At 75.2% G+C, this 55,334-nt stretch carries 60 protein-coding genes and 1 riboswitch (2 of these 61 running past the window's edge); of the genes, 29 read left to right on the forward strand and 31 right to left on the reverse strand.

Translation table 11 applies throughout. The annotated features are described in order from the left end of the window. A protein-coding gene (locus ACI792_RS08725; RefSeq protein ID WP_456602245.1) for an acyl-CoA-like ligand-binding transcription factor crosses the window boundary here: on the reverse strand, window positions 1-315 show its 5' portion. The gene continues 282 nt to the left of window position 1, outside the view; only the first 315 of its 597 coding nucleotides appear in the window; the start codon lies at window positions 313-315; its stop codon lies beyond the left edge, outside the window. 107 nt (window positions 316-422) lie between these two features. Between ACI792_RS08725 and mftA the strand changes: the two genes are divergently transcribed. The 3 genes from mftA to mftC are packed head-to-tail and all read left to right on the forward strand — an operon-like array spanning window position 423 to window position 2,096. After that, window positions 423-557 (forward strand): mycofactocin precursor MftA, encoded by a 135-nt coding sequence (gene mftA, locus ACI792_RS08730; RefSeq protein ID WP_456602246.1) that lies wholly within the window; start codon window positions 423-425, stop codon window positions 555-557. A gap of 13 nt (window positions 558-570) precedes the next feature. After that, window positions 571-876 carry a mycofactocin biosynthesis chaperone MftB gene (gene mftB, locus ACI792_RS08735; RefSeq protein ID WP_456602247.1) on the forward strand — a complete coding sequence of 102 codons (306 nt, stop codon included), beginning with the start codon at window positions 571-573 and terminating at the stop codon, window positions 874-876. Then, window positions 873-2,096: a mycofactocin radical SAM maturase gene (gene mftC / locus ACI792_RS08740; protein WP_456602248.1), complete on the forward strand. Its 1,224-nt coding sequence runs from the start codon at window positions 873-875 to the stop codon at window positions 2,094-2,096. The genes mftB and mftC overlap by 4 nt, the downstream gene beginning before the upstream one ends. A gap of 47 nt (window positions 2,097-2,143) precedes the next feature. Here the strand turns inward: mftC and ACI792_RS08745 are convergent, their stop codons facing one another. Together ACI792_RS08745 and ACI792_RS08750 are read right to left on the reverse strand one after the other, a co-directional pair. Next, window positions 2,144-2,623, reverse strand: a complete 480-nt coding sequence (locus ACI792_RS08745; protein WP_456602249.1) for a pyridoxamine 5'-phosphate oxidase family protein — start codon at window positions 2,621-2,623, stop codon at window positions 2,144-2,146. 53 nt (window positions 2,624-2,676) lie between these two features. Next, entirely contained in the window at window positions 2,677-3,054 is a 378-nt protein-coding gene (locus ACI792_RS08750; RefSeq protein ID WP_456602250.1) for a YchJ family protein, read from the reverse strand. Between the two features lie 107 nt (window positions 3,055-3,161). Between ACI792_RS08750 and ACI792_RS08755 the strand changes: the two genes are divergently transcribed. Next, window positions 3,162-3,941, forward strand: coding sequence for a response regulator (locus ACI792_RS08755; RefSeq protein WP_456602251.1), 780 nt, complete (start codon window positions 3,162-3,164; stop codon window positions 3,939-3,941). A gap of 20 nt (window positions 3,942-3,961) precedes the next feature. Further along, window positions 3,962-4,654, forward strand: coding sequence for a mycofactocin biosynthesis peptidyl-dipeptidase MftE (gene mftE, locus ACI792_RS08760; RefSeq protein ID WP_456602252.1), 693 nt, complete (start codon window positions 3,962-3,964; stop codon window positions 4,652-4,654). Between the two features lie 113 nt (window positions 4,655-4,767). On the opposite strand, the gene ACI792_RS08765 is transcribed toward mftE, so the two are convergent. After that, window positions 4,768-5,772, reverse strand: a complete 1,005-nt coding sequence (locus ACI792_RS08765; RefSeq protein WP_456602253.1) for an iron-siderophore ABC transporter substrate-binding protein — start codon at window positions 5,770-5,772, stop codon at window positions 4,768-4,770. A 132-nt stretch (window positions 5,773-5,904) separates the two neighbouring features. On the opposite strand from ACI792_RS08765, the gene ACI792_RS08770 reads away from it, so the two are divergent. The 5 genes from ACI792_RS08770 (at window position 5,905) to ACI792_RS08790 (ending at window position 11,948) form a co-directional block, all read left to right on the forward strand. Then, window positions 5,905-6,459: a cysteine hydrolase family protein gene (locus ACI792_RS08770; RefSeq protein WP_456602254.1), complete on the forward strand. Its 555-nt coding sequence runs from the start codon at window positions 5,905-5,907 to the stop codon at window positions 6,457-6,459. Further along, on the forward strand, window positions 6,456-7,877 hold the full coding sequence (gene mftF, locus ACI792_RS08775) for a mycofactocin biosynthesis glycosyltransferase MftF (RefSeq protein ID WP_456602255.1): 1,422 nt from the start codon (window positions 6,456-6,458) through the stop codon (window positions 7,875-7,877). The genes ACI792_RS08770 and mftF overlap by 4 nt, the downstream gene beginning before the upstream one ends. A 104-nt stretch (window positions 7,878-7,981) precedes the next feature. Continuing rightward, window positions 7,982-9,244 carry a multidrug effflux MFS transporter gene (locus ACI792_RS08780; protein ID WP_456602256.1) on the forward strand — a complete coding sequence of 421 codons (1,263 nt, stop codon included), beginning with the start codon at window positions 7,982-7,984 and terminating at the stop codon, window positions 9,242-9,244. 79 nt (window positions 9,245-9,323) lie between these two features. Beyond that, window positions 9,324-10,640 (forward strand): GAF domain-containing protein, encoded by a 1,317-nt coding sequence (locus ACI792_RS08785; RefSeq protein WP_456602257.1) that lies wholly within the window; start codon window positions 9,324-9,326, stop codon window positions 10,638-10,640. Window positions 10,641-10,691: 51 nt separating this feature from the next. Beyond that, entirely contained in the window at window positions 10,692-11,948 is a 1,257-nt protein-coding gene (locus tag ACI792_RS08790) for an MFS transporter (RefSeq protein WP_456602258.1), read from the forward strand. A 6-nt stretch (window positions 11,949-11,954) separates the two neighbouring features. On the opposite strand, the gene ACI792_RS08795 is transcribed toward ACI792_RS08790, so the two are convergent. Beyond that, entirely contained in the window at window positions 11,955-12,533 is a 579-nt protein-coding gene (locus ACI792_RS08795; RefSeq protein ID WP_456602259.1) for a DinB family protein, read from the reverse strand. 187 nt (window positions 12,534-12,720) lie between these two features. On the opposite strand from ACI792_RS08795, the gene ACI792_RS08800 reads away from it, so the two are divergent. The 5 genes from ACI792_RS08800 to ACI792_RS08820 all read left to right on the forward strand — a co-directional run bounded on the left by ACI792_RS08800 (window position 12,721) and on the right by ACI792_RS08820 (window position 19,496). Next, window positions 12,721-13,257, forward strand: coding sequence for a (2Fe-2S)-binding protein (locus ACI792_RS08800; protein ID WP_456580329.1), 537 nt, complete (start codon window positions 12,721-12,723; stop codon window positions 13,255-13,257). Next, a complete protein-coding gene (locus ACI792_RS08805; RefSeq protein ID WP_456602260.1) occupies window positions 13,254-15,749 on the forward strand; it encodes a xanthine dehydrogenase family protein molybdopterin-binding subunit in 2,496 nt (831 codons plus the stop codon). The genes ACI792_RS08800 and ACI792_RS08805 overlap by 4 nt, the downstream gene beginning before the upstream one ends. Next, window positions 15,746-16,603 carry an FAD binding domain-containing protein gene (locus ACI792_RS08810; RefSeq protein WP_456602261.1) on the forward strand — a complete coding sequence of 286 codons (858 nt, stop codon included), beginning with the start codon at window positions 15,746-15,748 and terminating at the stop codon, window positions 16,601-16,603. The genes ACI792_RS08805 and ACI792_RS08810 overlap by 4 nt, the downstream gene beginning before the upstream one ends. 96 nt (window positions 16,604-16,699) lie before the next feature. Further along, window positions 16,700-17,767 (forward strand): SRPBCC domain-containing protein, encoded by a 1,068-nt coding sequence (locus ACI792_RS08815; RefSeq protein WP_456602262.1) that lies wholly within the window; start codon window positions 16,700-16,702, stop codon window positions 17,765-17,767. A 124-nt stretch (window positions 17,768-17,891) separates the two neighbouring features. Continuing rightward, on the forward strand, window positions 17,892-19,496 hold the full coding sequence (locus ACI792_RS08820) for a DUF222 domain-containing protein (RefSeq protein ID WP_456602263.1): 1,605 nt from the start codon (window positions 17,892-17,894) through the stop codon (window positions 19,494-19,496). On the opposite strand, the gene ACI792_RS08825 is transcribed toward ACI792_RS08820, so the two are convergent. The 3 genes from ACI792_RS08825 to ACI792_RS08835 are packed head-to-tail and all read right to left on the reverse strand — an operon-like array spanning window position 19,403 to window position 21,398. Continuing rightward, window positions 19,403-20,026, reverse strand: coding sequence for an alpha/beta hydrolase family protein (locus tag ACI792_RS08825; protein ID WP_456602264.1), 624 nt, complete (start codon window positions 20,024-20,026; stop codon window positions 19,403-19,405). The genes ACI792_RS08820 and ACI792_RS08825 overlap by 94 nt on opposite strands. Further along, entirely contained in the window at window positions 20,023-20,694 is a 672-nt protein-coding gene (locus ACI792_RS08830; protein ID WP_456602265.1) for an HAD-IA family hydrolase, read from the reverse strand. Before ACI792_RS08830 ends, ACI792_RS08825 begins: the two co-directional genes overlap by 4 nt. Window positions 20,695-20,702: 8 nt before the next feature. Next, a complete protein-coding gene (locus ACI792_RS08835) occupies window positions 20,703-21,398 on the reverse strand; it encodes a DedA family protein (protein WP_456602266.1) in 696 nt (231 codons plus the stop codon). A 71-nt stretch (window positions 21,399-21,469) separates the two neighbouring features. On the opposite strand from ACI792_RS08835, the gene ACI792_RS08840 reads away from it, so the two are divergent. The 3 genes from ACI792_RS08840 (at window position 21,470) to ACI792_RS08850 (ending at window position 23,735) form a co-directional block, all read left to right on the forward strand. Next, window positions 21,470-22,768 carry an amidohydrolase family protein gene (locus ACI792_RS08840; protein WP_456602267.1) on the forward strand — a complete coding sequence of 433 codons (1,299 nt, stop codon included), beginning with the start codon at window positions 21,470-21,472 and terminating at the stop codon, window positions 22,766-22,768. A 122-nt stretch (window positions 22,769-22,890) separates the two neighbouring features. Further along, entirely contained in the window at window positions 22,891-23,256 is a 366-nt protein-coding gene (locus tag ACI792_RS08845; protein WP_456602268.1) for an ArsR/SmtB family transcription factor, read from the forward strand. Next, window positions 23,253-23,735 carry an SRPBCC family protein gene (locus ACI792_RS08850; RefSeq protein ID WP_456602269.1) on the forward strand — a complete coding sequence of 161 codons (483 nt, stop codon included), beginning with the start codon at window positions 23,253-23,255 and terminating at the stop codon, window positions 23,733-23,735. The genes ACI792_RS08845 and ACI792_RS08850 overlap by 4 nt, the downstream gene beginning before the upstream one ends. Here the strand turns inward: ACI792_RS08850 and ACI792_RS08855 are convergent. Together ACI792_RS08855 and ACI792_RS08860 are read right to left on the reverse strand one after the other, a co-directional pair. Beyond that, window positions 23,702-24,004 (reverse strand): hypothetical protein, encoded by a 303-nt coding sequence (locus tag ACI792_RS08855; RefSeq protein WP_456602400.1) that lies wholly within the window; start codon window positions 24,002-24,004, stop codon window positions 23,702-23,704. The genes ACI792_RS08850 and ACI792_RS08855 overlap by 34 nt on opposite strands. Before the next feature lie 10 nt (window positions 24,005-24,014). Further along, window positions 24,015-24,818 carry an MBL fold metallo-hydrolase gene (locus tag ACI792_RS08860; protein WP_456580340.1) on the reverse strand — a complete coding sequence of 268 codons (804 nt, stop codon included), beginning with the start codon at window positions 24,816-24,818 and terminating at the stop codon, window positions 24,015-24,017. Window positions 24,819-24,879: 61 nt separating this feature from the next. On the opposite strand from ACI792_RS08860, the gene ACI792_RS08865 reads away from it, so the two are divergent. The 6 genes from ACI792_RS08865 to gdhA all read left to right on the forward strand — a co-directional run bounded on the left by ACI792_RS08865 (window position 24,880) and on the right by gdhA (window position 31,558). Next, on the forward strand, window positions 24,880-26,394 hold the full coding sequence (locus ACI792_RS08865; RefSeq protein ID WP_456602270.1) for a TldD/PmbA family protein: 1,515 nt from the start codon (window positions 24,880-24,882) through the stop codon (window positions 26,392-26,394). After that, on the forward strand, window positions 26,391-27,776 hold the full coding sequence (locus ACI792_RS08870; protein WP_456602271.1) for a metallopeptidase TldD-related protein: 1,386 nt from the start codon (window positions 26,391-26,393) through the stop codon (window positions 27,774-27,776). Before ACI792_RS08865 ends, ACI792_RS08870 begins: the two co-directional genes overlap by 4 nt. Window positions 27,777-28,008: 232 nt before the next feature. Next, complete coding sequence (locus tag ACI792_RS08875; RefSeq protein WP_456580343.1) at window positions 28,009-28,311, forward strand: hypothetical protein; 303 nt, start codon at window positions 28,009-28,011, stop codon at window positions 28,309-28,311. Window positions 28,312-28,407: 96 nt separating this feature from the next. Then, window positions 28,408-28,899: a hypothetical protein gene (locus ACI792_RS08880; protein WP_456602272.1), complete on the forward strand. Its 492-nt coding sequence runs from the start codon at window positions 28,408-28,410 to the stop codon at window positions 28,897-28,899. Between the two features lie 172 nt (window positions 28,900-29,071). Then, the gene (locus ACI792_RS08885; protein WP_456602273.1) at window positions 29,072-30,100 is read left to right on the forward strand and encodes a C40 family peptidase; all 1,029 of its coding nucleotides are present in this window, start codon (window positions 29,072-29,074) and stop codon (window positions 30,098-30,100) included. A 108-nt stretch (window positions 30,101-30,208) separates the two neighbouring features. Next, the gene (gene gdhA, locus ACI792_RS08890; RefSeq protein WP_456602274.1) at window positions 30,209-31,558 is read left to right on the forward strand and encodes an NADP-specific glutamate dehydrogenase; all 1,350 of its coding nucleotides are present in this window, start codon (window positions 30,209-30,211) and stop codon (window positions 31,556-31,558) included. 68 nt (window positions 31,559-31,626) lie between these two features. On the opposite strand, the gene ACI792_RS08895 is transcribed toward gdhA, so the two are convergent. After that, complete coding sequence (locus ACI792_RS08895; RefSeq protein WP_456602275.1) at window positions 31,627-32,664, reverse strand: 5-methyltetrahydropteroyltriglutamate--homocysteine methyltransferase; 1,038 nt, start codon at window positions 32,662-32,664, stop codon at window positions 31,627-31,629. Between the two features lie 63 nt (window positions 32,665-32,727). Here ACI792_RS08895 and ACI792_RS08900 point away from each other — a divergent pair, with 63 nt between their 5' ends. Beyond that, entirely contained in the window at window positions 32,728-33,306 is a 579-nt protein-coding gene (locus ACI792_RS08900; protein ID WP_456602276.1) for a gamma carbonic anhydrase family protein, read from the forward strand. On the opposite strand, the gene ACI792_RS08905 is transcribed toward ACI792_RS08900, so the two are convergent. The 8 genes from ACI792_RS08905 to ACI792_RS08940 all read right to left on the reverse strand — a co-directional run bounded on the left by ACI792_RS08905 (window position 33,303) and on the right by ACI792_RS08940 (window position 41,183). Further along, on the reverse strand, window positions 33,303-34,505 hold the full coding sequence (locus ACI792_RS08905) for a cysteine desulfurase-like protein (RefSeq protein ID WP_456602277.1): 1,203 nt from the start codon (window positions 34,503-34,505) through the stop codon (window positions 33,303-33,305). The genes ACI792_RS08900 and ACI792_RS08905 overlap by 4 nt on opposite strands. 25 nt (window positions 34,506-34,530) lie before the next feature. Further along, the gene (locus ACI792_RS08910; RefSeq protein ID WP_456602278.1) at window positions 34,531-35,601 is read right to left on the reverse strand and encodes a threonine aldolase family protein; all 1,071 of its coding nucleotides are present in this window, start codon (window positions 35,599-35,601) and stop codon (window positions 34,531-34,533) included. 4 nt (window positions 35,602-35,605) lie between these two features. Then, window positions 35,606-36,205, reverse strand: a complete 600-nt coding sequence (locus ACI792_RS08915; protein WP_456602279.1) for a YdeI/OmpD-associated family protein — start codon at window positions 36,203-36,205, stop codon at window positions 35,606-35,608. A 39-nt stretch (window positions 36,206-36,244) separates the two neighbouring features. Next, window positions 36,245-37,321, reverse strand: coding sequence for a homoserine O-acetyltransferase MetX (gene metX, locus ACI792_RS08920; protein WP_456602280.1), 1,077 nt, complete (start codon window positions 37,319-37,321; stop codon window positions 36,245-36,247). 1 nt (window position 37,322) lies between these two features. Next, complete coding sequence (locus ACI792_RS08925; protein WP_456602281.1) at window positions 37,323-38,615, reverse strand: bifunctional o-acetylhomoserine/o-acetylserine sulfhydrylase; 1,293 nt, start codon at window positions 38,613-38,615, stop codon at window positions 37,323-37,325. Between the two features lie 43 nt (window positions 38,616-38,658). Continuing rightward, window positions 38,659-38,774, reverse strand: a riboswitch (SAM riboswitch). A gap of 88 nt (window positions 38,775-38,862) precedes the next feature. After that, a complete protein-coding gene (locus tag ACI792_RS08930; RefSeq protein WP_456602282.1) occupies window positions 38,863-39,348 on the reverse strand; it encodes a hypothetical protein in 486 nt (161 codons plus the stop codon). Continuing rightward, window positions 39,345-40,241: a mechanosensitive ion channel family protein gene (locus ACI792_RS08935; protein WP_456602283.1), complete on the reverse strand. Its 897-nt coding sequence runs from the start codon at window positions 40,239-40,241 to the stop codon at window positions 39,345-39,347. Before ACI792_RS08935 ends, ACI792_RS08930 begins: the two co-directional genes overlap by 4 nt. Window positions 40,242-40,397: 156 nt before the next feature. Then, window positions 40,398-41,183: a thioesterase family protein gene (locus ACI792_RS08940; RefSeq protein WP_456602284.1), complete on the reverse strand. Its 786-nt coding sequence runs from the start codon at window positions 41,181-41,183 to the stop codon at window positions 40,398-40,400. Window positions 41,184-41,384: 201 nt separating this feature from the next. On the opposite strand from ACI792_RS08940, the gene ACI792_RS08945 reads away from it, so the two are divergent. Continuing rightward, window positions 41,385-41,831 (forward strand): STAS domain-containing protein, encoded by a 447-nt coding sequence (locus ACI792_RS08945; protein WP_456602285.1) that lies wholly within the window; start codon window positions 41,385-41,387, stop codon window positions 41,829-41,831. A gap of 43 nt (window positions 41,832-41,874) precedes the next feature. After that, window positions 41,875-42,846: an EamA family transporter gene (locus ACI792_RS08950; RefSeq protein WP_456602286.1), complete on the forward strand. Its 972-nt coding sequence runs from the start codon at window positions 41,875-41,877 to the stop codon at window positions 42,844-42,846. Between the two features lie 33 nt (window positions 42,847-42,879). Here ACI792_RS08950 and ACI792_RS08955 read toward each other — a convergent pair whose 3' ends face one another. The 7 genes from ACI792_RS08955 to ACI792_RS08985 form a co-directional block, all read right to left on the reverse strand. Continuing rightward, window positions 42,880-43,902 (reverse strand): ABC transporter substrate-binding protein, encoded by a 1,023-nt coding sequence (locus ACI792_RS08955; RefSeq protein ID WP_456602287.1) that lies wholly within the window; start codon window positions 43,900-43,902, stop codon window positions 42,880-42,882. 91 nt (window positions 43,903-43,993) lie between these two features. Then, on the reverse strand, window positions 43,994-44,839 hold the full coding sequence (locus tag ACI792_RS08960) for an ABC transporter ATP-binding protein (RefSeq protein WP_456602288.1): 846 nt from the start codon (window positions 44,837-44,839) through the stop codon (window positions 43,994-43,996). Continuing rightward, window positions 44,836-45,936, reverse strand: coding sequence for a FecCD family ABC transporter permease (locus ACI792_RS08965; protein WP_456602289.1), 1,101 nt, complete (start codon window positions 45,934-45,936; stop codon window positions 44,836-44,838). Before ACI792_RS08965 ends, ACI792_RS08960 begins: the two co-directional genes overlap by 4 nt. Beyond that, the gene (locus ACI792_RS08970) at window positions 45,933-46,988 is read right to left on the reverse strand and encodes a FecCD family ABC transporter permease (protein WP_456602290.1); all 1,056 of its coding nucleotides are present in this window, start codon (window positions 46,986-46,988) and stop codon (window positions 45,933-45,935) included. Before ACI792_RS08970 ends, ACI792_RS08965 begins: the two co-directional genes overlap by 4 nt. A gap of 100 nt (window positions 46,989-47,088) precedes the next feature. Then, window positions 47,089-47,799 (reverse strand): mycothiol-dependent nitroreductase Rv2466c family protein, encoded by a 711-nt coding sequence (locus tag ACI792_RS08975; protein ID WP_456602291.1) that lies wholly within the window; start codon window positions 47,797-47,799, stop codon window positions 47,089-47,091. Window positions 47,800-47,906: 107 nt separating this feature from the next. Beyond that, window positions 47,907-48,401 carry a glutathione peroxidase gene (locus ACI792_RS08980; protein WP_456580364.1) on the reverse strand — a complete coding sequence of 165 codons (495 nt, stop codon included), beginning with the start codon at window positions 48,399-48,401 and terminating at the stop codon, window positions 47,907-47,909. Between the two features lie 28 nt (window positions 48,402-48,429). Beyond that, window positions 48,430-48,834: a DUF2237 family protein gene (locus ACI792_RS08985; protein ID WP_456580365.1), complete on the reverse strand. Its 405-nt coding sequence runs from the start codon at window positions 48,832-48,834 to the stop codon at window positions 48,430-48,432. Between the two features lie 55 nt (window positions 48,835-48,889). On the opposite strand from ACI792_RS08985, the gene ACI792_RS08990 reads away from it, so the two are divergent. Then, window positions 48,890-50,860 carry an acetoacetate--CoA ligase gene (locus ACI792_RS08990; protein WP_456602292.1) on the forward strand — a complete coding sequence of 657 codons (1,971 nt, stop codon included), beginning with the start codon at window positions 48,890-48,892 and terminating at the stop codon, window positions 50,858-50,860. On the opposite strand, the gene ACI792_RS08995 is transcribed toward ACI792_RS08990, so the two are convergent. The 3 genes from ACI792_RS08995 to ACI792_RS09005 are packed head-to-tail and all read right to left on the reverse strand — an operon-like array spanning window position 50,850 to window position 52,644. Continuing rightward, complete coding sequence (locus ACI792_RS08995; RefSeq protein ID WP_456602293.1) at window positions 50,850-51,512, reverse strand: NUDIX domain-containing protein; 663 nt, start codon at window positions 51,510-51,512, stop codon at window positions 50,850-50,852. The two genes, ACI792_RS08990 and ACI792_RS08995, sit on opposite strands and share 11 nt — an antisense overlap. Further along, window positions 51,509-51,871 carry a DUF4406 domain-containing protein gene (locus ACI792_RS09000; RefSeq protein WP_456602294.1) on the reverse strand — a complete coding sequence of 121 codons (363 nt, stop codon included), beginning with the start codon at window positions 51,869-51,871 and terminating at the stop codon, window positions 51,509-51,511. The genes ACI792_RS08995 and ACI792_RS09000 overlap by 4 nt, the downstream gene beginning before the upstream one ends. Beyond that, window positions 51,868-52,644 carry a DeoR/GlpR family DNA-binding transcription regulator gene (locus tag ACI792_RS09005; protein ID WP_456602295.1) on the reverse strand — a complete coding sequence of 259 codons (777 nt, stop codon included), beginning with the start codon at window positions 52,642-52,644 and terminating at the stop codon, window positions 51,868-51,870. Before ACI792_RS09005 ends, ACI792_RS09000 begins: the two co-directional genes overlap by 4 nt. 160 nt (window positions 52,645-52,804) lie before the next feature. Here ACI792_RS09005 and ACI792_RS09010 point away from each other — a divergent pair, with 160 nt between their 5' ends. Next, window positions 52,805-54,073, forward strand: a complete 1,269-nt coding sequence (locus tag ACI792_RS09010) for an acyl-CoA dehydrogenase family protein (protein WP_456602296.1) — start codon at window positions 52,805-52,807, stop codon at window positions 54,071-54,073. Between the two features lie 85 nt (window positions 54,074-54,158). On the opposite strand, the gene ACI792_RS09015 is transcribed toward ACI792_RS09010, so the two are convergent. Beyond that, window positions 54,159-55,283: an FUSC family protein gene (locus ACI792_RS09015; RefSeq protein ID WP_456602297.1), complete on the reverse strand. Its 1,125-nt coding sequence runs from the start codon at window positions 55,281-55,283 to the stop codon at window positions 54,159-54,161. 50 nt (window positions 55,284-55,333) lie between these two features. Then, window position 55,334: a 1-nt sliver of an MFS transporter gene (locus ACI792_RS09020; RefSeq protein ID WP_456602298.1), read on the reverse strand. 1,241 nt of this gene lie beyond the right edge of the window; only 1 of the gene's 1,242 nt is visible here; its start codon lies off the right edge, out of view; only part of the stop codon is in view: it crosses the right edge, with 1 base visible at window position 55,334.

Below are 55,334 nucleotides of genomic sequence, written 5' to 3' on the forward strand. Positions count from 1 at the left end.
CGGCAGCTCGGCGTCCGGGTAGTCGTTGACCTCGACGTAGGCGGCGCAGACCGACCTGAGCACCGGCTGGGCGGGGTCCGCGGCGGCCAGCAGCTGCTCCAGGCGGGCGACGTGGCCGGCGAAGTCGCCCCAGACGGCGTCGGCCTTGGCCGGGAAGTAGCGGAAGAAGGTGCGACGGCTGATGCCCGCCGAGTCGGCGACCTCGTCGCTGGTCACCTGCTCGAACCCGCGGGTCGCGAAGAGGTCGAGGGCGGCGCGCTCCACGCGGGCCCGCCCGTCGGGGGCGAGCGGGGCCGCCGTCCTCGTCTCCGTCACGCGGGCATTCTGCCGGTCCGCGATGCACCCGCGGCCCGGTGTTGCCCCTGGCACCCGGTGTCACTAACGTCCGGCAGGTCCATGTGACCGCGTTCACGGAGGCTGACATGCCCGAGACCACCCCGACCGACGTCCCCGCCGTGGAGTTCCGGGCCCCGGAGGCCCCCACCACCGAGGAGCCCCTCGTCGAGGAGTCGCTCGTCGAGGAGGTCTCCATCGACGGCATGTGCGGCGTCTACTGAACCGCTCGCCCCGATGACCGCTCCGGCCGGGCCGGACGTGACGGCCGTGTTCGACCCCGCGCTGCCCTGGCAGAAGGCCCGGTCGGTCGCGCTCCGGCCCGAGCCGTTCGGCGCGCTCGTCTACCACTTCGGCAACCGGAAGCTCTCCTTCCTGAAGTCGAAGACCCTCGTCGCCGTGGTGGAGGCCCTCGCCGACCACCCGACCGCCACCGCCGCGCTCACCGCCTGCGGCGTGGGCGACGCCCAGCGGCCCGCCTACGAGAAGGCCCTGGCCGACCTCGCCCGCTCCCAGATGATCACCCCCCGGGAGACCCCGTGACCGCCGTCCTGCCCGCCCGACCCGAGCGCCCCGCCGGTGGGCGGCTCATCGACCAGTTCGAGTACGGCCTGGACGCCCCGATCTGCCTGACCTGGGAGCTCACCTACGCCTGCAACCTGGCGTGCGTGCACTGCCTCTCCTCCTCGGGACGGCGGGACCCGCGCGAGCTCTCCACCGCCGAGGCCGAGGCGGTCATCGACGAGCTGCAGCGGATGCAGGTCTTCTACGTGAACGTCGGCGGCGGCGAGCCGACCGTCCGCCCGGACTTCTGGCACCTCCTCGACTACGCGATCGGCCACGACGTCGGGGTCAAGTTCTCCACCAACGGCGTGAAGCTGGACAAGGCCCGGGCCGCGCAGCTGGCGGCCACCGACTACGTCGACGTGCAGATCTCGCTGGACGGCGCCACCGCCGAGGTCAACGACCGGGTGCGCGGCACCGGCTCGTTCGCCACCGCGACGCGCGCCCTGGAGAACCTGGCCGAGGCCGGGATGAAGGACTTCAAGGTCTCGGTGGTCGTCACCCGGGAGAACGCCGGGCAGCTGGACGCGTTCAAGGCGCTCACCGACCGCTACGGCGCCCAGCTGCGGATCACCCGGCTGCGCCCATCCGGCCGCGGGGCCGACGTCTGGGACCAGCTGCACCCGACCCAGGCCCAGCAGCGCGAGCTGTACTCCTGGCTGCTGGCCAACGGCGAGCAGGTGCTCACCGGCGACTCGTTCTTCCACCTGTCCGCGTTCGGGGAGGCCCTGCCGGGGCTGAACCTGTGCGGCGCCGGGCGGGTGGTCTGCCTCATCGACCCGGTCGGCGACGTCTACGCCTGCCCGTTCGCCATCCACGAGAACTTCCTCGCCGGCAACGTGCGCTCGCCCGGCGGCTTCCGGAAGGTGTGGCAGGAGAGCGAGCTCTTCGCCGATCTGCGCAGCCCGCAGACCGGCGGTGCCTGCACCAAGTGCGCCCACTTCGACGCCTGCCGGGGCGGGTGCATGGCGGCGAAGTTCTTCACCGGCCTGCCGCTGGACGGCCCCGACCCCGAGTGCGTCCAGGGCTATGGCGAGTCGGCGCTGGCGGCGCGCGACGCCGCGACGGCGACGCCGAGGAGCCACCTGGACCACTCGCACACCGGCCCGGTCCGCGGTCAGCCCACGCTCCTCGGCATCCCCACCATCCCGAGCAGGATCTGCGACGAGTCGCCGCTGGCGGGGCTCGACCTGCGCTGAGCCGGTGGCGCCCGCCTACGGGCCCGCGCCGCCGGGCCAGCCCGTCCTCAGAGGTCGACCTTCTTGTTCTCACCGGCGTCGATCCGCTCGCCGGTCGCCTTGGCCTTCACGAAGCTGAAGGCGGTGGCCAGCCGGCCGCCGGGGCTGTCCCAGTACTCCGCCGAGTCGCCCTCGACCTTGATCAGGACGACCTCGGGGTCCTCGGGGCCGTCGGGGAACCACGCCTCGACGCCGCCGTTCCACAGCGCCTTCTTCTTCTCGAGGTCGTCCACGACCCGGGCGTGCCCGGTGAGCGACACCCAGGTGCCGCCCGAGCCGATGCCGACGTTCACCTGCGGCTGCGCGGTGATGTGGGCGACCGGGTGGGAGCTCCGCTCGGCGTAGAGCCACAGGTCGCCGTCGAACTCGACCTCCTGCAGCGTCATGGGCCGGCTGGTCAGCTTGCCGCCGGGGGCGATGGTGGTGAGGAAGCCGAAGCGCTCCCCCTTGATCAGCTCCGCGACCTTGCGGGTGTCCTCTGCGCTCATGCCCGGGCTCGTGCCCAGCGCGGCGGCCGGTGACACGCGCCGGAGGATGCGGCTCAGCCGCCGTCGACGTAGCGCCAGGCGCCGTCCTCCCGCTCGAACCGGCTGACCTCGTGCTGCTCGCCGTCCGCGCCGCCGTGGCGGAACCGGGCCACGAACTCGACGGTTCCCCGGGCGCACAGCAGTCCGCCGCCGCTCGTGGCGAGCACCTCCAGGTCGGTCCAGCGCACCGCGGGGTCCAGGTCGAGCTCCGGCGGACGGGTGCGGGGGTGCCACGTGCGCAGCAGGTGGCCGGCGTCGCCGACCGCGAAGGCGCTGTAGCGCGACCGCATGAGCTGCTCGGCGGTCGCCGCGGGGGCCGAGCCGTCGTGGCGCGGGCCGCAGCACTCCGCGTAGGGCAGACCGGTTCCGCAGGGGCAGCGACGTGGGGGCATGCCCGGATTCTTCCCGCCCGGCTCACGCCGGCGGCCCGGCTGCCGATGACAGTGCTGGACAGGGCACCGGCGGTGCCCGCGGCAGGCGGCGCCGGAGCGGTGCGCAGATGCAGGGGGACGGCGTGGCGAAGGTGCTCGTGGTCGAGGACGAGGACACCACGCGGGTGATGCTGGAGCGGCGGCTGACCTGGGCGGGACACCGCGTCCGCGCGGCCGCCTCCGCCGACGAGGCGGCGGACCTGCTGGACGGCTTCGCGCCCGACGTCGTCGTCACCGACATGTTCATGCCCGGCGGCAGCGGCCTGGGCCTGGTCACCGCGCTGCGCACCCACCCCACCTGCGGCGACGTCCCCGTGGTCTTCCTGAGCGGGCGAGCGCTGCCCGGCGACGTCGAGGCCGGCCGGTCGCTCGGCGCCACGTACCTGGCCAAGCCCTGCACGCTCGCCGATCTGGCCCGGGCCATCGACGCGGCCACGGGCACGACCACCGACGAGCTCGAGGACGCCGTCCGCCGCCGGCTGGGTGACGTCGCCGGCGTCGAGGAGGAGGCCGAGGGGGCGCTCACCGCCCGGCTCCTGCGCACCTTCCTGGCGACCGCCCCGGCCAACCTCGCCGCCGTGGAGCGCGCGGCCCGGACCGCGGACGCCGACGCGCTGGAGGCTGCCGCCCACCGCCTCGCCGGCGCCGCGGCCACCCTGGGCGCCGACGCGCTCGCGGGCGTCTGCCGCGTGCTGGAGGAGCGGGGCCGGGAGGGCGACGTCGCGGACGCGACCGCCACCGTCGGCGTCCTCGCCGACCAGCTCGCGCAGGTCTCCCGGGTGTTCACCGAGCTCGCCGAGGAGCTCGAGGAGGACGTCCTGGTCGAGGACGAGGTCGCGCCCGTCTGACCGGCGCCTAGGGTGCGGCGGTGACCTCCCTCGCCGCCGCGACCTGGCCGGAGCTGCCCGAGCGCCCGCTGCTGGTCGTCCCCCTCGGGGCGGTGGAGCAGCACGGCCCCCACCTGCCGCTGACCACGGACACCGCGATCGCCACGGCGGTCGCCGACCGCGCCGTCGACCGGCTCGACGGCGCGCTGCTGGCCCCCGCCCTGGCCTACGGGGCGAGCGGGGAGCACGAGGACTTCCCCGGCACGGTCTCGCTCGGCACCGAGGCGCTGACCGGCCTGCTCGTCGAGTACGGTCGCTCGGCCTGCCGGTGGGCCGGGCGCGTGCTCATCGTCAACGGGCACGGAGGGAACCTCGACGCGCTGCGGACGGCGGTGCCCCGCGTGCGGGCCGAGGGGCGCGACGTGGCGTGGTTCGCATGCGGCGTCCCCGGCGGTGACGCGCACGCGGGCCGCACCGAGACGTCGCTGATGTTGCACGTGGAACCTGGTGGGGTCCGGCGCGACCGGGCGGTGGCCGGGGAGACGGCGCCGATCGGGGAGCTGCTGCCGCGGCTGCGGGCCCAGGGGGTGCGCGCCGTCAGCCCGAACGGGGTGCTGGGCGACCCGGTGGGCGCGGGGGCGGACGAGGGTGCGCGGCTGCTGGAGGGGTTGGTCGGCCGGCTGGTCCCGGGCATCGCCGCCTGGCGGGTGGACGACGACGGGCGGCTGCTGTGACACCGTCGTCCTCCGGACGACACCGCGACCAACGGCCGTCCTGGCTCCGCTGAGCCGCCGAGTGCCCGCCGGCGGGAGGCCTCCGGCCCCGCACCGACGGGCACGTCGTCCGGCTAGTTCAACGCCTCGGCGAACTGCGGCACGGTGGCGTCGATCGCGTACAGCAGGCCCGGGGCCGACGCGCTGGAGAACGCGTTGAGCACCGTCAGGTCCTCCAGGACGACGGCGCGCCCCTCCTGCACGGCCGGCAGCGCCTGCCACAGCGGGTTCCCGGTGAACTCCAAGGCCTCCACGAAGATCGGGAAGACCACGGTCAGCTCGGCGTCGAGGAGCGACAGCTGCTCCTCGCTGACCGGCACGAAGAAGTTCTCGGTCGCCAGCGCCTCGATCTCGGCCTTGTTCTCGAAGCCGAGCTGCTCCATGAACTGCACCCGCGAGTCACCGCTCACGTAGGCGCCGAAGCCTTCGGAGGTGTACGCCCCCACGGCGACCTCGGTGCCGTCGAACTCGGGGTGCTCGGCGGCGGCGTCGGCGAACGCGTGCTCGACCTGCGTCGCGAGCTCCTCGGCCTCCTCGGTCTTCCCGAGTGCCTGGCCGACCAGCTCCAGCTGCTGCTGCCAGGAGGTCTGGTAGGGGCCCACGCCCTCGGGCTGGCCGATCGTCGGGGCGATCTCGCTGAGCAGGTCGTACCGGTCCTGGTCACCGGAGGAGCGGGTGTCGAGGATGAGGTCCGGCTCGAGCGCCGCGATCGCCTCGAAGCTCGGCTCCAGCGTCTCGATGAGCACCGGCGGCTCCTCGTAGCCCTGCTCGACCCAGTCGCCCAGACCGTCGTCGCCGCCGACGGCGAGCCAGTCGCTGGCGCCGACCGGCTCCACGCCCAGGGCCAGCGCGGTCTCGGCGTCGGACCAGCCCAGCGCGACCACTCGCGTGGGCTGCTCCTCGACGGTGACGTCGCCGAAGGCCGTCTCCACCGTGACCGGGAACGCCGCCGACGACGAGCCACCCGTCGCCTCCCCCTCGGTGGCGGGGGCGGCGTCGTCACCGGAGCCGCAGCCGGTGACGACGAGGGCGGTGGCGGCGAGCGCGGCGGCGCCGCGCAGGGCAGGGCGGACGAACATGGGAACTCCTCGAAGCTCAGGTAAGGCTGACCTAAGCACATGGACCTGGGAATCCCGCGGCCGGGACCGGATCGCTAGGGTCGGGAGGCCCGCCGACCGGGCCGGGAGCGGGACGCGCGAGGAGAGCTGGGCATGAGCGGGGTGGGTGACGGCCACGAGGGCTGGCTGGTCGTGGTCGACCTGCAGCACGTCTTCGGCGAGCAGGACTCGCCCTGGACCGCGCCGAGGTTCGAGGAGGTGCGGCCCCGCATCCGCCGGCTGGTCGACGCTTTCGGCGAGCGGGTGGTCTGGACCCGCTTCGTGGCGCCCGCGGAGCCGGTCGGGGCGTGGAAGGAGTACTACGCGAAGTACGACTTCGCGCTCCAGCCGCCCGACGCGCACTGCTACCAGCTCGTCGAGGACCCGGGCACCCACCCGGTGGTGGACGCCACCACGTTCGGCAAGTGGGGCCCGGAGCTGGCCGCGGTGGTCGGCGAGGGGCCGCTCACCGTCGCCGGCGTGGCCACCGACTGCTGCGTCGTCTCGACCGTGCTGCCGGCCGCCGACGCCGGGGTGCACGTGCGCGTGGTCACCGACGCGTGCGCGGGGGCAGGCGACGAGGAGCACGAGCGGGCGCTGCGGCTGATGGCCGGCTACGCCCCGCTGGTCTCCTTCGCGACGACCGACGAGGTCCTGGCGGAGGGATGATCCCCGCCCCGCCGGAGCGTCGGCTGCCTGACGGGTTCGCCGTCCGGCTCGATCCGCGGACCCGTCGCAGGGACGGCGGCGCCACCCTGCTCGGCGGCTCCCCGCTGCGGCTGCTGCGGCTCGCCCCCCGGGCCGCCGGGCTGCTCGCGACCGGCCACCTGGTGGTCCGCGACGCCACGAGCGCCGTGCTGGCCGCCCGGCTGCTCGACGCCGGCCTCGCCCACCCCGACCTCCCGCCGGCCGTCGGCCGGGCCGGCGCTCCGGCCGGCGTGACCGTCGTCGTCCCGGTGAAGGACCGCCCGGCCGGGCTCGCCCGGCTGCTCGCCGCGCTGTGCGCGGACCCCGCCACCGCGGCGCTGCCGGTGGTCGTCGTCGACGACGGCTCGGCGGTCCCGGTGGCGGCGCCGGAGGGCGTCCGGGTCCTGCGGCACGCGACCAGCCGGGGACCCGCGGCCGCCCGCAACGCGGGGCTCGCGGTCGCGACGACGGAGTTCGTCGCGCTCGTCGACTCCGACTGCGTGCCGGTCGAGGGCTGGCTGGCCCGGCTGCTCCCGCACCTGGACGACCCCCGGCTGGCGGTGGTCGGCCCCCGGATCGTGCCGCTCGCGGGCGCGGCGCGCGGCTGGACCGCCCCCTACGAGGAGGTCGCCGGCGCGCTCGACATGGGCCCGCACCCGGCCGCGGCGCGGCCGCTGTCCGCGGTGTCCTACCTGCCCAGCGCCGCCCTGCTGGTGCGCCGGGCCGCCCTCGGGGCGGGGTTCGACGAGGCGTTGCGGGTGGCCGAGGACGTCGACCTGGTGTGGCGGCTGGCCGCCGCCGGCTGGCGGGTGCGCTACGAGCCGGCCGCCGCGGTCGCCCACGAGCACCCGGCGCGCACCGCCGAGTGGCTGCGCCGCCGCGCCTTCTACGGCACCGGCGCCGCGCTGCTGGCGACGCGGCACGGATCGGCGGTCTCGCCGCTGGTCATCGCGCCGGAGACGGCGGCCACCTGGGCGTTGCTGCTCGCGGGAGGCCGGTGGGGGCGGGCGGGTGGCGCCGGCCTGCTCGGGGTGACGGCGGTCCGCCTGGGGCGCCGGCTGGCCCGGCCGGGGGAGCCGGTCCCGGTCCCGCTCGCCGCCGGCCTGGCGGTTCGGGGCCTCGCGGCGTCGGGGCAGGCGCTGGCCCGCGCCGTCACCCGGCACCACTGGCCGGTCGCGGCGGTGCTCGCCGCCGCATCGCCCCGGGCGCGGCGGTGGGTGCTCGCCGTCGCCGTGGTCGACGCGCTCGCCGGCTGGTGGCCCCACCGGGGGCGGATAGGACCGGTCCGTCACGGGCTGGCCCGGCGGCTGGAGGACCTCGCCTACGGCACCGGGCTGTGGGCCGGCGCCGTGCGTGCCCGGGATGCGCGCGCCCTCCTGCCGGTGCGCCCGCCGCGCTGACGACCGGGGGCGGCGGAATGCGCGGCCGCCCCGGTGACTTGAGAGCCCTCGTACTGCGGTCCGACCAGCGTGGGTCCCGCTCAGCACCGACCGACGGGGAAACCGTGACCACCACCCAGGAGCGCACCGCGCCGGCAGCCGCCGCCGCGACCGCGCTCGCCCGACCGGGCGCCGCGCGCACCGCGCTGACGCTGGGGGCCTTCGTCGCCCTCGGCCCGCTCACCATCGACATGTACCTGCCGGCGCTGCCCGCGATCACCGACGACCTCCTGACGACGTCGGCCACCGTGCAGCTCACCCTCACCGGCACCCTGGTCGGCCTCGCCGTCGGCCAGCTGGTCATCGGCCCGCTGTCGGACGCCTGGGGGCGGCGCCGGCCGCTGATCGCCGGGACGGCGCTGCACGTGCTGGCCTCGCTGCTGGTGCTGGTCGCCCCGACCATCGCCGTGCTCGGCGCCCTGCGCTTCCTCCAGGGGGTGGGCGCCGCCGCCGGCGCGGTGATCGCCCTCGCCGTGGTCCGCGACCTCTACGACGGCCGGGCGGCGGCGACGATGCTCTCCCGGCTGTTCCTGGTGCTCGGCGCCGCGCCGGTGCTGGCGCCCACCATCGGCGGGGAGCTCCTCCGCTTCACCAGCTGGCGCGGGGTCTTCGCCGTCCTCGCCGCCTACGGGCTGCTCATGGTCGCCGTGGGCTGGGCGACGCTGCGGGAGACGCTCCCCCCGGAGCGGCGGAACAGCAACGGCGTGCGCGGCACGCTGCGCATCTACGGCGGGCTGCTGCACGACCGGGTGTACGTGGGGCTCGTCCTCGTCGCCGGGCTGACCATGGCCGGGCTGTTCAGCTACGTCTCGGGCTCCTCCTTCGTTTACCAGGAGCAGTTCGGCCTCGACGAGCAGCAGTTCGGGCTGCTCTTCGGCGCCGGCGCGTTCTGGCTGATCGCGGCGACCCAGCTCAACCCGCTGCTGCTGCGCCGCTGGTCGCCCCAGCGGCTGCTGGTCGCGGGCACGGTCATCGGCGCCCTCGCCGGGGCCGGCCTGGTCGTGCTGGCCGCGACCCGGACCGGCGGCCTCCCCGCGGTCACCGGCGCGCTGTGGGTCGTGCTGTTCGCCTGCGGCCTGGCGCTGCCCAACGCGCCCGCGCTGGCGCTCTCCCGGCACGGCGAGTCCGCCGGCAGCGCCGCCGCACTGCTCGGCGCCGTCCAGTTCGGGGTCGGCGCCGTGGTCTCGCCGGTCGTCGGGCTGCTGGGCAACGACGCGCTGGCGATCGGGCTGGTCGTCGTCGCGGCCCTCTCCCTCGCCCTCGTCGTCCTGGGCACGGTCGTGCGGCCGTGGCGGCTGCCGGTCGGCGACGAGGTCGCGGCCGGCTGATCGCGCCCGCCGGTCTGGTGGAAAACGCCGGTAGCGGCCACGATGGCCGGGAGATGAGCGACTCCCCCAGGCCCGGCCGGTGACGACCGCCGTCAACCCGTGGCTGGCGCTGCCGGACGGGCAGCCGTCCGCCGCCCGCACGCGCCGGCTGCGCGCGGCGCACGAGCGCCTCGTCACCGCCAGCGCGCTGCCCGCCGACGACGCGGTCCGCCCGGTCGTGCGCGACTCCTGGGGGCGCTCCCTCGGCAGCGGCGTCGACCCCGACGGCGGGCTGCCGCCGGTCGAACTGGTCGACGCCGAGCTGCGCGCCTACCGGGCCGCCCACCCCCTGGCCCCGGCCCTGCCGGTGATCCGCCGGCTGCTGGTCCAGGACGCCGAGGCCGACCGGATGATCGTGGCCGTCACCGACGCCGCCGGTCGCATGCTGTGGGTCGAGGGCGACCGCGCGCTGCGCAGCCGGGCCGCGGCGATGAACTTCGTCGAGGGCTCCCGGTGGTCGGAGGAGGTCGCCGGCACCAACGCCCCCGGGACGGCGCTGGCGGTCGACTCGGCCGTGCAGATCTACGGCAGCGAGCACTTCCGCCGCTCGGTGCAGCCGTGGAGCTGCTCGGCGGCGCCGGTGCACGACCCGGTGACCGGCGCGCTGCTCGGCGCCATCGACATCACCGGCGGCGACCACGTGGCCAGCCCGCACGTGCTCACCCTGGTCCGCGCGACGGTGGCCGCCGTCGAGTCGGAGCTGCGCTGGCTGCACCGCGAGCGGCTCGCGGCCGGCCCCGGAGCGGTCGCCGCGGTACCGGCCGGGGCCCGGCTGGAGGTGCTGGGCCGGGAACGCGCCCGGCTCACGCTGCCGGGCGGCCCGCTGGAGCTGTCGGTCCGGCACTCGGAGCTGCTGTTCCTGCTCGCCGAGGCGGCCACTTCCGGGCAGGGACGCGACGCGGCCCAGCTCGCCGCGGAGGTGCACGCCGGTGCCGCGGCCACGGTGACCGTGCGCGCCGAGCTCTCCCGGCTGCGGCGGCTGGTGGGCGGCGACCTGCTGGAGTCCCGCCCCTACCGCCTGGTGGGCCGGCTGCAGACCGACGTCGACCAGGTGCGCGGGCTCGTGGCGCGGGGGGACCTCGCCGCCGCGCTCGAGCACTACGCCGGCCCGGTGCTCCCCGGATCGCAGGCGCCCGGGGTGCGGCACGCCCGCGACCGCCTGCTCGCCCTGCTCCGGCGGGCGGTGCTCACCGGGCGCCGTCCCGACCTGCTGCTGCGCCTGGCCCAGCTGCCCGAGCTGCGGGAGGACGCCGGCGTCTGGCAGGCGTTGTGCGAGGTTCTGCCGGTGGGCTCGCCGCGCCGGGCGGCGGTCACGGCGCACCTGCACCGCCTGCGGCTGGCCGGCCGCGCACGCTGACGCGCGCCGGGCGTGGGAATGCTGAGGGCCGCTCACGACTTCGCAGCTGGAGTGACCGCCCCGCCCCTCGCCGACCGCCCTCCCCTCTCCACCCGCCGGTTGGTCGCCGCGGTGGTCGCGCTGGGGCTCGGCGGGTTCGCCATCGGCACCACCGAGTTCGTCACCATGGGGCTGCTGCCGGACCTGGCCGAGGGCGTGGGCATCGACATCCCCACCGCCGGCCACGTCATCTCCGCCTACGCGCTGGGCGTCGTCGTCGGGGCGCCGGTGATCGCTGCCCTCGCGACGAAGCTGCCGCGCCGCGGGGTCCTGCTCGGGCTCATGGTCGCGTTCATCGCGGGCAACGTGCTCACCGCGCTGGCACCGGGGTACGGGTCCCTCCTGGCCTCGCGGTTCCTGGCCGGGCTCCCGCACGGGGCCTACTTCGGCGTCGCGTCGCTGGTGGCCGCCTCGCTGGTGGCGCCGCACCTGCGCGGGCGCGCGGTGAGCTCGGTGATGCTGGGCCTCGCGCTGGCCAACGTCGCGGGCGTGCCCTCGGCGACCTGGCTGGGCCAGCAGTTCGGCTGGCGCACGGCCTACTGGGCGGTCGCGGTGCTCGCGCTGCTCACCATCGCCGCGACCGCGCTGGTCGTGCCCGCGGCGCCGGGCAACCGCGCCGCCACGGTGCGCAGCGAGCTGGGCGCGCTGCGCCGCCCGCAGGTGCTGCTCACCCTGCTGGTCGGCGTCGTCGGCTTCGGCGGCATGTTCGCCGTCTACAGCTACGTCGCGCCGCTGGTCACCGACGTGACCGGCATGCCCCGGGCCGCGGTGCCCCTCGTGCTGCTGGCGTTCGGCGTCGGCGGCGTGCTCGGGACGGCGGTGGGCGGCCGGCTCGCCGACCTCGCGCTCTTCCGCTCGCTGGTCGGGGCGAACGTCGTCACCGGTGTCCTGCTGGCGCTGGTGCCGCTCGCCGCCCGCACCCCCGTCACCGTCGTCGCGATCGTCTTCCTGCTGGCCGCCAGCGCCTCCACGCTCGTGGTGTGCCTGCAGCTCCGGCTGATGGAGGTCGCCGGCGAGGCGCAGATGCTGGGGGCGGCGCTGAACCACTCGGCGCTCAACGCCGCCAACGCCCTGGGGGCCTGGCTGGGGGGCCTGGTCATCGCCGCCGGCCTGGGCTACACGGCGCCCGGCGTCGTCGGGGCGGGGCTGGCCGTGCTGGGGCTGCTGGCGCTCACCGCGTCGGCGCTGCTCCGCCGCCGCGAGCTGCGCGTGGCCCCGGTCGGTGACCTGGCGCCGGCCCCGCAGGCGGAGCCCGCCGGCGTCCGCTGACCCCGCTCAGCGCAGCAGGGCGGCGAGCTGCTCGGCGTGGTCCCGCTGGTGGCCGGGGAGGAAGTCCAGGACGTCGCCCAGCGTCAGCGCCCCGTCGGTGGCGTGCCGGCCGGTGCGCGCCCGCTCCACCTCCGGCACGCCCCGGACCGCCGCGAGCAGGCCGCGCTGGGCGTCCCGCAGCTCGGCCAGCATGCGCGCCGGGACGACGGCGGCGTACCCGGCCACCCGGTCGGCCTCGGTCGGGTCGAAGTCGGGGAGCAGCGGGTGCTCCTCGGCGCGCAGCCGGCCGATGCGGGCGGTGAACACCAGGGCGCTGTCGCGCAGGTGGCCCGCCACCTCGTGCGGCGTCCAGGCCAGCTCCGCGGCGTAGGCGGGGAAGTGGCCGCAGCCGACCAGCCGCCCGCGCTCGGCCTCGGGCAGGCGGCGGGTGGTGAGCGCCGCGGCGGGGGCGGCGGCCAGGAGCCCGGCGACCCGGCGCTGCTGGGCGGCCAGGACGTCGGCGGAGCCGCGGGGCGGGGCGGTGATCGGCACCCGGGAACGGTCGCCCACGGCGGGGCGGAGCACCAGGATGTGGGCTGCCAGCAAGCGCAACGAACCCGCCTGCAACGGCCGTGCAACGTGCCCGGACCCCGCTCGCCAGCGCCTTCGCCGGGCTCCATGGCAGAAATCGCGCAGGTAAGCGTGGCCTAAGTCACAGCTTTCGGGTCAGACTCCGCTCCGGGCCCACGGTCGACCGTGGGCGCAGCGACCCCTGCAACGAGGCGGAGGACTGATGACACGGATCAGCGTGCGGGTGGACGGGGCGTCCTACCAGGACGACGTCGAACCGCGGACCCTGCTCGTCCACTACCTGCGCGAGCAGCTCGGCAAGGTCGGGACCGTGGTCGGGTGCGACACCAGCAACTGCGGCGCCTGCACCGTGCACCTGGACGGCGAGGCCGTGAAGAGCTGCACCGTGCTGGCGGTGCAGGCCGACGGCGCGGAGGTCACGACCATCGAGGGCGTCGCCGCCAACGGCGAGCTCCACCCGGTGCAGAAGGCGTTCCACGAGATGCACGGGCTCCAGTGCGGCTTCTGCACCCCCGGCATGATCATGGCCTCGATCGACCTGCTGCAGGACAACCCGGACCCCAGCGAGGACGAGGTGCGCGAGGGCATCGAGGGCAACCTCTGCCGCTGCACCGGCTACCAGAACATCGTCCGGGCCGTGCAGCACGCGGCCGGGGAGATGCGCGGGGCCGGCAACGGCTCCGTCGCGCCGGCCGAGGTCGACACCGCCGCCGCGCCGCACGTGGTGGGTCAGGCATGACCGCCGTCGAGGACCGCGCCGACGCGGACGCCCCCACCCCCGAGATCGGCAAGGCGCGGAAGCGCAAGGAGGACGCCCGGCTCATCACCGGGCGCACCACCTGGACCGACAACATGGTCCTGCCGGGGATGCTGCACCTGGCCGTCGTCCGCTCACCCGTCGCGCACGCGCGGATCACGAACGTCGACGTCAGCGCGGCCCGGGAGGCGCCGGGCATCGTCGCCGTCTACACCGGTGCCGACCTCGCCGAGGAGCAGGGCTCGCTGCCCTGCGCCTGGCCGGTGACGCCGGAGATGGTCAACCCGGGCCACCCCTCCATCGCGGTGACCGAGGTCAACCACGTCGGCGAGGCGGTGGCGGTCATCGTCGCCCGCAGCAAGGCCGCGGCCCAGGACGCCGTCGAGCTCGTCGACGTCGACTACGACCCGCTGCCGGTGGTGCTCGACATGGAGGAGGCCGTCCAGGACGGCGCGGACCGCGTGCACGACCACGTCGAGTCCAACACCAGCTACCACTTCGTCTTCGATGCCGGCGAGATGGGCACGGGGACGGACACCGAGCAGGCGTTCGCCGAGGCCGACGTCGTCGTCAGCCGGCGGCTGATCCAGCAGCGGCTGATCCCGGCGTTCATGGAGCCGCGCTCGGTCGTCGTCCAGCCGCAGGGCGACAACTACACGATGTGGTCGGCGACCCAGATCCCGCACATCCTGCGGGTCATGGCGGCGATGGTCACCGGCATCCCGGAGCACAAGCTGCGGGTCGTGGCCCCGGACGTCGGTGGCGGGTTCGGCGGGAAGCTGCAGGTGAACCCGGAGGAGATCCTCTGCCTGCTGATCGCCCGCCGGCTCGGCAAGCCGGTCAAGTGGACCGAGACCCGCAGCGAGTCGCTGATGACCGCCCACCACGGCCGCGACCAGATCCAGTACGTGGACATCGCCGCCGACCGGGAGGGGAACGTCAAGGGCCTTCGGGTGCGGCTGCTCGCCGACATGGGCGCCTACCTGCGGCTGATCACGCCCGGCGTCCCGGCGCTGGGTGCCTTCATGTACCCCGGCATCTACAAGTTCCCGGCCTACCGCTTCGAGTGCGACGGGGTGTTCACCAACAAGGTGCCCACCGACGCCTACCGCGGCGCCGGGCGCCCGGAGGCCACCTTCGCCGTCGAGCGGATCATGGACGAGCTCGCCGTCGAGCTGGGCATGGACCCGCTGGAGCTGCGGCGGAAGAACTGGATCCGCGCCGAGGAGTTCCCGTTCACCACCGTGGCCGGCCTCGCCTACGACAGCGGTGACTACGACACCGCGACCCAGCAGGCGCTGGAGCTGCTCGGCTACGACGAGCTGCGCGCCGAGCAGCAGCGGCGCCGGGAGTCGGGCGACCCGGTCCAGCTGGGCATCGGGATCTCCACCTTCACCGAGATGTGCGGGCTGGCGCCCTCCCGGGTGCTCGGCTCGCTCTCCTTCGGCGCCGGGGGCTGGGAGCACGCCGCGATCCGCATGCTGCCCACCGGCAAGGTCGAGGTCGTCACCGGCTCGACGCCGCACGGGCAGGGCCACGAGACGGCGTGGAGCCAGCTCGTCGCCGACTCCCTGGGGGTGCCGTTCGAGGACGTCGAGGTGCTGCACGGCGACACCGCCATCGCCTCCCGCGGGCTGGACACCTACGGCTCCCGCTCGCTGGTCGTCGGCGGCTCCGCGGTGGTCAAGGCGGCGGACAAGGTCATCGCCAAGGCACGGAAGATCGCCGCGCACCTGCTCGAGGCCAGCGAGGACGACCTGGAGTTCAGCGGCGGGCGGTTCTCCGTCCGGGGCACCCCGGGCGCCGGGCTCGGGATCCAGGAGATCGCCCTGGCGATCTTCGCCGCGCACGACTACCCGGAGGGGATCGAGCCCTCGATCGACGCCGAGGCGACCTTCGACCCGGAGAACTTCTCCTTCCCGCACGGCACGCACCTCTGCGCCATGGAGGTCGACACCGAGACCGGGTTCGTGAAGATCCGCAAGTACGCCTGCGTGGACGACGTCGGCACGATCGTGAACCCGCTGATCGTCGAGGGGCAGGTCCACGGCGGGCTCGCCCAGGGCATCGCGCAGGCGCTCTACGAGGAGGCCGTCTACGACGCCGACGGCAACCTCACCACGGGCACCTTCGTCGACTACCTGGTCCCCTCGGCCGCCGACCTGCCGCACTTCGACACCGGGAACACGGTGCACACCGCGCCGGGCAACCCGATCGGCGCCAAGGGCGTGGGGGAGGCCGGCTGCATCGCCTCGACACCCGCGGTGGTCAACGCCGCGCTGGACGCCGTCCGGCACCTGGGGGTCGCCGACATCCGCATGCCGCTGACGCCCGAGCGCGTCTGGCGGGCCATCCATGCCGGGGGGGACGGCGGGGATCGCGCCACCGCCGGCACCAACGCCTACGGCGGGGCGCAGACCGAGACCACCGCCGGCGTGTCCACCGAGGCTTCGTCGCTGGGAGGGGACCGATGATTCCCGCACCGTTCGAGTACGCCCGCCCGACCACGGTCGACGAGGCGCTGGAGGCGATCGCCTCCGGCGGCGAGGACGTGAAGGTCCTCGCCGGTGGGCAGTCGCTCATCCCGGTCATGCGGCTGCGGCTGGCCGCCCCGGAGACGGTGGTCGACCTGGGCCGGGTCACCGAGCTGCGCGGCGTGCGGGAGGAGGGCGACGTGCTGGTCATCGGCGCGATGACCACGCACTCCGACGTCCTCGCCGACCCGCTGATCGGGCAGCACGCACCGCTGATCGCCGAGGCCACCGCCACCGTGGCCGACCGGCAGGTGCGCCACCGGGGCACCTTCGGCGGCGCGCTCGTGCACGCCGACCCTGCCGGTGACCTGCCGGCGGTGGCGCTCGCGCTCGACGCCGAGTTCGTCATCGCCGGTCCCGGAGGCCGCCGCACCGTGCCCGCGAGCGAGTTCTTCGTCGACTACCTCACCACCGCCGTCGACGAGGGCGAGCTGCTGGTGGAGGTGCGGGTGCCGAAGCTCGCCGGGCAGTGGGGCATGCGGTACGAGAAGTTCAACCGGGTCGCGCAGGCCTGGTCGATCGTCGCCGTGGCCGCCGCGGTGCGCCGGGAGGACGGACACATCGCCGAGGCGCGGATCGGGCTGACCAACATGGGGCCGACCCCGCTCCGCGCCGGTGCGGTGGAGGCGGCGCTCTCCGGTGCGAAGGCGACGCCCGAGGCGATCGCCGCGGCCGCCGCGCACGCCGCCGAGGGCACCGATCCCAGCAGCGACCTCAACGCCCAGGCCGACTACCGGCAGCACCTGGCGACCGTCCTCACGCGCCGGGCGGTGACGGCCGCCGCCGGGCTGTAGCTTGTCGAAGGACCCCCGTGCACGGACCCAGCACTCGCAGGCTCGCGCTGGGTCCATGCACGGGGCCGTTCCAGGACGTCACCAGGAGGTCATCCCGTGCAGCTGGAGAACTCGTTCACCGTCCCGGTGCCCGTCGACGAGGCTTGGCGGGTGCTGCTCGACATCGAGCGGATCGCGCCCTGCATGCCCGGCGCGGCCCTGGACTCCGTCGACGGCGACGACTTCACCGGGCGCGTGAAGGTCAAGCTCGGGCCGATCAACCTGACCTACCAGGGCAAGGCCTCGTTCATCGAGAAGGACGAGGCGGCGCACCGGGCGGTCATCGACGCGCGCGGGAAGGACCAGCGGGGCAACGGGACGGCCGCGGCCACGGTCACCGCCAACCTCCGCGCCGAGGGATCCGTCACGCGGGTCGACGTCCTCACCGACCTGAACATCACCGGCCGTCCGGCGCAGTTCGGGCGCGGGGTGATGACCGACGTCGGCAACAAGCTGCTCGGCCAGTTCGCCGACAAGCTCGCTGCGCAGCTCGGCGAGGGTGACGCGCAGGGCGACGCCGACCGCGCGACCGCCGCGGCCGCCGCCGGGCCGGCGACGAAGGCGGCCGCGACGGCCACCGGGGTCGTCGAGGAGGTCGCCGCCTCGGCGGAGCAGGCCACCGGCGAGGGGACGGCAGCCAAGAAGGCGGCTGCCGCGACCAAGAAGGCCGCCGCGTCGGCGACCGACAAGGTCAGCGAGTCGGCCGACGCTGCCCCGGAGAAGAAGGCCGCCCCCGCCAAGTCGGCTCCGGCGAAGAAGGCCGCCCCGGCGAAGGCCGCCTCCGGCAAGGAGACGGCGACCACGGAGACCCCGGCCAAGGAGACCGCGGCCAAGGTGACGGCGGAGAAGGCCGCCGACACCGCGCCTGCCGGCAAGGCGCCCAGCGCGCCGCCGAACGCCAACACCGCGCCTCCCGGCCGGCCCGCGACCGGGGCGCCGCTGCGCAGCGTGCCCGGCAGCGGCCCGGCCGAGCGGCCACGTCCGGCCCAGTCCGAGCCCGAGCCCATCGACCTGCTCGAGGTGGCCGGTGGAGCGGCGCTGACCCGCTACGCCGCGCCCGCCGCGGGGGTCGCCGCGCTGTTCCTGGTCGTCGCCCTCGTGGTCAGGCGCCGCCGCCGGCGCTGAGTCGGACCGATCCGTCACCTGGTCCGGGGCTTCGGCCGGAGCGGGCGGCGAGTCGATGCCCTGGTCGGTCCCTGCACCGCTCTGACCTGCGGGAAGCGTCGTACCCCCGGCCTAGCCTGCGGTTGTGTCGGTGGTCGGGTTCGCGGTCGGGGTGACGGTGTCACCGGTGGACCCGTTCCCGTCGGAGTGGGAGCTGGCCGATCCGGAGCCGCGGCGGTTCGACGAGCCGCTGTCGGCGTGGCTGCCCGCCCGCCGGTCGGCGGGCGAGGTCGCGGAGCTGCTGGGGCAGATCGTGGCGGCGGAGGCGCGGCTGGCGGCGCTGCGGGTGGAGCTGGTGATGGACCTCGCCGCCGCCCGCCCGGCCCCGGTCGATCCGCTGCCCGGCGGGGAGCGGGCCGGAACGGTGGGGCCGGCGGGGGTGAGTGAGTTCGTGCCCGATGAGCTGGCGGCGGTGCACAACAGCAGCCGGGCGGCGGCGGTGACCCTGCTGGAGCACGCCGAGGTGCTCACCACCCGGCTGCCGGCCACCTTCGCCCGGCTGCGGCTGGGGCTGCTGGACTGGCCCCGTGCCCGGGCGATCGCCGCCGAGGTCGCCACCACCGGGGCCGGCACCGATCCGGCGGTGATCGCCGCCGCCGAGGCCGCCGTGCTGCCTCGGGCGGGTGAGCTGGGGGTGGGCAGGCTGCGGGAAGCGGTGCGCGCCGAGCTGGTGGCCCGCGACGCCGCCGCGGCCGACCGGCGCCGGGAGATCCGCCGGCGCGGCGCGGACGTGTCGGTGCGGCCGGTCGGGGACGGGATGAGCGAGCTGCGCGCCCTGCTCGCCCATCCCGACGCCCGGGCCTGCCGGGCGGCGGTGGACGGCCACGCCCGGGCGGCGAAGGCGGCCGGGGATGACCGGCCGATCGGCATGCTGCGTACCGGTGCGCTGGCCGACCTGCTGCTCCGGCCGTGGCAGGACCAGCCCGCGGTGACCGCGCAGATGACCGTGGTCGCCCCGCTGGGCGCGCTCAACCCCGCCCGGTTCCTCGCCGCCGGCGCCCCGCTGCCCGCGGCGTTCACCCCAGCCGGGGCTCCCGAGCCGGTCGGGGAGGTCGACGGGGAGCCGATCACCGCCGCCCACCTGCGCGAACTGCTCACCGCCCTCGACGTCTGCGGCATCCAGGCCCCGCCCGGCGGCAGTCTGGACATCGCCATCACCGACGCCACCGGCGCGCTGCTGGCCGTCACCGGCCGCGGCGAGCTGACCCGGCTCGCCGCCCGCGGCTGCCCCCAGCACCCCGACGCCGCAGCGGTTCCTGCGGGTCCGCGACCGCACCTGCCGCCACCCCGGCTGCACCGTGCCCGCCGGCCGGGCCGACCTGGACCACGTCCTCGCCCACGCCGACGGCGGCCAGACCGCCTGCCCCAACCTGTGCTGCCCGTGCCGCCGCCACCACCGGCTCAAGACCTTCGCCCCCGGCTGGACCCACACCCTGCACGACGACGGCGTGCTCACCGTCACCACCCCCAGCGGCGTCACCCGCACCACCCGACCACCCGGCTACCGCGTCCCCACCCAGCCACCCGGGCCACCACCGGACCCCGGACGAGGAGCTCGAGCCGGAGGACGACCCGCCACCCTTCTGACCCGACCGGTCAGGCGGGGAGCACCTCGGTGAGCCAGGCGGCGGCGGCCGCGCCGACGAGGTCCGGGTTCTTCTTCAGCGCGTGGTCGCCCGGCACCGCGTAGACCGACGCGTTGGCCCGGCCGGAGAGCACGGCGGCGACCTCGGCCGGCGTCCCGAAGGCATCGGTCTCGCCCTGCACCGCGACCACGGGCAGCGACACCCCGGTGAGCTCCGCCGCCCGGCTCTTCTCCGGCCGCCCCGGCGGGTGCAGCGGGAACGCCAGCGTCAGCACCCCGTCCGCGCCGACTTGCGCCGCGGTGCGGCAGGCCACCCGTGCCCCGGCGCTGCGCCCTCCGACGACGAGGGGACCGGCCAGGTGCCCGGCGCCCGCCAGGTGGGCCACGACCGCCCGCCAGCCCTCGTCCAGGCGGGCCGGCGCGGGGGCGATCCTCCTGCCCGCGACCCGCCACGGCTGCTCGACGAGCAGCACGCGCCACCCGCCCTCGGCCGCGTCGCGGGCCACCGCCTGCAGGTCCGCCGACTCCACCCCACCACCGGCGCCGTGCCCCAGCAGCAGCGTCCCGCGGGAACCCCCGTCGGAGAGGTGGGCGCGGGCCGGACCGTGCGGCGTCCCGATGTCGAGCGCGGTCACCGCGGCGGGAGCGCCAGCAGGCCGTCGACCGCGCCGGCGAGGTCGCGGCCGGTCACGTCGGGCTCGCCGTACACCGCCGGGAACACCCGCTCGCTCCGCGGGAACCACGCCCCGGTGAGGCCGGCCCGCCGCGCGCCCAGCACGTCCCAGCCGTGCGCGGCCACGAGCGCCATCCGCTCCGGGGCCACGTCGCAGACGCCGGCCGCCCACAGGTACACCTCGCGGGCCGGCTTCCAGGCGCGGATCGTCTCGCTCGTCATGCTGCGCTCCACCAGCGGCGTGATCCCGCCCCGCTCCAGGGCCGCCTCAGCGACGCCGGGCGAGCCGTGCGACAGGGTGACCACCCGGATCCCGGCCTCGGTGAGCCGGCGCAGCGCGGGCTCGACGTCGGGGTGCGGGGACAGCTCGCCGAAGGCATCGGCCACGCCCGCGCGCTGGTCGGCCGACAGCCCGGTCTCCTGCGCCAGCGCGGCGTCGAAGGCGTCCCGGAACCGGCACCACGAGCCGACGGCGCCCGCGGCGAAGCCGGTGAGCAGCGTGCGGGCGAAGACGGTGCCCAGGAGCGACCCCGCCTCCCCGAGCTCGACCAGGGCGGCGCGGACCGGCGCGAGGTCCAGCAGCGTCTCGTTGACGTCGAAGGCGACCACGTCGGGCCGGGAACGGGTCACGGGCGGCGTCATGCTGCCGGGCGCCCGGGGTCCTCGCCGGCCAGATCCCGGCCGTCCGAGCCGGTCCGGGCCTGGCGGTGGTGGCGGACGTCCATGGCGCGCTTCCAGACCAGCCACCCGATCCCCAGCGCGGCGGCTGCGTAGATCAGGTAGTCGAAGTACTCGAGGTACTCGTAGACCACGTCACCGAGGGCCACGCCCAGGCCGATGAGCACGCTGTTCCAGATGAGGCTGCCCGCGGCGGAGTAGAGGACGAACTGGCCGAGCGGCATCCGGACCACCCCCGCGGGCACGGAGATGAAGCTGCGCACGATCGGCACCATCCGGCCGAAGAAGACGGCCGCGCGCCCGTGCCGCTCGAACCACTCGAAGGTGCGGTCGACGTCGGCGGTCTCGACCAGCGGCAGCCGGTCGAGGAAGGCATGCGAACGGCGGGGCCCCAGCGCCTTCCCGATGTAGTAGAAGAAGACCGCCCCCACGATCGACCCGAGGGTGGCGAACAGCACGACCGGGACGAGGGCCATCTCGCCGCCGCGGATGAGCACCCCGGCCAGGCCGAGCACCACCTCGCTGGGGATCGGCGGGACCACGGTCTCCAGCAGGATGGCCAGACCCACACCCACCGGGCCGAGGGCCTCCACGAGTTCGAGCAGGAATCCGGTGATGCCGCCCTCGTCGGAGGATGCAGCGGCGAGCGACGACATGGGTTCCACGGTAGAGGCGACGGGTTCCGCCGCCGCGCCCCCCGGCCGGGGCGCGGCTAGGTTCGGGGACCATGCGGCAGCGTTTCACCGCCCGGGCCCTCGTCGTCGGCGACCGAGCGGGGACGGTGATCCGGGACGGCGTGCTCGACGCCGTGGACGGGTCGATCACCTGGGCCGGCCCCGCCGCGGAGGCGCCGCCGCCCGGCGACGCGGAGGTGGTCGCGCTGCCCGGCGTCCTCACCCCGGGCCTGGTCAACGCGCACTCGCACGCCGCGATGGTGCTGTTCCGGGGGCAGGGCGAGGGGCTGCCGCTCGACCGCTGGCTGCAGGAGGTCATGTGGCCGCGCGAGGCCCGCCTCACGCCCGAGGACGTCGAGGTCGCCATGACCGCGGCGTCGGCGGAGATGCTGGGCAACGGCATCACCACCAGCGTCGAGATGTACTTCCACCCCGAGCGGATCGCCGCCGCCGTCGCCACGACCGGCGCCCGGGCGGTGATCGCCACGCCGCTGCTGCCCCTGCCCGGCATGCCACCCGTGGCCGAGCAGCTCGACGCCGCCGTCGCCCTGGCGCGGAGCGCTCCTGTGGACGGGACGGTCGAGTACGGCATCGGGCCGCACGCGGCCTACACCGTCCCGCTGCCGGTGCTCGCCGACGCCGCGCGGGCCGCCCGCGAGCACGACCTGCTGCTGCACCTGCACGTCGCCGAGACCGCGGCCGAGGGCGCCGACCTGCTCGCGGCGCACGGCCTGTCGGTGCCGGCCCTGCTCGCCTCCTACGACGTCCTGGGCGGGCGGGTGCTCGCCGCGCACTGCGTGCACCTGGACGACGGCGACCTGGACCTGTGGCGGGAGTTCGACGTCGCCGTCGCCCACTGCCCGGCCAGCAACGCCAAGCTCGCCAGCGGGGTCGCGCCTGTGCGCCCGATGCTCGACCTGGGCCTCCGCGTGGGCCTGGGCACCGACGGCCCGGCGTCCAACGACTCGCTCGACCTCTTCGCCGACCTGCGGCTGGCCGCCGGGATGGCGCGGCTGCGCGAGCGGTCGGCGACCGCGCTGACCGCCGGGGAGGCGTTCTGGCTGGCCACCGGCGGCGCCGCCGCTGCGCTGGGACGCCCGGACCTGGGGCAGCTCTCCGCCGGGCGACGGGCCGACCTGGTGCACGTCGACACCCGCGACCTGGTGTTCGAGCCGGTCGGCGACCCCGCGGACGTGCTGGCCCACCTGGTGTGGTCCGGCGCCGGGCGGCACGTGCGCGACGTCTGGGTGGGCGGTCGCCCCGTCGTGCGGGACGGCGCCCCCACGACGGTCGACGTCGACGCCCTGCGCACCGACGTCGCCGAGCGGGCCGCCCGGCTCGCCGCGCGCTGAGCTCAGCGGCCGCGGAGCCCGCAGGCGTCGTCGTTCCACGCGGACCCCTGTTCAACCAGGTGGTTGACCATGCGTGCGCCACGGTCTACGGTCTTCTTCAACCGAAAGGTTGAAGAAGGGGAGTGCTGCTGGTGGCGGATCCGCTCTCCCGGGTGTTCTCGGCGCTGGCCGACCCCACCCGACGGGACATCGTGGCGCGGCTCGCGGTCGGCGACGCCACGGTCAACGAGCTCGCCGCGCCCTACGACGTGACCGTCCAGGCCGTCTCCAAGCACCTCAAGGTGCTGGAGGACGCCGGCCTGGTGAGCCGGAGCCGGGAGGCCCAGCGCCGTCCGGTGCACCTCGAGGCAGAGGTCTTCGACCTCATGACGACGTGGATCGAGCGCTACCGGCGCCAGGCCGAGGAGCGCTACCGCCGGTTGGACGACGTCCTGCGCGCGATGCCGGACTCGACCGCCACCCCATCCCAGGAAGGAACCCCGTCATGACCAGCACCGCCCACCGCGGGACCGGGATCGTCCTCGACCCGCAGGTCCCGCTCGTCCGCATCACCCGCGAGTTCGACGCCCCGCCCGAGAAGGTGTTCCGGGCGCACGTCGACCCCGAGCTGTTCGCCCGGTGGACCGGGCCACGGAGCATGCAGGTGCGGATCGACCGGTACGACTGCCGCACCGGCGGCTCCTACCGCTACGTCATGGCGCAGGACGGGCAGGACTACGCGTTCAACGGGGTCTTCCACGAGGTGCGCCCGGGCGAGGTCATCGTCCAGACCTTCGCCTTCGAGGGCATGCCGGACGACGTCGCCCTGGAGCGGCTCGTCTTCGAGGACCTCGGCGACGGGCGCACCCGGCTCACCTCGACCTCGCTGGTCGACTCGTTCGAGGGCCGCGACGCCTTCGTCGCCAGCGGGATGGAGGTCGGCGTGAACGAGGGCTACGAGAAGCTGGACGAGTTGCTCGCCCGCTGACGGTCGAGCCACCAGCGGCGCACCCCGACCGCCGAGCCCAGGACGGTCCGGGCCGGCCGGCTGCCCAGCCGGCTCCGGTTCGCGGCGATCGCGGCCTTCCACGCGCCGTCGTCGTAGGTCGGGTACGCGTGCGTCGTGCCGGTCAGGTCGCCGGCCGTCAGCCCCTTCCGGACGGCGAGGGTCAGCTCGCCGAGCGTCTCGCCGGCCCGGGACCCGACGACCGTGGCGCCGACGACGCCGTGCCGCCTCCGACGACGAGCAGGTCCCAGGTGTCGCCGCTCACGCGCGCAGGCTGATCGTCTCGCCCCGGTGGGCCGGCCGGACCGTACCGGGCAAGCGCCGGCGGGCGACCTCGGCCACGAAGTCGCCCAGTGGCGAGGCGAAGACCGCGTAGTCGTCGTAGTGCACCGGCACGGTGACCGGCGGCTTCAGCAGCTCCACCAGGTCCGCGCCCTGCCGGCCGTCCATGGTCACCGTCAGCCCCAGCACCTTCGTGCCGCCCAGGTGCGGGATGACGACGTCGAGCGGGCCGCAGCGCTCCAGCACCTCGCCCAGGAACGGCCGGAAGAGGGTGTCGCCGCTGATGTAGCCGCGCCAGCTCACCGCGCCGTCGCGCACCAGCTCCAGCACGCTGCCCATGACCTGGGGGAGCGCCCGGGCCAGCGGTCCCGGGCCGTGCACGCCCGGCACCGAGGTCACCCGCAGCTCCTCGCCCTCGCGAGCGAAGGTGTGCGTCTGCCACGGTCGTAGGTCGGCGGTGCCGGTGAAGCCGCGGTCGGCCAGGCACTTCGAGGCCTCCGGCGTCGTGACGACCGGCGTCTCCTTCGCCAGCGTCCGCGTGGCGATCCGGTCCCAGTGGTCGCCGTGCATGTGGGAGAGCAGGATGCCGTCCAGCTCGGGCAGCTGGGCCGGGAGCAGGGCCGGGTCGGTCAGCCGCTTGCTGCGCAGCCCGTAGCCCAGGTGTGCCCGCTGGCCGCGGTGCAGGAAGTTCGGGTCGGTGAGCAGCGTGAAACCCCCGACGCGCAGCAGCATCGTCGCGTTGCCGCCGAAGGTCATGGTCACGTCGTCCGCAGCGCCGTCCATGCGCGGCGCTTACCCCGGGCACTCCGCGTCACGCCTGCCCGAGCGCTGGTAGACAGGCGGCGTGCCAGGAACCCGCACGATCGACGAGACCTTCCTCGGGCTGCCGCTGTCCGCGCTGACCGACGCCGCGCTGACCCGCGCGGTCGACCTCGGCTGCTCGCACGCCGACCTGCGGGTGGAGCGCATCCGCACCCAGACGATCAGCCTGCGCGACGCCCGGCCCGAGGCCTTCACTGACGGTGAGGACCTGGGGCTGGCCGTGCGGGTCGTCTTCGAGGGCACCTGGGGGTTCGCGGCCGGCGTCGTCCTCACCGCGGCCGAGGCGGTGCGCCTGGCCGAGGAGGCCGTCGCCGTGGCCCGGGTGGCCGCCGCCCTCAACTCCGACCGCGTGGAGCTGGCCCCGGAGCCCGTGTACCGCGACGCCGAGTACGTCTCCGCCTACGACGTCGACCCGTTCACCGTGCCGGACGCCGAGAAGACGGCGCTGCTCACCGGGCTGTCCGAGCAGCTGCTGGCCGCCGACGGCGTCGAGCACGTGCAGGCCACCTGCATGCTGGTCAAGGAGCAGAAGTACTACGCCGACACCGCGGGCACCCGCACCCGGCAGCAGCGGGTGCGCGTCAACCCCGACCTCACGGCGCTCGCCGTCGACCGCGCCACCGGGTCGTTCGAGAGCATGCGCACCCTCGCCCCGCCGGCCGGCCGCGGGTGGGAGTACCTCACCGGCACCGGCTGGGACTGGCAGGCGGAGCTCGCGGAGCTCCCCGAGCTGCTGCGCGAGAAGACCAAGGCGCCCTCGGTGCAGGCGGGTTGGTACGACCTCGTCGTCGACCCGTCCAACCTGTGGCTGACCATCCACGAGTCGATCGGGCACGCCACCGAGCTGGACCGGGCGCTGGGCTACGAGGCGGCCTACGCGGGCACCTCCTTCGCCACCCCTGACCAGCTGGGCAGCCTCCGGTACGGCTCACCGCTGATGGACGTCACCGGCGACCGCACCGCCCTGCACGGGCTCTCGACCGTGGGCTGGGACGACGAGGGCGTCGCCGGCCAGCAGTGGGACATCGTGAAGGACGGCGTCCTCGTGGGCTACCAGGTGGATCGGAACATGGCCCGGCTGCAGGGCATGGAGCGGTCCAACGGCTGCGCCTACGCCGACTCGCCCGGCCACGTCCCGGTGCAGCGCATGGCCAACGTGTCCCTGCAGCCGGCCCCCGACGGGCCGAGCACCCAGGAGATCATCGGCGGCGTCGAGCGCGGCATCTACGTCGTCGGCGACAAGAGCTGGTCGATCGACATGCAGCGCTACAACTTCCAGTTCACCGGCCAGCGGTTCTACCGGATCGACAGCGGCCGGCTGGCCGGGCAGGTGCGCGACGTCGCCTACCAGGCGACGACGACGGACTTCTGGGGCTCGATGCGGGTCGTCGGCGGCCCGCAGACCTACGTCCTGGGCGGCGCGTTCAACTGCGGCAAGGCGCAGCCCGGCCAGACCGCGGCGGTCAGCCACGGCTGCCCCACCGCCCTGTTCGAGGGCGTCACCATCCTCAACACCGTCGAGGAGGCCGGGCGATGACCCCGACCCCGCAGCAGATCGTCGAGCGGGCGCTGGCCGCCTCCACCGCCGATGGGCAGATCACGTTCGTCGTCGAGGGGTCCGAGGCGAACCTGCGCTGGGCCGCCAACAGCCTGACCACCAACGGTGCCATGCGCTCGCGCCAGGTCGTCGTCATCTCCTTCGTCGACGGCGGCGCCGGCATGGCCGCAGGCACCGTGAGCCGCTCGGGGACGCCGGACGTCGCGGGTCTCGTGGCCGCCAGTGAGCAGGCCGCACGCGACGCGGGCCCGGCCGAGGACGCGATGCCGCTGATCGCCGACACCCCGCCGGGGACCGGCGACTGGGACGCCGAGCCCGCGGAGACCTCGATCGAGGTGTTCTCGGAGTTCGCCCCGGCGCTCGGCCAGGCCTTCGGCGAGGCCCGCGACCGCGGCGAGCTCCTCTTCGGCTTCGCCGAGCACTCGATGCGTTCCACGTACCTCGGCAGCTCCACGGGGCTGCGCCTCCGCCACGACCAGCCCACGGGCCGGGTGGAGGTCAACGGCAAGACGCCGGACTTCGGCCGCTCGGTGTGGGCGGGCACCGGCACCCGCGACTTCACCGACGTCTCGGTGCCCGACCTCGCCGCGGACGTGCGGCAGAAGCTGGCCTGGTCGCAGCGGCGCGTGGACCTGCCGGCGGGCCGGTACGAGACGCTGCTGCCGCCCTCGGCCGTCGCCGACCTGATGATCTACCTCTACTGGACGATGGAGGCGCGGGACGCCGACGAGGGCCGCAACGTCTTCGCCCGGACCGGTGGCGGCACCCGCATCGGCGAGCGGCTCGCGACGCTGCCGCTGACGTTGCGCAGCGATCCGCACGCCCCGGGCCTGGAGGCCACCCCGTTCCAGGTGGTGGGGGGCTCCTCCGGCGCCGCCTCGGTCTTCGACAACGGGATGGCGACGCCGGCGGTCGACTGGATCGCCGAGGGGGTCCTGAGCAACCTGGTCCGGCCGCGGTCGTGGGCGCTGAAGACCACCGCGCCGGCCACCGCAGCCGTCGACAACCTGATCCTCGAGGACCGCACCGCCACGGCGACCCAGGCGGAGATGGTGGCCGCGACCGACCGGGGCCTGCTGCTGACGACCCTCTGGTACATCCGCGAGGTGGACCCGCAGACCCTGCTGCTCACCGGGCTCACCCGCGACGGGGTCTTCCTGGTGGAGGACGGCGAGGTGACCGGCGCGGTGAACAACTTCCGGTTCAACGAGTCACCGGTCGACCTGCTCGGCCGGGCCGTGCAGGCGGGCCGCACCGAGCGCACGCTGCCGCGGGAGTGGAACGACTGGTTCACCCGTACCGCGATGCCGGCGCTGCGGGTGCCGGACTTCAACATGAGCAGCGTCAGCCCCGCCAGCTGAGGGCGCCCGGGCGGGTCGGGGCCGTTCCGTCACAGTTCCGCCAAGTCGATCTCGCGCAGGCTGGCGGAAACTGACGGCGACGATTCGTGTGCGTCGAACTACTCTCGGTTGCGGAACATGAGCGAGCGGAAGGCTTTACCCCAGAGCGGGTCCTGCCGAAACCTCTCGTAGCTCGAACACCGGGTACCGCACGCGAGCCCCGCTCCCACGGGGCTGTCGAGGGGAGGACTCCGTGACCAGGAGTCGCAAGCCGTCCGTCTTCCAGGTGGGCAAGGTCCGCGACGACGGGCACACCGTCGTCATCTCCGGCTGGGGCCTGGGCCTCTGCGCCGCCGCCTGCACCTGCCACCGCCACCCGTCGGCCGGCCACCTCGCGATCGCCGAGGACCAGGCCGGCGGCTCCATCGGCCTCGTCAGCTTCCGCGACGGCGGCTGCGACTGCTGCGAGCCGTGGACCTCCGAGGAGCTCTCGGGCATCCTGCGCGACTTCCGGGCCCTCGACGTCCTCGAGGTGCAGGAGCCCCTCGCCGGCTGATTGAAGGGCCCCCGTGCCCCCCGCCACTCGCACGCTCGTGGCGGGACCCTGCACGGCGGCCGTTCCACAGCGTCACCTGCGGGGTAGTGCGGGCCCATGTTGGGACGCGCTGCCCTGCGGGGCGCTCTCGCCGGCCTGGCCGGTGTCGCCGTGATGACGCTCGGCGAGAAGGCCGAGCAGGCGGTGACGCACCGGCCGGACAGCTACGTGCCGGCCCGCACGTCGACGGCGCTCACGACCGGACGGCGGCTGCCGGGCTCGGCCCGCCCGCCGGTCCGCAACCACCTCATGCACTGGGGGACCGGGGCCGCCGTCGGCGCGCTCCGCGGCATCTGGGCCGCGAGCGGACTGCGCGGCGTCCGCGCATCGGTCTGGCACGCCTCCATCCGGTTGGCCACCGACCAGACGCTGGAGAACGCCACCGGCGTCGGCGCCCCGCCCTGGACCTGGTCCCGCCGCGACCAGCTCGTCGACGTCGCCCACAAGACCGTGTACTCCCTCGTCACCGGGGCCGTCGCCGACCGACTGATCCCCCTCGCGCCCGACCGCCTCCCCGACGGCACCGCGGCCGGTCCCCGCCGCCGCTGACGACCCCGTGGCGGTGGGCGCCTCCCGTGACGGGTGTGACGCCTGGGGCGAAGCCGCGGTCGCCCACCCGCGCGCCCCCGACTACTTCTCGAGACGACCTCCCTACGGTCCGTCCTGACGCGCATGGTTGCGGCCCCTTCCCCGGGCCGGGCGCAGCTGATCGGAGGCCAGGGTGCACGCGCAGCGCACGACCACCCGACGCCGCTCGCGTGCCGTCCTGGCGGTCGGCGCCGCGGTGCTGGCGGCGGCGACGGCGGTTCTCCCCGCGACGGCGGCCCACGCCGAGCCCGGCTCGGTGGCCGAGGCGGCGTCGCTGATGGCGGAGGCCGCCCAGCAGCTCACCGTGATCGAGGCCCAGGTGCACGAGGCGGAGGAGATCGTCGCCGGCCAGCAGCAGGCAGCCGCCGCGGCCGCCGACCAGGCGCAGGCCGCCCGCGAGGCGCTCGCCGTCCACGAGCCGCAGATCCGCGCCATCGTGCAGAGCAGCTTCACCAGCACGACCCAGTCGCGCGTCGCCGCCTTCCTCACCAGCGACTCGGCCGACGAGCTCGTCCAGCAGATGACGACGCTGGACATGATCGCCACGCACACCAACGAGGTCATCGCGCAGGTCGCCGCGGCCCGCACCGCCGCGGAGCAGGCGCAGGCCGCCGCGGATGCCGCCACCGCGACCGCGCAGGCGGGGCTGGCCGAGCTGCAGGCCCAGCAGGCCGAGGTCGAGCGGCGGGCCGCCGAGTACCAGTCGGACTACGACCGGCTCTCGACCGCCGAGCAGGAGCGCGTCTCCACCATCGTGGCCGGCCCGAGGCTGTCGACGCCGACGGTCGCGGAGCTGCCGGTCGCGGCGGGCAGCGCGGCCGCGACCGCGATCCAGGTGGCGCTGTCGAAGGTCGGCTCCCCCTACCGCTCCGGCGCCACCGGCCCCAGCGCCTTCGACTGCTCCGGCCTCACCTCCTACGCCTACGCCGCCGCCGGCATCGCGCTCCCGCGCACCAGCAGCGGCCAGTCCACGATCGGTCCGCAGCTCTCGCGCGGCGAGCTCCAGCCCGGCGACCTGGTCTTCTACTACTCGCCGATCAGCCACGTCGCCCTCTACATCGGCAACGGGATGATCGTGCACGCCCGCACCTACGGCACCCCGCTGTCGGTCACCTCGGTCGACCAGGGCGGCTTCCGGTTCGGCGTCCGCCCCACCGGCTGACCCGTCCGCCGGCCACCCGGGGCCCCGTCCGCACGCCCCCGTTCCGCGGGCCGTCCCCGCCCGACGTACGTTGCGGGGGAGCAGTGACCGGCGCGAGAGGGGCACCAGGTGAGCGGCGAGGTTCCGGAGCGGGTCCGCGGCATCTACGACGAGGTGCTGCGGCGCAATCCGGGTGAGACGGAGTTCCACCAGGCCGTCCGCGAGGTCCTGGAGTCCCTCGCCGTCGTCCTCGACCGGCACGGCGAGTACACCGAGATGAAGACAGTCGAGCGGATCTGCGAGCCGGAGCGGCAGATCATCTTCCGGGTGCCGTGGCAGGACGACCGCGGCGAGGTCTGGATCAACCGTGGCTTCCGGGTGGAGTTCAACTCCGCGCTGGGCCCCTACAAGGGCGGGCTGCGCTTCCACCCGTCGGTGAACCTGGGCATCGTCAAGTTCCTCGGGTTCGAGCAGATCTTCAAGAACGCGCTCACCGGCATGCCCATCGGCGGCGGCAAGGGCGGCTCCGACTTCGACCCGAAGGGTCGCTCGGACGCCGAGATCATGCGGTTCTGCCAGTCGTTCATGACCGAGCTCTACCGGCACCTGGGCGAGTACACGGACGTGCCCGCCGGCGACATCGGCGTCGGCGCCCGCGAGATCGGCTACCTGTTCGGCCAGTACAAGCGGATCACCAACCGGTACGAGTCCGGCGTCCTCACCGGCAAGGGCCTGGGCTGGGGCGGCGCGCTGGTCCGCACGGAGGCCACCGGCTACGGCGCGGCCTTCTTCGCCGAGGCGATGATGGCGGCGCGCGGCCAGACCTTCGACGGCGCGCGGGTCGTGGTCAGCGGCTCGGGCAACGTCGCCGTCTACGGCATCGAGAAGGTGCACCAGCTCGGCGGCACCGTCGTCGCCTGCTCGGACTCCAGCGGCTACGTCGTCGACGAGAAGGGCATCGACCTCGACCTGCTCAAGCAGGTCAAGGAGGTCGAGCGGGGCCGGATCTCCGACTACGCCGAGCGCCGCGACTCGGCGAGCTTCGTGCCCGACGGCAGCATCTGGGACGTCCCCTGCGAGGTGGCGATCCCCAGCGCCACGCAGAACGAGCTCGACGGCGACGCCGCCGAGGTGCTCGCCCGCAACGGCTGCCGCTACGTGGTGGAGGGGGCGAACATGCCCGCCACCCCGTCGGCGGTGAAGGTCCTCCGTGAGGCGGGCATCGCCTTCGCACCCGGCAAGGCCGCCAACGCCGGCGGCGTGGCCACCTCCGCGCTCGAGATGCAGCAGAACGCCTCGCGCGACCGCTGGACCTTCGAGCACAGCGAGGCCCGGCTGGCCGAGATCATGCGCGACATCCACACCCGCTGCCACGAGACCGCCGAGGAGTACGGCTCGCCGGGCGACCTGGTGCTCGGGGCGAACGTCGCGGGCTTCCTGCAGGTGGCCGAGGCGGTGCACGCGCACGGCCTCATCTAGAAGGACCCCCTCGCCCCCCGCCGCTCGCAGGCTCGCGGCGGGCCCCCGCGAGGGGGCCGTTCCAGCCCCTACAGTTCTGCGCGGACGATCTCGGCGGCGAGCGCGAGGGAGCGCATCTTGCCCGCCGCGGACTCCCGGGACAGGTACTTCAGCCCGCAGTCGCTGGTGAGCACGAGCCGGTCGACGTCGACGTCCTCCAGCGCGCGCCGCACCCGGCCGGCCACCGTCTCCGGCGTCTCCACCTCCTCGGTGGAGAGGTCGAGGACGCCGAGCGCGATGCCCTTGCCCCGGAGCGGGCGCAGCGTGGCCGGGTCGAGGTGGGACTGCGCGGTCTCCACCGCCACCGTGTCCACCGGGGTGTCGGCCAGCTCCGGCAGGAACGAGTAGCCCTCGGGCCGCTCGGACACCATCGCCGCGTAGCCGAAGCACAGGTGCAGGTGGACCGCCCCCGGGGCGCCCTCCACCGCGCGGGTCACCGCCTCAGCGCCGTACTGGCGGGCCACCTCGGGCCGGGCCTGCAGCCACGGTTCGTCGATCTGCACGATGTCGGCGCCGGCGGCGAACAGGTCGGCGATCTCCGCCCGGACGACGTCGGCGTACGCCAGCGCCAGCGCGCGGCCGTCGCCGTAGTGCTCGTCCTGCGCCTGCTGCGCCATGGTGAACGGGCCGGGGACCGTGATCTTGACGGTCCGGTCCGTGTGCGTCCGCAGGAACCGGACGTCGTCGGCCTGGATCGGGCCCGGGCGGCCGATGTCACCGACCACCCGCGGCACCGGGATCGGCTTGCCCGAGCGGTTGAGGATGCTGCCCGGGTGGTCGACGTCGACGCCGCTGAGCGCGGTCGCGAAGTGGTTGGAGTAGGACTCCCGCCGGATCTCGCCGTCGGTGAGGATGTCCAGCCCCGCCTCCTCCTGCGAGCGGATCGCGAGGAGGGTCGCGTCGTCCTGCGCCCCGGCGAGCAGCTCCGGCGGGATGCGCCACAGCTCCGCGGCGCGCACCCGGGGCGGGAACTGGTGGGCGAGGCGGTCGCGGTCGATGAGCCAGTCCGGCTGGGGGAGGCTGCCGACGATCGAGGTGGGCAGCGGGGGCAGGGGTGCGGCGGACATGTGGCTGAGTCTGCCGGGGCCGAGGTCGGTGCGCGTGGTGCGCACCTGTGCTGTGCTGTGGGCGTGGCGGACAACTACATCGCGGAACTGCCCTTCGGGGCCCCGAGGATCGACGACGAGGCCTTCGTGGCCCCGACCGCCGTGGTGGTGGGGGCGGTCACCATGGGCCCACGCGCGAGCATCTGGTACGGCGCCGTGGCCCGGGCCGACCAGGAGACCATCGAGATCGGGGCCGGCTCCAACGTCCAGGACGGCTGCACGCTGCACTCCGACCCCGGCTTCCCGCTGGTGGTCGGCCGCGACGTGACGGTCGGGCACCGTGTCGTGCTGCACGGCGCCCGGATCGACGACGAGGTCCTGGTCGGCATGGGCAGCGTCGTGATGAACGGGGCGCACATCGGCACCGGCTCGATCGTCGCCGCCGGGGCCGTGGTCACCCAGGGCAAGCAGTTCCCCCCGCGCTCGGTGATCGCCGGCGTCCCGGCGAAGGTGGTGCGCGAGGCCACCGACGACGACCTGCTGCACATCCGCGGCAACGCGGCCGCCTACTCCGAGCGGCTGCCGGAGGCGCGCAAGGTGCGGCCCGTCGTGCGCCGGCCCCTGCCGCCGGCCGGCATGGTGCCCGGGGACGCGCTCTCCTAGGCGGCGGTCAGCCACTCCCGCAGGCCGGCCAGCAGGCGGTCGATGTCGTCGGTGTCGCTGTAGGGGGCCAGGCCCACCCGGAGGCCGCCGGTGTCGCCGAGCCCGAGCCACCGGCTGGCCTCGATCGCGTAGAAGGAGCCCGCCGGGGCGTTCACGCCCCGCGCGGCGAGGAAGCGGTAGGCCTCGGCTGCGTCCTGCCCCTCGAAGGTCAGCAGCAGCGTCGGCGTGCGGTGCGCCGCCCGGGACCACAGCCGCACCCCGGGCAGCTCGGCCACGCCCGCCTCCAGCCGCTCGCGCAGCCGGTCCTCGTGCTCCTCGACCGCGGTCATCGCCGCGACGAGCCGCTCCCGGCGGGTGCCGCCGTCCCCGAGGGCGGCGAGGAAGTCCACCGCCGCGGTGGTGCCGGCCAGCAGCTCGTAGGGCAGCGTGCCGAGCTCGTAGCGCTCGGGGACGGCGTCCGAGCTCGGCAGCAGCTTGGCCGGGTGCAGCGTCGTCAGCAGCGCCGGGTCCGCGGCGAGCACGCCGCAGTGCGGGCCGAGGAACTTGTACGGCGAGCAGAGGAAGACGTCGGCGCCGAGCGCGGGGACGTCGACCGGCGCGTGGGCGGTGAGGTGCACGCCGTCGACGACGAGCAGGGCGCCAGCCGCGTGCACCCGCGCGGCGATCTCCTCGATCGGCGGCCGGGTGCCGATCAGGTTGGAGGCACCGGTCACCGCGACCAGCCGCGTGCGGTCGCCGAGCACGGCGGCGACGTCGTCGCCGGTCAGCTCGCCGGTGGCCGGGTCGAACGCCGCCCACCGCACCGTCGCGCCCACGGCCTCGGCCGCCACCACCCAGGGCCGGATGTTGGCGTCGTGGTCGAGCCGGGTGACCACCACCTCGTCGCCGGGGCCCCAGCCGGCGGCGAGCGTGCGGGCCAGGTCGAACGTGAGCGCGGTGGCGCTGCGGCCGAAGACGACGCCGCCGGGGTCGACCCCGAGCAGGTCGGCCATCGCCGAGCGCGCGCCGAGCACCGTCTCGTCGGCGAGCCGCTCGGCGGCGGTCACCGAGCCGCGGTTGCTGATCGGCGCGGTCAGCGTCGCGGCCACCGCCCGGCCCACCGCCTCGGGCACCTGGGTGCCGCCGGGGCCGTCGAAGTGCGCGGTGCCGCTCGCCAGCGACGGGAAGCAGGCGCGGAGCGCGGCGACGTCGAAGCCCATGGTCACCGACGCTAGCCGCCGCCCGTCAGGCGTCCCCCGCCAGGGCGGCGACGGCGGTCCGCGCCTCCTCGACGGGGAGCGCCAGCGTCGCGTCGCCGACCGCGAGCTCGACGCGCACGACGCCGGGGTCGCCGGTGACCGCGGCCTGCGGCCAGGTCCACAGGCCCTGCTCGGCGGCGAGCCGGCGGGCGGCCGCCGTGAACGTCTCCGGGGTGGTGCGCAGCAGCAGGTGCAGCATCGGCGTCTGCGGCGGGTCGGGGACGACGGTGACACCGGGGAGGTCGCGCACGGCGTCGGCCACCTCGCGGGCGCGGGCCAGGTAGGCGGGCATCAGCGGCAGCCGCCGGCGCAGGCAGGCCAGCGCCGAGGCCGCGCCCGGCCAGAGCCCGAAGAGCGTGCCGCCGAGCCGGCGCCGCCACTCGCGGACCTCGGCCACCACGTCGGCCGGGCCGGCCAGGCAGCAGCCGGCCAGCGCGCCGATGCCCTTGTAGAAGCTGACGTAGACGGTGTCGAACAGCCCGGCGATCTCGGCCGGCGTGCGGTCGTACCCGGCCGAGGCCTCCCACAGCCGGGCGCCGTCGAGGTGGGCGGCGGCGCCGCGCTCCTGCGCCCAGGCCGCCTGCGCGACCAGGTCGTCCCACGGTGGCAGCGGTCCGCCGAGGTCGCGCTGCGGCAGCTCCACCAGCAGCGCGGCAGGGTGCTCGGCGACGGCGTCGAGGTCAGCCCGCAACAGCAGGCGGTACCGGTCGCCCGCCGGGCGCAGGACCATGCCGTGCAGCCGCTCGAACGCCTGCTCCTCGTGCCGGATCAGGTGGCTCTCGGGGTGGCAGACGACGGTGCGCCGGCCGCGCCGCTCGGCGTGCACCCGCAGCGCCGCCTGCTGGGCCATGACGCCGCTGGGCAGGTACACCGCCGCGGGCAACCCGAGCAGCTCCGCCACCTCGGCCTCGAGCTCGCTGACCACTCCGCCCTCGCCGTACCGGTCGGGGGCGGTGCCGGGCGGGACCGTGGCCAGCAGGTCGGCCGGGCGCCAGTCGCCGTGCCCCGTCAGCGCGCGGGTGCAGGCATCGCGCAGGGCGAGGAGGTCGTCGTCCACCCGGTCAGTCTCGCCCGCCGGGCGGGGGGTGGAAGGGGCGGCCCGCGGCCAGCCGCTCCACGCAGGCCGCGACCCGCTTCGCCCGGCCGGCGGGGGTGGCGGCGGTGTGCACCCGCCACAGGACGGCGTAGCGGTTCTGCCCGTCCAGGGCGTCGAAGGCGGCCCGCGCGCCGGGCTCGGCGTCCAGAGCGGCGGCGAGGTCGTCGGGCACCGTGATGGTGGCCGCGCCCGGGTAGGCGCGCTCCCACCGGCCGTCGGCCCGCGCCGCCTCCACCGCAGCCAGTCCGGCCGGGCGCATCCGTCCCTCGGCGATCAGCCGCTCCACGGTGGCGACGTTCTTCTGCGACCAGACGCTCCGCGGGCGGCGCGGGGTGAGCCGCAGCAGGTGGTAGGAGTCGTCCAGCCGGAGCCCGCGCCCGTCGATCCAGCCGAAGCAGAGCGCCGACTCGACGACCTCGGCGGAGGTGAGGGAGGGGATGCCCGAGCCCTTGCGCGCGATCTGCACGTACAGCCCCGGGGCGGTGGCGTGCTCGGCCTCCAGCCAGGCCTCGAAGGCGGGCTGGTCGGGGAACGGCAGCATCGGCAGGTCCGTCGGCGTCGGCACGCCGCCATCCTGGCCCCCGGGTGCGACAACCGGGCGCCGTCAGCCCGCGAGCAGCTCGCGCAGCAGCGCGTCGACCGCCGCCGTCTCGACCAGGAAGCCGTCGTGCCCGTGGGGCGAGCCGATGAGCCGCAGCGGCACGCCGAGCGCGTCGGCCACCCGCTGCTGCTGCTCCGGTGGGTACAGCCGGTCGCTGTCCACGCCGGCGACCAGGGCGCGGGCGGTCACGCCGGCCAGCGCCACCTCCACGCCGCCGCGGCCCCGGCCGACGTCCCAGCTGTTCATGGCCTCGGTGAGCACCACGTAGCTCCCGGCGTCGAACCGGCGGGTCAGCTTGGCCCCGTGGTGCTGCAGGTAGGAGGCGACGGCGAATCGGCCGTCCTCCTGCAGGCGCGCGCCGAAACGCGCCTCGAGCTCCGCGGCGCTGCGGTAGGTGAGGTGGGCGATCCGGCGGGCGACGTCGAGGCCGTCCGCCGGCGGGTCGCCCGGCGGGTAGTCCCCGCCGCGCCAGCGGGGGTCGGCGCGCACGGCCGCCTGCTGGGTGGTCTGCGTGCCGATCTGGTCGGCCGAGGCGACGGCGGTGGAGGCGAGGAAGAACAGCCCCGCCACCCGCCCGGGGAACCGGACCGCCCACTCCAGTGCCCGCATGCCGCCCATGGAGCCGCCGGCGACGGCGGCGAAGCGCTGGACGCCCAGCGCGTCGGCGAGCGCCGCCTCGGCCCGGACCTGGTCGCCGACCGTGATCTCCGGGAAGCGCGAGCCCCACGCTCGCCCGTCCGGCGCGGGTGACGACGGCCCGGTCGTCCCCTGGCAGCCGCCCAGGACGTTCGCGCAGACGACGAAGAACCGGTCGGTGTCCAGCGCGGCGCCCGGGCCCACGACGCCGCCCCACCAGCCGGGCGTCGGGTGCCCCGGCCCGCGGTCGCCCACCACGTGGCTGTCACCGGTCAGCGCGTGCTCGACCAGCACGGCGTTGCCGCCGTCCGGGGCGAGCGTCCCCCAGGTCTCGTAGGCGATCCGCACGCCGGGCAGGTTGCCGCCGCGCTCCAGCTCGAACGGGGCGGGCAGGTCGAGGAAGCGCCGGCCGCCCGCCGGATCCCCCTCGGCCCACCCGCCCACGTCAGGCGGACTTGGCGGCGCGGAAGCCGGCCTCGAGGTCGGCGAGGATGTCCTCGATCCCCTCCAGGCCCACGGCGAGGCGCACCAGGCCCGGCGTGACGCCGGTGGTCAGCTGCTCCTCGGGGGTGAGCTGGGAGTGCGTCGTCGAGGCCGGGTGGATCACCAGGCTGCGCACGTCGCCGATGTTGGCGACGTGGCTGTGCAGTTCCAGGGCCTCCACGAACCGCTTGCCGGCCTCCACGCCGCCGTGCAGCTCGAAGGTCAGGACGGCGCCGGCGCCCTTCGGCGCGTACTTCTGCTGCGCGGCGTGCCACGGCGAGGACGGCAGCCCCGGGTAGTTCACCCGCTCGACGGCGTCGTGGGCCTCGAGGAACTCGGCCACCCGCTGCGCGTTCTGCACGTGCCGCTCCATGCGCAGGGAGAGCGTCTCGATGCCCTGCACCACCAGGAAGGCGTTGAACGGCGAGACCGCGGGCCCCAGGTCGCGCAGCAGCTGCACCCGGGCCTTCAGCGCGAACGCCGGTGCGCCGAGGTCGGCGTAGACGACGCCGTGGTACGTGGGGTCGGCGGTGGTGAACATCGGGTGCCGGCCGCCGGTCCAGTCGAACGACCCGCCGTCGACGATGAGCCCGGCGATGACGGTGCCGTGGCCGCCGAGGTACTTGGTGGCCGAGTGGACGACGACGTCGGCGCCGAACTCCAGCGGCCGGACCAGGTAGGGCGTCGCGATGGTGTTGTCGACGATGAGCGGGACGCCGTTGCGGTGGGCGACGCCGGCGACGGTCTCGATGTCGAGGATGTCGCCCTTCGGGTTGCCGATCGACTCGGCGAAGAAGGCCCGGGTGTTCTCCTGCACGAGGGACTGCCAGTTCTCCGGGTCGTCGGGGTCCTCGACGAAGGAGACGGTGATGCCCATCTTCGGCAGCGAGTGGTGCAGCAGGTTGTACGTGCCGCCGTACAGGGACGCCGACGCGACGAGGTGGTCGCCGGCCTCGGCGAGGTTGAGGATGGCGAGGGTCTCCGCGGCCTGGCCGGAGGCGACGGCGAGCGCGGCGACGCCGCCCTCCAGCGACGCGACGCGCTGCTCCAGCGCATCCTGCGTCGGGTTCATGATCCGCGTGTAGATGTTGCCCATCTCGGCCAGCGCGAAGAGGTCCGCCGCGTGCTGGGTGTCGCGGAACTGGTAGGCGGTGGTCGCGTAGATCGGCAGCGCGCGGGCGCCGGTCGTGGGGTCGGGGCTCGTGCCGGCGTGGATCTGCCGGGTCTCGAAGCTCCAGCTCTGCGGGTCGGTCATGCGCCGTCTCCTTCGCTCGCGGGAGATCCCGCGGCGCACGGGAGCTCCGTCCTTGCCGGGGGCGGGGCGCCGACCGGCCGGCTCTTCCCCTGGAGCACCTCAGACGGAGTTGAGGTTGCCGGGCAGCCAGCCAGGTGCTTCGCGCTGCCTCTCAGGAGCCGACGTGATCCTAGGACGCTCCGCCGGGCGACGCACACCCGCCCGGACTCGGGCAGCGATGTCCCACGTGAAACAGCGGCCCACGGTCCTAGGAGCCGGGCGCGGTCTCCTCGCCCGTGCCGCCGGTCGGCGCGGGGGCGGGCGTCTCCGGCGCCGTGGTGGTCGTGCCCGGCGCGGTGGTGGTGGGCGCGGAGGGCGAGGTGGTCGGCTCGGGCTGCTGCGTCGTCGTCACCGGCTCCTCGGTCGGCGGCGTCTCCTCCGTCTGCGTGGGCTCCGTCGTGCCCGCCGGGTCGGTCGGCTCGGTGACCGCCGTCTCCCCGGTCGCGGGCGCGCCCTGCGCAGGGGGCTTGACGTTCAGCCAGAGGGCGAAGACCGCCACGAAGAGGATGGCGAGCACGACGGTGGAGGTGCGGGCGCGGCCCAGGTGCCGGGGGATCGACGCCCACCAGCCGTGCCGCGGCGCCGGCGACGGCGAGTCGGCGGGCGAGCCCGGCGCGGCGGCGGGGGCGGTGCTCACGGTGGGCTCCTCGGAGGCGCGGGCGGCCGGGTCGCGGCGCTCGTCGGGTGTCTTCACCGGACCCCCTCCTGGACGGCCGTCGCGCCGTCCTGCGCCAGGGGCGCCGTCGTGGGCGGCGGCACCTGCATGCCCTGGCTGCGGAACGCCTGGACGATGCGGGCGCGCAGGTCCCGGCCCACCTCGAACTGCTTGCCGGGCAGCGTGCGGGCGACCACCCGCACGTTCACCTCGTCCAACCCGAGGGTCTCGACGCCCATCACGGTGGGCGGGTCGAGCAGCAGCGGCCGCATGGCCGGGTCGCGGAACGCCTCCCGGCCCACCCCGCGCAGGACCTCGTTGGCCCGGTTGACGTCGACGGTGGTCGGCAGGGGGACGTCGACGACGGCGCGCGCCCAGTCGCGGGACAGGTTGATGACCTTGACGATCTGGCCGTTGGGGATGGTCACGACCTCGCCGTCGGGCGAGCGCATCCGGGTGACCCGCAGCGTGACGTCCTCGACCGTGCCGTTCGCCGGGTCGCCCCCGCCGACCACCTGGATCGAGACGACGTCCCCGAACCCGTACTGGCGCTCGGTGATGATGAAGAACCCGGCCAGCACGTCACCGACGATGCGCTGCGCTCCGAAGCCCAGACCGACGCCGAGCACGGTCGCCGGCGCGACGAGGCCGGTCACCGGGATGCCGAGGCGGTCGAGGATGAAGAAGACCGAGATCGAGTAGATGAGCACGACCAGGGCCCAGGTGAGCACCTGGGTCAGCGAGTGGCGGTGCTTGGCGGCCTCCGACCGGACGAGCGCGTCGCCGCCGGTGGAGTTCCGGTCGATCCGGTCGGTGATCTTGTCGCCGACCCAGCCGACGAAGCGGGCGAGCAGCACCGACCCGAGCACGATCAGCACGACCTCGAGACCGCGCCCGGCCAGCCAGTCCAGCACGTCTCTCAACGCGTCCACGTGGCGGCACTCCGTTCGTCGGGGGAAGCGACCCTCCCACCATGCTCACCGCCGGACGGCGATGCCAGCCCGAGCCGCCGCGGCGCGCGTCCGGAACGGCCGGGCACGCCGCTGACCTGCGGCGCAGCGGTTGCGGAGAGATGACTCACGCCGGGCTCACCGTGGCTCGACGAACAGCGACTGGCTGGACCGGCCGACCGCGCCGTCGGCGTCGAACAGGACGGCGAAGCACTGCGCCGCCCCGGCGCCGCCGTGCACGGTCGTGGCGTCCATCCCCAGCCACTCACCCCGCGGCGGCCGGTGCAGGGCCACGGTGAGGTCGACGTTGGCGAACGTCGCCCGGGTCCAGTCGAGGGTCGCCGAGATGCCGCTCGCGGCGTCGGTCATCACGAGCAGGTGCTGCAGCGGCGTCATCGGCTCCCCGGCCACGAGGGCGCACTCCGGCCGGGTCCACGCCGTCGCCGGCCCCGGCCCGTTGAAGGTGCCGGCGGCGAACCGCCAGTCGAGCGCCCGGTGGTAGGCCACCTCGCTGCTGAAGAACGCCGCACGCTCGGCGCGGCTCCCCTCCGGCCCGGCCGGTTCCGGGTGCGGCTGCTCGGTCTCCGCCGCGGCGTCGTCCCGGCAGCGCATCCGCCAGGCCGACAGCCGCATGAGCGCCGCGCCCCCGGCGTCGAGGACCGCCTCCACCAGCTCGATCCGCCGGCCGGGGCGGACGACCGACGTGCGCACCCGCACCGGGCCGACGGGCACGGGCGCCAGGATGTCGTAGGCCAGGCGGACGGTCTGCCCGCCCTCGATCGCGCTGACCTCCTCGGCGGCGCGCAGGAGCAGCGCCGCCGGCGGCCCGGCGTGCTGGAACCCCGTGTCCCAGGGGCCGATCGTGAGGGCGGTGGCGGCGAAGCCGTCCCCGTCGGGCAGGTAGAGGGCCTCCGGAACGTCCACGGGGCCGAGTCTTCCGCCGCCGGTCCTGCCCGCCGCCGCCGGGTCCCGGCATCCGTACGGTGGTGCCACGGCTGCGAGGCGTCACCGCGCGCCCGCCGGGCGTGCCGACCCGGCCGATCCGGTATCGGAAACCGTTGTCCTGCCGGATCGGCGTCCGTACGTTCCGTGGCGACGGGGTGACCGTCGGCGCGAGGGGGCAGCATGGTGCGAGCGCACGAATGGGACGGCAGTCGGCGTCTTGCGCGCCCGCCCGGTGGGCGGCGGCCCTGGTGGGTCTCGCACCCGGCCCCGGAGCCGGCCGCGCAGCGCCTTGCGTGGGAGAGCGCGGGTGGGCGCGCCCGGGTGGTGGTCGACGGTGACGTCGACCTGGTCACCGCTCCGCACCTGGAGGCGTTCGTCGCCGGGCACCCGCTGGTGGGCTGCACCGTCCTCGAGCTCGACCTCGGCGGGGTGCCCTCGATCGGCTCGGCCGGCCTCTCGGTGCTCACCGGCGTCCGCCGCTGGTGCCAGCAGCGCGGTATCGACCTGCTGCTGTGCGACGTGCAGCCCTCGGTGTGGCGGGTGTTCGAGGTGACCGGCCTGGACGCCGTCTTCGTCGCGGCCGGCCCCGCGACCTGCCCGCCCGCTCAGGACCTCGCGCTGTTCTGATCCGGTAGGTGTCTCCGTCGGCCATGCCCGCTACCGTGCGCGCGTGCCCCGCACCGTCCGGCCCGGCCTCGGGTACGCCTTCACCCTCGGTGCGGCCGCCCTCTTCGCCGTCAACGGCACCGTCTCGACGCTCGCGCTCCAGGCCGGCGTCCCGCCGACCCGGCTGACGGCGCTGCGCTGCACCGGCGCCGCGATCGTGCTGCTCGCGGTGCTCGCGCTCATCGCTCCGGGCCGGCTGCGGGTGCGGCCCCGCGAGCTGCCGCTGCTCGCCGTCTTCGGGGTGGTCGGCGTGGCGCTGACCCAGTTCCTCTACTACGTGGCCATCGGGCGGCTGCCGGTCGGCATCGCGCTCGTCTTCGAGATGACCGCGCCGGTGTTCATCGCCCTCTACGTCTGGCGGGTCCGCCGCGAACGGGTGCGCAGCCGGCTGTGGGCGGCGCTGCTGCTGTCGCTGTCCGGCCTGGTGCTCGTGGCGCAGGTCTGGCAGGGCGGCGGCTCGCTGGACGCGCTCGGCGTGGCGGCGGCGTTCGGTGCGGCGCTCTGCCTGGCCACCTACTACCTGGTCGGCGAGCGCGGCACGGTGAGCCGAGATCCGGTCACCCTCACCTGCTGGAGCTTCGTGGCGGCCGCGGTGTTCTGGGCCGTCGCCGCCCCGTGGTGGCAGTTCGACGCCGGGGTGCTCGCCGAGCCGGTGCCGGTCTCGCTGGGCGGCCTGCAGCTGCCGCTCTGGCTGCTCGTCGGGTGGATCGTCGTGCTGGGCGCGGCGGTGCCGTTCTGGCTGTCGATCGCGGCGCTTCCGCACCTGGCGCCCACCACCGCCGGGCTCGTCGCGACGGTGGAGCCGGTCTTCGCCTCCGTCGTCGCGTGGTTGTGGGTCGAGCAGGTGCTCACCGGCTGGCAGGTCGCCGGCGGCATCGTCGTGCTCACCGGCATCGCGCTGGCCCAGACCGCGCGCACCGGGCGGACGCCGTCCGCGCCCCCGGTGCCGGAGACCCCGGCCCCGCTGTCGACGTGACGCGGGACCGGGGCCTCGGAGGGGTGGCGCCGCTCAGGGGGTGACGTCCTCCGCCTCGGCGAGCCAGCTGGCGAGCTCCTCCATGTACTCCGCCTGCGCGGCGTGGTCCATGCCGATGTACTTCCACGGGTGCACCTGGCCGGCCTGCGCGGCGGGCAGCAGCGTGTAGGTCGGCTGCGTGGCCATCTCCTCCGGCGTCATGGCGCCGCGCAGCGAGTACAGCAGGACGTCGCTGGGGTACCGGCCCACGTCCTCCCAGCCGGCGGTCTCCCAGAAGTAGCCCTCGCCGCCCGGGTCGACGAACTGGACGCCGAGGTCGGCGTACATGCGCAGCGACGGGTCGTCGGGGGCCTTGGCCATGTAGAAGCCCTCGGCGGCGTAGGCGGCGACGGGCAGCACGGTGATGCCGCCGGCCGCGGCCTCGGTGAGCGCGTCGGAGGCCGCCTCGAACTCCTCGCGGGCCTGCGTGACCTCCGTGCCCTCCATGTCGGCGCCGAGCGCCTCGGCGAGCTCGGCGGTGCGGTCGATGACGTCGGCGGCCGAGCCCGTCCAGGCGATCGCGATGATCGGCGCGATCCGGGCGACCTGCTCCTGCTGCTCCAGGCTCTCGAAGCCGTAGAGCGGCTGGGTCTCGTCGATCGTGCCCTCGGAGTCGGTCGGGTAGACGCTGGTGACGATGACGTCCGGCTCCGCCGCGGCCAGCTGCTCGAGGTCGATCTGGCCGTAGCTCTCGCCGACGATCTCGACGTCGGAGAGGTCCTTGCCCTCGAAGGCCACGTCGTCGGCGGTGGAGGTCTGGCCGAAGGTGGCCACCGGCTTCACGCCGTAGTTCCACAGCGAGGAGACGACGTCGTTGAGGCCCGCCACGCGCTCGGGGGTGGCGTCGAGCTCGACGGTGGTGCCCCGGTCGTCGGTGAACTGCCAGCCGCCCTCGGCGGCCGGCACCGCGTCATCGGTGGCGCCGTCGGTGGCGGCGTCGGCCCCGCAGCCGCTGACGCCGACGGTGACGCCCAGGGCCAGGAGGCCGCCCATCAGGCGGCGTGAGGTGCGGTGCAACGGAACTCCCTCGGCTGAGGGGATGCGTGATCATCCCCGGACGCGAGGAAGGTTAGCCTGCCCTAACTAGAACCTTCGAGAGGGGGCCGGCTCAGCGCAGCCGGCGGACGGGGACGACCATCGGCGTCCCCGTGACCGGGTCGGCCAGCACCCGCGCCTCGAGGTCGAAGACGCCGGCCAGCAGCTCCTCGGTGAGCACCTCGGCGGGGGTGCCGGAAGCCACCAGCGCGCCGTCCTTCATCGCCACCAGCCGCTGGGCGTACCGGGCCGCCAGGTTGAGGTCGTGCAGCACGACCACGACGGTGCGACCGCGCTCGGCGTGCAGGCGGGCCACCAGGTCCAGCACGTCGATCTGGTGGGAGAGGTCGAGGTAGGTCGTCGGCTCGTCCAGCAGCAGCAGGTCGGTGCCCTGGGCCAGCGCCATCGAGATCCAGGCCCGCTGCCGCTGACCGCCCGAGAGGGCGTCCACGGGGCGGTCGGCGAGCTCGGCCATGTCGGTCCACGACAGCGCCTCGGCCACCACCGCCTCGTCGTCGCGGGACCACTGCCGCAGCCAGCTCTGGTGCGGGTGGCGGCCCCGGGCAACGAGGTCGCCGACGGTGAGCCCCTCCGGCGCGACCGGCGTCTGCGGGAGCAGCCCCAGCACCTTGGCGACCTCGCGGGTGGGCGTGCGCGCGATGGCCCGGCCGTCCAGCAGCACCTGGCCGCTCACCGGCCGCAGCAACCGGCCGAGCGCCCGCAGCAGGGTGGACTTGCCGCACCCGTTGGGGCCGACGATCGCGGTGAACGAGCCCTCGGTGAGCTGCAGGTCGAGGTCGTCGACCACCACCTGGTCGTCGTAGGCCAGCCGGAGGCGCTCGGCGGCCAGCCGGACCCGCCGGGGCCCGGCCGGGTGCACGTCCTGGCGCAGCAGTTCGGTGCCGATGTGGAGTGTCACAGCGTCGCTCGCCGCCTTCCACGGACCAGGAGCCAGAGCAGGTAGGGGGCGCCGATGACGGCGGTCAGGATGCCCACCGGCAGCGCCTGGGGCAGGGCGGTGCGGGTGACCAGGTCGGCCGCGACCACGAGCAGGGCGCCGAGGGTGCCCGAGGCCAGCAGCGGTGGCCGGGAGCCGCCGGTGAGCCGGACGGCGATCTGCGGGACCACGAGGGCGACGAAGGTGACCGGCCCGGCGGCTGACACGGCGAAGGCCACGAGGAAGACGGCGAGCAGGACGACCGCGGCCTGTGCCCCGGCGACCCGCACCCCCAACCCCCGGGCGGTGTCGTCGCCGAACTGGAGGACGCCGAGCACGCGACCGGCCGCCAGCGCCAGCGGCAGGAGCACCGCGACGGCGACGGCCAGCGGCAGGGCGTCGTCCCACGTGCGGGCGTTGAGCGAGCCGGTGATCCACACGTAGGCCGACGCGGCGTCGTAGATCTCGGCGTGGGTGAGCAGCCAGTCGGTGATCGCGGTGCCGGCCGACCACAGCGCGATCCCGATGAGCACCAGCCGGTACCCGTCGACGCCGGCCCGCCAGGTGAGCGCGAACAGCAGGGCGCCGGTGAGCAGCGCGCCCAGCAGGGCGGCCAGCGGGACGCCGAGCCCGCCCAGGACGGCGCCGGTCGACGTGCCGCCGCTGAGCACGATCGCGGCCACCGCCCCCACGGAGGCGCCCATGGTGATGCCCAGCGTGTCGGGGGAGGCCAGCGGGTTGCGGGCGAAGGTCTGGAAGAGCGCGCCGGCGACGCCGAGGGCGAGCCCGACCAGCGCGCCCACGACCACCCGCGGGGCCCGCAGCTCCTGGACGATGAAGACCTGCGGGCCCTCGCCGAGGCCGACGAGGGTGCGCAGCACGTCGCCGACGCCGATCGGGAAGTCGCCGCGGCCCATGCTCAGCGCGGCGGCCAGCACCAGGGCGACGAACCCGGCCACCGGCACGACGACCTGGCGCCAGTGCAGCAGCCCCGACGCGGGCCCCGCGCGCAGCACCCGGCCGGTGCGCGGGCGGGGGCGCTCCGCCGTCGGCGGGCGCACCGGGGCGCTGACGCTCACAGCCGCACCGTCCGGCTCCGGCGCACGAGGGCGATGAAGAACGGCGCCCCGACCAGGGCGAGCACGATGCCGACCTGGAGCTCGCCGGGGCGGGCCAGGACGCGGCCGAGCACGTCGGCGACCAGCAGGAGCGCGGCGCCGGCGAGCGCGGAGCAGGGCAGCAGCCACCGGTGGTCGGGGCCGGTGAGGGCGCGCACGGCGTGCGGCACGACGAGCCCGAGGAACGCGATGGGCCCGCAGGCGGCGGTGGCGGCTCCGCAGAGCAGCGTGATCGCGGCCAGGCCGACGGCGCGGGCCAGCCAGATGCGCTGGCCCAGCCCGCGGGCGACGTCCTCGCCCAGGCCGAGCAGGTTCAGCGCCGGCGCGTTGACCAGGGCCAGCACGAGGCCCACGGCGAGGAAGGGGGCGACCTGCCCGGCGACGGCGGCGTCCCGCCCGGCGAGCGAGCCGACCACCCAGAACCGGAAGCTGTCGAGCGTCTGCTGGTCGCTGACCAGGATCGCGCGGACCAGGGCGTACATGAGGGCCGACAGCGCCGCCCCGGCGAGCGCGAGGGTGACCGGGGTGGCCCCGCCCCGCCCGGCGGAACCGATCGCGTACACCAGCACGGTGCCCACCAGCGCGCCGACGAAGGCGAACCAGACGTAGCCGGCGGGCGTGGTGACGCCCAGCAGCGTGATCGCGAGGACGACGGCGAGGCTGGCGCCCGCGGTGACGCCGAGGAGCCCGGGATCGCCCAGCGGGTTGCGGGTGTGGCCCTGCATCAGCGCCCCGGCCAGCCCCAGCGCGGCGCCGACCATCAGGCCGAGCACCGTGCGGGGCACCCGGAGCTGCCGGACGATCACCGCCTCCTCCCCGGTCAGCGAGGGGTCGAGCAGCGAGCGCCACACCTCGCCGAGGCCGATGGACCGCGTGCCGACCGCGATGCTGGCCAGCGCGGCGGCGACGACGAGCGCCAGCAGGAGGGCGAGCGTGCCCAGCCGGCGCGCGCGCAGCGGCGGCGCCGGAGGTCGTGCCGCGCCCCGGGGCGGGACGTCGACCGTGGTGGCCACGAGCAGCTCCCGGGACGGACGGCAGATCAGATAAGGCTTACCTTAGCCCGCTCCGCCGTTCTCGCCAGGTGCGTCCACCTCGTGAGGGCCCTCGCCGGGGTCAGCGCTTCTGCCGCCGGCTCCCTCCGTGCCAGTCCTCCTGCTGCCCGATCTCGCCGGGCTGCACCCCGAAGGCGGGGAGCTGCGGGCGCTCGCGCAGGCTGCGCTTGAGCTCGGCGAACCCGGGGAACGAGGCCAGCCCCACCACGTGGTCCCACAGCGCGACGGCCTCGTCCTCGGCCGGCAGCCGGCTGATCACCGGCCCGAAGAAGGCGACGCCCTCGGGCGGCTGGAAGTGCAGGATCGGCGTCCCGACGTCCTTACCGGCCAGGCCCAGCGCCTCGTCGGTCTCGGTCCGGATCTGGGCGTCGCGCGCGCCGTCCTCCAGCGCGTCGGCGAGGTCGGCGGGCAGGCCCGCGTCGGCGAGCACGGGTGCCACGAACTCCGCCGTCCCCCGCGCCGCCCGGTCGCCCTCGGGGCCGTGCTCGAAGACGTGCTGCCCGCACGCCTCGTAGAACCGGGCGACGCCCTCGTTCCCGGTCCGGTCACGCACGTGGGCGGCCACGCGGAGCAGCCGCAGCCCGGCGGTGTGCCCGGCCTCGTACTCGGGCGGGAAGTGCGAGGCGTAGTCGACGTGCGCGTTGAGCAGCCGCAGGGAGATGAACCGCCACTCGACGGCGTACTCGCGCTGGGCGCTCACCTGGCGCACCCACTTGCTGGTCATCCAGGCGAAGGGGCAGACCGGGTCGAACCAGAAGCGCAGATCGGCCATGCCGCGAACCTAGGCGTTCGCGCCCGCGCCCGCCGCTCCAGCCCGGTGCCGCCGCGCCAGGCCCGTGCGGCCGGGGTCGCGACCACGCGCCTGGGGCGGGCCGGTTGTCAGGCGGGGAGGACCGACTCGATCGCGGCGCGGACGGCGGGGTCGTCCGGCGGCGTCCGCGGCCGGAAGCGGGCGACCACCTCGCCGTGGCCCGACAGCACCCACTTCTCGAAGTTCCACGCCACCGGACCGGCCTCGCCGTCGACGTCCGGTGCGGCCGTCAGCCGCTGGAACAGCGGGTGCGCGCCGGTGCCGTTCACCTCCGCCTTCTCCGTCAACGGGAACGTGACGCCGTAGGTGGCCGAGCAGAACTGCTCGATCTCCTCCGCGGTGCCCGGCTCCTGGCCCATGAACTGGTTGCACGGCACGCCGACGACGGTGAACCCGCGGGCGCGGTACTCCTCGTGCAGCGCCTCCAGCGCCGTGTACTGCGGGGTCAGGCCGCAGCGGCTGGCCACGTTGACGACGAGCGCGGGCCCGCCGCCGGTCAGCTCCCGCAGCGTCGTGGCGGTGCCGCGGAGGGTGGTGACGGGGGTGTCGAGGAGGTCGCCCATGCCGCCCGCAGCACGCCGGGCGGGGTGTTCATTCCAGGCCGCTGGCGTCGTCCGGCACGTCGACGGCGTACTGCCGCAGTGCCTCCAGCGGGACGATCTCCAGCGCGCGGGCGTTGGTGGCGGCCAGCACCACCCCCGCGGCGGCCCCGGCCTGGTAGGCCTGCAGCCAGCGGGTGGCGACGACGCACCAGCGGTCCCCCGGCCGCAGCCCCGGGAAGCCGTACTCGGGGCGCGGGGTGGAGAGGTCGTTGCCCAGCTCGCGCTGCAGCGCCAGGAACTCGGTGGAGACCACGGCGCAGACGGTGTGCCGGCCCAGGTCGTCCGGGCCGGAGCTGCAGTGCCCGTCGCGGTAGAACCCGGTCAGCGGCTCGGTGGAGCAGGACTGCAGCGGTCCACCGAGCACGTTCCGCTCGTCAGCGGGGTCGGGCAGCACGGGCGCTCCTCGAGTGGGCGTGGTCGGCGCGCGCTCAGGATGGCATGGTGCCAGCGTGACCGAGAGCACCGAGATCCTCTGGCGGCCCACTGCCGCGTCGATCGCCGGCACCCGCGTGGCCGCCTTCGCCGGCTGGGTGGCGCAGCGCCGCGGCCTCTCCTTCGGCGACCCGGTCGACTACGACACCCTGTGGCGGTGGTCGGTCGAGCACCTCGACCAGTTCTGGGGCGACGTCGCGCGCTGGACCGGGGTGCTCGACGTGCCCGACGACCGGGTGCTCACCTCCCGCGAGATGCCCGGCGCCGTCTGGTTCCCGGGGACGACGGTCAACTACGCCGAGCAGGTCTTCCGGCAGGCCGCCGACGACCGGCCCGCGCTCATCGCCGTCGCCGAGGACGCCGAGCCCGTCGAGATCCCGTGGGCGGAGCTCCGCGGCCAGGTCGGCGCGTTCGCCGCGACCCTGCGCCGGCTCGGCGTGCGCCCGGGTGACCGGGTGGCGGGCTACCTGCCCAACGTCCCCGAGACCGTCGTCGCCTTCCTCGGCGCCGCCTCGGTCGGGGCCGTGTGGTCGACGTGCGCCCCCGACTTCGGCACCCGCGCCGTCCTCGACCGGTTCGCGCAGATCGAGCCGACCGTGCTGGTCGCCGTCGACGGGTACCGCTTCAACGGCCGGGCGCACGACCGCCGGGACGTCGTCGCCCAGCTACGCGAGGCGCTGCCCACCGTGCGGACGACGATCGCCGTCCCGCGGCTCTTCCCGGACGAGGTGCCCGACGGCGCCCTGGCGTGGACCGACGCCGTCGCCGACCGCCAGGACCCGGTGTTCGAGCCGACGCCGTTCGACGCCCCGCTGTGGATCGTCTACTCCTCGGGCACGACCGGGCTGCCGAAGGGGATCGTGCACGGGCACGGCGGGGTGGTGCTGGAGCACCTCAAGTGGGGGCTGCTGCACCAGGACCTGGGGCCGGGCGCGCGCTTCTACTGGTACACCTCGACCGCCTGGATGATGTGGAACGTCGTCGCCTCCTCGCTGCTCTCGGGCGCGACGGCGGTGCTCCACGACGGGGCGCCCACCTACCCGACCCCGGATGCGCAGTTCGCCCTCGCCGCCAAGGTCGGGATCACCCTGCTGGGCACGAGCCCCGGGTACCTGGGCGCCTGCCAGAAGGCAGGCGTCCGCCCCGGAGAGGACCACGACCTCTCCGCGCTGCGCGTGATCGGCTGCACCGGCTCCCCCCTCCCGGACGCCTCCTACCGCTGGGTCTACGACGCCGTCGGCAGGGACCTGCAGCTGGTCTCCGCGTCGGGTGGCACCGACGTCGCGACCGGCTTCATCGGCGGCTCGCCGTTGCTCCCGGTCACGGTGGGCGAGCTGCAGCGGCCCATGCTGGGTGTGGCCGTGCAGTCGTGGAACGAGCAGGGCGAGCCGGTGGTGGGCGAGCTCGGGGAGCTGGTGGTCACCGAGCCGATGCCCTCCATGCCGTTGTACTTCTGGAACGACCCGGACGGCGCCCGCTACCGCGCCGCCTACTTCGAGCCGTGGCCGGGCGTCTGGCGGCACGGCGACTGGCTCGAGATCACCGACCGCGGCACCTGCGTCATCACCGGCCGGTCGGACTCCACGCTCAACCGCGGTGGCGTGCGCATGGGCACCGCCGACATCTACGCCGCCGTCGAGGCGTTCCCCGAGGTGCTCGACTGCGTCGTGCTCGGGGTGGAGCTGCCCGAGGGCGGCTACTGGATGCCCCTGTTCGTGCAGCTCGCGCCGGGGGAGGAGCTCACCGACGACCTGGTCGGGCGGCTGCGGTCGGCCATCCGGGAGCAGGCCAGCCCGCGGCACGTGCCCGACGAGGTGATCGCCGTCCCGGGCGTGCCGCACACCCGCACCGGCAAGCGGCTGGAGGTGCCGCTCAAGCGGCTCTTCCAGGGCGTCGACCCGGCGAAGGCGGTCAACACCGGCACCGTGGACGACGCCTCGCTGGTCGAGCACTACATCCGGCTGGCGAAGGAGCGGCTCAGCTCCTGAACGGTCCCCGCAGCGCGGCCCAGTGCAGCAGCATCACCGTCTTCGCGTCGGCGATGCGGCCGTCCTCGATCATGTCGAGGGCCTCGTCGAACGGGAGCTCGACGACCTCGATGTCCTCGCCCTCTTCCGCGAGCCCGCCGCCGGCCGACGTGCGATCGGCCGGGCGGTAGGGGGCGGCGAAGAAGTGCAGCCGCTCGGTCACCGAGCCGGGGCTCATGAAGACGTCGTACACGTGCTGCACCTCCCCGAGGGTCACGCCGAGCTCCTCCTCGGCCTCCCGCCGGATCGCCACCTCCGGGGCGTCGTCATCGAGCAGCCCCGCGGCGGCCTCCAGCAGGAGCCCGTCGGGGTGCCCGTTGACGTACACCGGGTAGCGGAACTGCCGGGTGAGCAGCACGGTGCGCCGGTCGGGGTCGTAGGGGAGCAGCGTCGCGCCGTTGCCCCGGTCGTAGGTCTCGCGCTGCTCGGTCACCCACCGGCCGTCGCTGCGCCGCCGGTCGAGGGTCGTTCGCCGCAGCACGTGCCAGCCGGCGGCGAGCAGCTCCACGTCGCGGACGACGACGTCGGGGTTGCCGGTCAGGTCCTGCCCGGCCCGGTCCAGCCCGGTCCGGCCGCGGAAGTCGGGGACGTCGATCCCCGGGACGCCGGTCACGCCGACGCCGGGACGTCGGCGACGTCGGTGTAGACCGGGATGCCCCTGGCCCGGGCGAGCGCGACCATCTCGTCGGAGCCGGCCGACGCCCCGGGGAGCCGGAGCAGGGCGTCGGCGCGGGTGACCAGCCGGCGGCCGACCGGGTGGAACACCTCGTCGAAGGCGGCGTCGCCGACCCGCGTCGAGCCGGCCAGCGCGGCCAGGGGCAGCGCGAGGTCCTCGCCGTTGACCGCCAGGTGGCCGGCCCGGAACAGGTCCAGGGTGGCCTGCTGGATGCGGCGGTGGTTGGTCGCGATCGCGCCGGGGTCGTCACCGGTGCCGCTCCGGTAGGGGCCGGCGACCAGGATCATCAGGCTCATGCGGTGGTGACCTCCACCTTCGCGTCGTCGAGGGCGGCGAGGGTGTCCTGCGCCGCCGGGGTCAGCCTCGGGTCGCGGGCGCCGGCGTCGGTCACCAGCCGGCCGGCCGCCGGGAGGTCCGCGACACGGGCGAACGCCCGGACGCCGAGCTTGCTGCCGTCCGCCACCACGAGCGTGCGGTCGGCCTGGCGCAGCCCCACCTGCTTCACCGCGGCGTCCTCGAGCGTGAACTCCGACCACCCGTCGGGGGTTATGCCGCCGATCGACATGACGAACACGTCGAAGGAGAGGGTGGCGAGGACCGCGGCGGTGACCGGCCCCGCCAGGCTCCCCTCGCCGGCGCGCACCTCGCCGCCGACCACGAGCAGCCGGATCCCGGGCTGGTCGGCCAGCACCGCGGCGACCGGCAGGCTCAGCGCGGCCACGGTGAGCGGGGCCCGGCCCAGCAGCGCCCGCGCCACGTGGACCGTCGTCGTCCCGGCGTCGAGGAGCACCGTCGACCCCGGCAGGACGTGCTCGGCCGCCGCCCGGCCGATGCGCTCCTTGAGGCCCGCCTGCCAGCCGGCGCGGGCGGCGAAGCCGTTCTCCGGGGCGTCGACCGCGGTGGCGCCGCCGCGGATGCGGGTGACCAGGCCGCGGCGCTGCAGCTCGTCGAGATCGCGGCGCACGGTCATCTCGCTCACGCCGAGGCGCGCGGCCAGGTCGGCCAGCGTCGCCGTCCCGGCGTTGCGGACCAGCCGCAGCGTCACGTCCAGTCGCTCGGGCACGGCCACGCCGTCATCGTGACAGACTTCTGTGAGGTCTGTGAAGTCATTGTCAGAGCCGCATCGCCGGTGACGCTGGTCACCTCCGCGGGTGGACGCGGTGCGCGGGGGAACGACGAGCCGCGACAGTGGACGCCACCGCCCGCCCGACCGAGGAGGCCGACCGACGATGACGTCGAGCGCCAACCCCGCCAGCGAGATCCTCGAGCCGCAGCCGCCCGTGCTGCTCCCCCCGTGGCACACCCCGGAGCGGGAGGCGCTGCAGGAGCAGGCGCGCCGGTTCGCGATGGAGGAGGTGCTGCCGGTCGCGAACGAGCTCGACCCGCAGAAGGGCCTCATCCCGGCGACCCTGCTGCAGCGGCTGGCCGAGCTGGGGTACTTCGGCATCACCGTGCCCGCCGAGCAGGGCGGGCTGGGTCTGGGCGTCTTCGACTACTGCATGGTCAGCGAGGAGCTCGCCCGCGCGTGGATGTCGACGGCGAGCATCCTGGCCCGCTCCCAGGGGCTCGGCACCGCGGTGCCCGACGCCGACCGCCGGCACGAGCTGATGGCCCGCAGCGCCCGGGGCGAGTGGATCGGCGCGATCGCGCTCTCCGAACCCGACGCCGGCTCCGACCTCGCCGGGGTCTCCACCCGGGCGGTGCTGGACGGCGACGAGTGGGTGGTCACCGGGCGCAAGCGCTGGTGCGGCAACGCCGAGGCCGCCGACTTCATCCAGGTGCTGGTGCGCGAGCGCGAGCCCCAGGAGGGCGAGTCGCGCTCGGCCGGGCTGCTCAACCTCCTGCTGGAGAAGAAGCGTGGCGAGTTCCCGGACGGCCTGTCCGGGCACCCGATCGACAAGATCGGCTACCACGGCTTCCTCACCTGGGACCTGACGTTCGACGGCGTCCGCATCCCGAAGGACAACGTCATCGACCAGGCCAAGGCCGCGCGGGAGGACAGCGACGCCGAGGGCGAGGAGGCGAAGCAGGCCGGGTTCGCCGAGGCGCAGAAGTTCCTCAACACCGCCCGGGTGCACACGGCGGCGCGGGCGGTAGGCCTGGCCCGCGCCGCGCTGGAGGACTCGATCCGCTACCTCCAGGAGCGCGAGCAGTTCGGCCACCCGATCGGCGACTTCCAGGCCCTCCGGTTCGCCGTCGCCGAGATGGCGTCGCAGATCGAGCAGTCCCGCGCCTTCTACCGCCAGGTCGCCCACCTGCTCGACCTCGGGATGCCGGTCGCCAAGGAGGCGTCGATGGTGAAGCTCGAGGCCACCGAGATGTCGGTGCGGGTGACGAACCAGGCGATGCAGCTGCACGGCGGCAACGGCTACACCACCGAGCGCCAGGTCGAGCGGCACTGGCGCGACGCCCGGCTGACCACGATCTTCGAGGGCACCAGCGAGATCCAGAAGCGGATCGTCAGCGACCGCCTGCTCCCCCGCTCGCCGCTCGGCTGAGCCGCGGCGGCTCGGTCCGGCTCGATGGGGACGAGCAGGCTGACGCCCCCCTCGTGGCCTCGGCGTGACCCGGTCGAGGGTCGCGTCACTGCTGCGCCGGGTGATCCGCCGGCTCCGGCGGGCGCACCGCGTCCAGCGAGCGGCGGACGTTGTCGATGATGTTCCCGGCCTCGAACAGGTCGTCGTCGGCGGTCGCCCTGGCCCGGCGCAGCGCGGCGGCGAAGGCGCCGACCGCCTCGTCGGCCTCGCGGACGGTGTCGGGGTCGGCGGCGGCGCTCTCCACCGACCGGAGGACGTCGGCGAGCGCGGCGAGGGCCCCGGAGGCCGTCGGTCGCAGCGCCGGCCCCAGCGCGACGCGCTCGTTCTCCGCGATCTCGGTCTCGGCGATGACCAGGGTGAGGTCCTCGACGAGGAGGGTGAGCCGCTCCAGGGCCCGGGCCTGCTGGTACAGCCGCTCGGCGCTGTCCTGGTACCGCGCGGCCCGGCGGTTGCCGCGCCGGGCCTCGTCGGTCTCCTGGACCGCCGCGCGCATCTGGGCCAGCAGCGGGTCGATGGTGCGCATCCGCCCGCGCCACTCGTCCTGCGTCGGCGGGTGCTCCTGGCGCAGCCCGTCGGCGAGGTCGTCCAGCTGCTCGACGAGGGTCTCGCGCAGCCTCCCCAGGGCCTCGTCGGCGGGGGCGAGCGGCAGCGGCGGGAAGACCGCGGCCACCAGGATGCCGACCAGCGCGCCGGCGAACGTCAGCCCGGCGAAAGCGAGCACGTACCCGGTGGGGTTGTCCTGCCCCAGGACGAGCACGAACAGCGCCGAGGTGGGCAGCCAGCTGCTGCTGCTGCCCAGCCGCCCCCAACCGGCCAGCAGGACGCCGATGGCGACCACGAGCGCCAGGGCCAGGAGCTGCGGGTCGACGAGGGCCTCCCCGGCGAGCGCGATCGCGGCACCGAGGGCGATCGAGGCCACGGTCTGCAGGGACCCGCGGACCGAGCTGGCCAGCGTGGACGCCGTCGTCGCGACCACCGCTCCCAGCGGTGCGTAGTACGGGTAGTCCGCGAAGGGCCCGGGGGCGAGCTGCGCGAGGGCCCACGCCACCGCCGCCGCCACGGCCGCGCGGACGGCGAGGCCGATCCGGGGGTGGCGCGCCCAGGTGCGCCGGACCGCTCCGGGGCGCCGCCGCCACCGCCGGGGAGCGGTGCTCGTCGTGCCCTGCCGCATTCGTCGTCCGTCCCGTTCCCCGTGGTGCCCGACCTGGCATTGCACCACGGT

This window comes from Blastococcus sp. SYSU DS0669 (assembly GCF_054050895.1).

Coding starts and splice junctions, on each gene's coding strand:
- mftB (WP_456602247.1), top strand. CDS start 571: ATGACCGCTCCGGCCGGGCCGGACGTGACGGCCGTGTTCGACCCCGCG.
- ACI792_RS08895 (WP_456602275.1), bottom strand. CDS start 32,664: ATGTCCGCCGCACCCCTGCCCCCGCTGCCCACCTCGATCGTCGGCAGC.
- ACI792_RS08745 (WP_456602249.1), bottom strand. CDS start 2,623: ATGAGCGCAGAGGACACCCGCAAGGTCGCGGAGCTGATCAAGGGGGAG.
- ACI792_RS08925 (WP_456602281.1), bottom strand. CDS start 38,615: ATGACCGACCCGCAGAGCTGGAGCTTCGAGACCCGGCAGATCCACGCC.
- ACI792_RS08835 (WP_456602266.1), bottom strand. CDS start 21,398: ATGTCGTCGCTCGCCGCTGCATCCTCCGACGAGGGCGGCATCACCGGA.
- ACI792_RS08765 (WP_456602253.1), bottom strand. CDS start 5,772: ATGTTCGTCCGCCCTGCCCTGCGCGGCGCCGCCGCGCTCGCCGCCACC.
- ACI792_RS08880 (WP_456602272.1), top strand. CDS start 28,408: ATGTTGGGACGCGCTGCCCTGCGGGGCGCTCTCGCCGGCCTGGCCGGT.
- ACI792_RS08805 (WP_456602260.1), top strand. CDS start 13,254: ATGACCGCCGTCGAGGACCGCGCCGACGCGGACGCCCCCACCCCCGAG.
- ACI792_RS09015 (WP_456602297.1), bottom strand. CDS start 55,283: ATGCGGCAGGGCACGACGAGCACCGCTCCCCGGCGGTGGCGGCGGCGC.
- ACI792_RS08980 (WP_456580364.1), bottom strand. CDS start 48,401: ATGGGCGACCTCCTCGACACCCCCGTCACCACCCTCCGCGGCACCGCC.
- ACI792_RS09010 (WP_456602296.1), top strand. CDS start 52,805: ATGACGTCGAGCGCCAACCCCGCCAGCGAGATCCTCGAGCCGCAGCCG.
- mftA (WP_456602246.1), top strand. CDS start 423: ATGCCCGAGACCACCCCGACCGACGTCCCCGCCGTGGAGTTCCGGGCC.
- ACI792_RS08975 (WP_456602291.1), bottom strand. CDS start 47,799: ATGGCCGATCTGCGCTTCTGGTTCGACCCGGTCTGCCCCTTCGCCTGG.
- ACI792_RS08870 (WP_456602271.1), top strand. CDS start 26,391: ATGACCCCGACCCCGCAGCAGATCGTCGAGCGGGCGCTGGCCGCCTCC.
- ACI792_RS08755 (WP_456602251.1), top strand. CDS start 3,162: ATGCAGGGGGACGGCGTGGCGAAGGTGCTCGTGGTCGAGGACGAGGAC.
- ACI792_RS09000 (WP_456602294.1), bottom strand. CDS start 51,871: ATGAGCCTGATGATCCTGGTCGCCGGCCCCTACCGGAGCGGCACCGGT.
- ACI792_RS08800 (WP_456580329.1), top strand. CDS start 12,721: ATGACACGGATCAGCGTGCGGGTGGACGGGGCGTCCTACCAGGACGAC.
- ACI792_RS08750 (WP_456602250.1), bottom strand. CDS start 3,054: ATGCCCCCACGTCGCTGCCCCTGCGGAACCGGTCTGCCCTACGCGGAG.
- ACI792_RS08860 (WP_456580340.1), bottom strand. CDS start 24,818: ATGGACGGCGCTGCGGACGACGTGACCATGACCTTCGGCGGCAACGCG.
- ACI792_RS08840 (WP_456602267.1), top strand. CDS start 21,470: ATGCGGCAGCGTTTCACCGCCCGGGCCCTCGTCGTCGGCGACCGAGCG.
- ACI792_RS08945 (WP_456602285.1), top strand. CDS start 41,385: ATGGTGCGAGCGCACGAATGGGACGGCAGTCGGCGTCTTGCGCGCCCG.
- ACI792_RS08850 (WP_456602269.1), top strand. CDS start 23,253: ATGACCAGCACCGCCCACCGCGGGACCGGGATCGTCCTCGACCCGCAG.
- ACI792_RS08810 (WP_456602261.1), top strand. CDS start 15,746: ATGATTCCCGCACCGTTCGAGTACGCCCGCCCGACCACGGTCGACGAG.
- ACI792_RS08905 (WP_456602277.1), bottom strand. CDS start 34,505: ATGGGCTTCGACGTCGCCGCGCTCCGCGCCTGCTTCCCGTCGCTGGCG.
- mftF (WP_456602255.1), top strand. CDS start 6,456: ATGATCCCCGCCCCGCCGGAGCGTCGGCTGCCTGACGGGTTCGCCGTC.
- ACI792_RS08770 (WP_456602254.1), top strand. CDS start 5,905: ATGAGCGGGGTGGGTGACGGCCACGAGGGCTGGCTGGTCGTGGTCGAC.